We start from the raw sequence: 55578 nt of genomic DNA on the forward strand, positions 1-55578 counted from the left end.
CATCGACATGATCACCATCGGGCAGTACCTGGCGCCCAGCGGGCACCACCTGCCGGTGCGGCGCTACGTGACGCCGGAGGCCTTCAAGCGCTTCGAGGTCGAGGCCTACGCGATGGGCTTCAGCCACGCCGCCGTGGGCGCCATGGTGCGCTCGAGCTACCACGCCGACCAGCAGGCGCACGCCGCGGGCGTGGGCGTCGTCGCAGGCTGATCCTCCGCGGCCGATGACCTGGCCGCCGATGCGCGCCTGGCTGCCGGCGCGCCTGACGGTCGGTCCGACCGAGCGGGCGCGGGCGGCGCTCGGCGCGGCACTGGGACTGTTGCTGACCGGCCTGCTGAGCCGTTGGGTCGAGTCGCACTGGACCGGCGCTACCGTGCCGTGGCTGGTCGCGCCGCTCGGCGCCAGCGCCGTGCTGGTGTTCGCGGTACCGGCCAGTCCGCTCGCGCAGCCCTGGTCGGTGGTCGGCGGCAACACGATCTCGGCGCTGATCGGCATCGCCTGTGCCCATCTGATCCCCGACCCGGCCTGGGCCGCTGCGATCGCGGTGGGCCTGGCGATCGGCGCGATGTTTGCGCTGCGCTGCCTGCACCCGCCAGGCGGGGCGATGGCCTTGCTGACGGCGTTGTCCGGCGTCGGCTCGTTCGGCTTCGCGTGGTTTCCGGCCTGCTTCAACTCCGTGTTGCTGGTGCTCGCCGGGGCCGTCTACAACAGCGCGACGCGACGCCCCTATTCGCACGCCCAGCTCGCGGCGCCACCCGGCCCGGGCGGCGACGAGACCCACCGCTTCAGCGACGCCGACCTCGACGCGGTGCTGGAGCGCTATGGCCAGGTGATCGACGTGAGCCGCGACGACCTGGTCGCGCTGCTGCATGCGGCGGAGGCCGAGGCCTACCGCCGGCGTTTCGGTGCGACGCTGTGCGCGGACATCATGACGCGCGAGGTCGTGACGGTGTCATTCGGCACCGAGCTGCAGGACGCCTGGGCGCTGCTGCGCGAGCACCGCATCAAGGCGCTGCCGGTGGTCGACCGGGCTCGGCGGGTGGTCGGCATCGTGACGCTGGCGGATTTCCTGCGCCATGCCGACCTCGACATCCACGAGGGCTGGTCGGCGCGTCTGCGCAGCTTCATTCGCCGCACGCCGGCCACGCACAGCGACAAGCCGGAGGTGGTCGGGCAGATCATGACGCGCCAGGTGCGCGTCGCCAGCGAAGACCGTCCGGTGGCCGAACTGGTGCCGCTTTTTGCGCAGGGCGGGCACCACCACATCCCGATCGTCGGCCCGGAGGCGCGTCTGGTCGGCATGCTGACGCAGTCCGACGTGGTGTCGGCCCTGTCGCGCGTGAGCTGACGGCGCAGGCGGAGCTGAAGGGGGGGCGTTCGTTCAGGCTTCGGCGAGCAGCTTGTCGAGCAGCTTGTGCAGCTCGGCGAAATCGGGCTCGCCGACATAGCGCTTGACGACTTCGCCGCGCTTGTTGATGAGCACACTGGTCGGTGTCAGCTGGATGTCACCGAAGCTGCGGGCGATGGAGCCGTCATGGTCGATCGCGACACGGAACGGCAGCTTGCGGGTCTCGGTGAAGTTGACCACGTAGGCCGGCGGGTCATAGCTCATCGCCACGGCCAGCGTCTCGTAGCCGCGGGCCTTGAACTTCTCGTGTGTCGCGGCAATGTCGGGCATCTCCTTCACGCAGGTCACGCAGCTCGTGGCCCAGAAGTTCACCAGCACCACCTTGCCGCGCAACTGATCGGTGCGATGTTGCGATCCGTCGAGCAGCGTGTAGGCCACGTCGGGGGCAGCCTGCTTGCCGGTCAGCGCCGACGTGGCGGCGATGCCGATTGCCAAGACGACGGCCGCGGCCGCAACATAGCGCATCAATTTCATGGAGGTGTCCGATGGATCGTCGTGAGTTTACGGGTCAGCTCGCCGCCGGCATCGCGCTGTGGGTCTGGGCCGCGCAGGCGCGCGCCCTGTCTCTCAGCGACGCCGATGCCAGTGCCGGCTTGAAGGCGGCGCTCGAACGCGGCGCCGAAGTGGCGGTGGGGCTGCTCGGCAAGACCGATGGATTCCTCGGCAATCCGAAAGTTCGCATCCCGCTGCCGTCGGGGCTGGAGAGCGCCGCCAAGCTGATGAAGAGCCTGGGTCAGGGCAAGAAGGTCGACGAACTGGTGACGGCGATGAACCGGGCCGCCGAGGCTGCCGTGCCGGAATCCAAGCAACTGCTCAGCAATGCGGTCAAGCAGATGTCGGTCGACGACGCGAAGAAGATCCTCACGGGCGGCGACACCTCGGTGACGAACTTCTTTGCCGAGAAGACGCGCGCGCCGCTCGGCGAGAAATTCCTGCCGATCGTGACCAAGCAGACCGAGAAGGTCGATCTGGCCGACAAGTACAACGCGGTGGCCGGCAAGGCCGCCGGCTTCGGCCTGGTGAAGAAGGAGGATGCCAACGTGCAGAAGTACGTGACGGGCAAGGCGCTGGACGGCCTGTACCTGATGATCGGCGAGGAGGAGAAGAAGATCCGCCAGGACCCGGTGGGCACCGGCAGCGCGATCCTGAAGAAGGTGTTCGGCGCGCTGTAAGCGCGCGCTTTCAGTACTGCTTGGAGAGCTCGAACACCAGCGCCGACGGCAACGATTGATGCAGGCCGTCCCGGCCCACCCGGGCGTGGTTCATGCCGTTGAAGCCCGAGATCTCGAAGGCGTTGCCCTCTTCGGCGATCTCGATGAACGAGAAGCCGGGCAGCTCGGCGCGGATCTCCTCGGCCAGCTGGTCGAGCCGTTCGCCGCGCAGCACGGCCTCGAACACGATGGCGTGCGGCCAGCCTTCGCGGCAGAAGTCGACCGCCTCGTCGACCGAACCGACGAAGTCGATCACCAGGCCCATGTTGGCGATGGCCTCGCGCACCAGGAGCCGCATCTCGCGGCGGGCCGACACCACCAGGACCTGGCTGCCGGCCAGCGGCTTGGAATTCAGCGTCGATGCATCGCCGTGATCGAGTTCGACGGCGCTCATGCCTTCGACGGCGTCACTGACGGTGCGCGGGAACTCCAGTGTCAGCGTCACGTGGGTCTCGTCGGTTTCGCAGTTCAGGGCCAATCCCATCGAGTGGGCGATCTGGCCCACCAGGTGCCAGTTCAGCGACGCGAGTACGGCTTCGTCGGTCGGCTCGAGGGCGAAGCTGCAGGACACCCGGCCGTGCGGCGGCCAGTCCTTCTGGTCGACGCGGAAATCGATGCTCGACCGGGTGCCTTCGGCCGCCCAGTCGAGCACAGCGTTGAGCAGGCTGAACAGCAGCGCCGGATCGACCAGCACCTCGATGGCCCGCGTGCTCTGCCGCACCTGGATACCGCGGGCGTTGACCTCGCGCGCGCGGTGCGTGAGCACCGCCTGCAGCGTCTGAGCGAGATCGAGCCGCTCATGAGATTGCCGCAGCCGCTTCGAGGCAAAGCGCGACAGTTGCTGGCCGACCATGCCGACGCGGCGAGCGCGCTCGATCTCGGCGCGCAGCACCCGCAGGCCTTCGCGGTCGATCTTGCCGGTGGTGGTGAGCTGGATCACGCGCTCGAGCGCCGTCGTCAGCGGCCCGGCGACGTCCCGCCCGATCTGCGCGACGATCTCGCGCCAGGCATCAAGGGGCTCGGCTTCGGCGGTGGCGCGGGTGAGCGAGGGGCGAGCGGTCATGTTTGTTCTGTCGTGTGGGACCGCGGCCCGAAGCGCCCGGCCGGGAAGCTCTGCACTTCCCTGGCGGAATTGTCCGGGTGTTTCTTCACGCAGCCCAGTACTTTGTGACGTTCGGCCGGTCCAGCCCCCCGACTCAGGGGCGTGCCGGCCCGAGCGCGCCGCGCTCGCGGGCGGCGGCAATGGCTACCGCGTCCCAGCCCAGCCAATCGGCCAGCACTTCGGCGCCATGCTGATCGAGCAAGGGCGGCGGCCGGCGCGTCTGCACCGGCGTGGCCGACATCTTGAGTGGGCTGGCGACCAACCGCAGCGTGTCGGTCAGCGGGTGAGAGACCGCTTGGACCATGCCGCGCGCCAGCACCTGCGAGTCGGTGAACACCTGGTCGAGCGAGTTGATCGGGCCGCAGGGCACCTTGGCTGCTTCCAGCTCGGCGAGCCAGTCGTCGCGCCGTCGCTGGCGCATCAGTGCCGCGAGCACGGGCACCAGCGCGGCGCGATGGCGCACCCGGTCGGCGTTGGTCGCGAAGCGCGGATCGGTGGCCAGCTCGGGCCGACCGGCGATCGCGCAGAACCTGGTGAACTGGGCGTCGTTGCCGACCGCCAGGATCACGTGGCCATCGGCCACATCGAAGACCTGGTAGGGCACGATGTTCTGGTGCGCGTTGCCGGCGCGGCCCGGCACCTGGCCGCTGACCAGGTAGTTGGCGCCCAGGTTGGCCAGCATCGCCACCTGGGTGTCGAGCAGGGCCATGTCGATGTGCTGGCCGGTGCCGTGACGGAACCCGTCGGCGTCGCGATGGCGCAAGGCCGCGAGGATGCCGACCGTGGCGTACAGGCCGGTGAACAGGTCGGTCACGGCCACACCGACCTTCTGCGGGCCGCCGCCGGGCAGGTCGTCGCGTTCGCCGGTCACGCTCATCAGCCCGCCCAGCCCTTGCACGGCGTAGTCGTAGCCGGCGCGCTCGCGGTAGGGGCCGGTCTGGCCGTAGCCGGTGATCGAGCAGTAGACGAGTTGCGGGTTCAGTGCATGCAGCGACTCGAAGTCGAGCCCGTAGCGGGCCATGTCGCCGACCTTGTAGTTCTCGACCAGCACGTCCGCCTGCAGTGCCAGGGCGCGCACCAGCGCCTGGCCATCGGGGTGGGCCAGGTCGATCGTGATCGAGCGCTTGTTGCGGTTCGCGCCGAGGAAGTAGGCCGATTCGCTGCTTTCGGCGCCGCTCCCGTCGTGCAGGAAGGGCGGGCCCCAGCCGCGCGTGTCGTCGCCGCTGCCGGGCCGTTCGACCTTCACCACGTCGGCGCCCAGATCACCGAGCAGTTGCGTGCACCAGGGGCCGGCGAGTACGCGCGACAGGTCCAGCACACGCAGGCCGGCGAGCGAGAGGGCGGCGAGCACAGCAGTCATGCGGTGATTCTGATGCCGTGAGCGCGGTGTCACGATAATGAAGCGATGTCGTTGCGGCCTGCGTTGTGCGCCTGCGTGGCGGGACTCGCCGTCCTGGCGGGGGCCTGCGCGCCTGCACTCGACTGGCGCGAGGTGCGGCCGGACGCCGCCAGCCTCGTGATCCTGCTGCCCTGCAAGCCGGAGCAGCGTTCCCGTCAGCTGGCGCTGGCCGGGCGCCAGGTCCAGATGCAGGTGCTGGGCTGCACTGCAGAGGGAACGACCTGGGGCCTGAGCACCGCCGACATGGCCGACCCGGCGCTCGTCGGCCCGGCGCTCGCCGAATTGCGCGCAGCGCGGCTTCGCAATCTCGATGGAACCGAGACAGTGGTGAAGTCGGCACAGGTCGGCGGCATGACGCCGCAAGCGCAGGCAGTTCGCTCCAGCATCGCCGGCAAACGCCCCGATGGCACACCGGTGGTCGATCAGTCGGTGTTGTTCGCGCGCGGCACGCGCGTGTTCCACGCCGCGGCGCTGGGCGGAGAGCCCTCGGCGCAGGCGATCGAGACCTTCTTCGACGGCTTGAAGCTGCAGCCGTGACTGGGGTCGGAGGGGCAAGCCGAGCACGTGACGACCGCGAGCGATGTACAAACGCGGCTTGTCATGCACCCGATTCGGCGTTGCTGCGCCGGCCCGGGAGCCTGAACCCATAATCCTCCTGACATGGCCGGACTGTTCATCATTGCGCACGCTCCGCTGGCTTCGGCGCTCAAGGCCGCAGCGGGGCATGCCTTCCCCGAGGCGATGTCGGTGGTCGAGGCGCTCGACGTGACGCCGCAGCTGACGCCCGAGGAGATCGAGGCGCAGGCGCGCATCCTGCTCGAGCGTTCACTGTCGGTGCCAGGGCGGCGCGAGGCGCTGATCCTGACCGACGTGTTCGGCGCGACACCGTGCAACGTCGCCCAGCGGCTGGCCGATGGCGTGCGCGTCAAGATCGTCACCGGCGTCAACGTGCCCATGCTGTGGCGCACGATGAACTATGCGGACCAGCCGCTCGACATGCTCGTGGCGCGCGCGCTGGCCGGCGCGACGCAGGGCGTGCTGCAGGTGGCGCCGGCCCGACCCCAGAACCAGGCACAGAACGTGGGAGCCCGACCCGGCGATGATTTCAACGCGCATCAGCATCAGCAATAAGCTTGGCCTGCACGCTCGGGCCTCGGCCAAGCTCACCAAGCTGGCGGGCAGCTACCCCTGCGAAGTCTTCCTCAGCCGCGGCCAGCGGCGCGTCAATGCCAAGAGCATCATGGGCGTCATGATGCTGGCGGCCGGCATCGGCACCGAGATCGAGGTCGAGACCTCGGGCGACCAGGAGCGCGAGGCAATGGACGCGCTCCTGCGGCTGATCAACGACAAGTTCGGCGAGGGCGAGTAGGCCTTCCGCGTCGCTGTCTGCGCGGCCTCAGTGGCCGAGGAAGTGGCGACGGTACTTGAGCGGCAGATCGTCGATGCGCATCAGCATCGGCAGATCGGCGGTGTTGAAGTCGGGGTCCCAGGCCGGTGCCCCCAGCACCTTGGCGCCACAGCGCAGGTAGCCCTTGATCAGCGGCGGTGGCTCGACGGCGAGGTGCCGGTCGAGTTCATCCACCGGCAGCGGCAGGCGCGGACGCACCTGCCATTCGATCGGTGCCAGGTGCGTGTGGCGCAGTTGTTCCCACAGGCTGGCCGCCACGTGGCCGCCATCGCGCATGCTGATACTGGCGCAGCCGATCATCGTGTCGAGCTCGTTGCGGACCATGAACTCGGCCAGGGCCCCCCACAGCGCGAGGATCGCGCCGCCCGAGCGGTGGTCGGCATGCACGCAGGAGCGGCCCAGTTCGACCATCTTGCCTCGCAGCGGGCGCAGGCGCGTGAGATCGAACTCGGTTTCGCTGTAGAGCCCACCGATGCGTCGCGCGGCTGCCGGCGTCAGGACGCGGTAGGTGCCGATCACTCTGCCGGGCTCCCCGTGCGCGCCCACCGTGCGCACGAGCAGGTGTTCGCAGAAGGCGTCGTAGACGTCGATGTCCAGACCGGCCGGCGTGCCGGCCGGAGGGGACAGGCGGGCGCCCATCTCCTCGACGAAGATCTGGTACCTCAGGCGCTGCGCTTCGCGAACCTCGCTTTCATCGCGCGCCCAAACCACGTCCAGTCCACACTGGCTGGCCGCGGGGAGAGCTTCGCCGCCGGGTCGTCGAAGTGACCTCCGAGGCGCACGCAGCTCCAGGCTCGGAATTTCCTGCAGCGGCAGTGTCGGCAGCGGCAAGTCCCTCATGGTTCGCTCCTTGTTCAGCAATGGCGACGAGCTTGAGTCAGCGGCGTGACGGCGCGATGTAGGTCCGGTGACGTGGCGATGACACGCGGTCAGGGCCCGGACAGGCGCGCGCGGTGATAACCCCTGCCGGGGGCGGACGGGCCGCTGCTACGATCGTTTCATGAGCCTGCAGATGTTCGGAATTCCGGTCTCGCGCGGCGTGGCCATCGGTCGCGCGGTGCTGGTCGCGTCCAGTCGCGTCGACGTGGCCCATTACTTCATCGAGCCGGCCCAGGTCGAGCGCGAGATCGAACGGTTGCTGCAGGCGCGCGATGCGGTGGCGACGGAGCTCGGTGGCCTCCAGCGCGATCTGCCCGAGGATGCGCCCGCAGAGCTGTCCGCGCTGCTCGATGTGCACCTGATGCTGCTGCACGACGAGGCACTGACCGGGGCCACCGCGCAATGGGTGCGCGAGCGGCACTACAACGCCGAATGGGCGCTCTCGGCCCAGCTGGAAGTGTTGGCGCGGCAGTTCGACGAGATGGAGAACGATTACCTGCGTGAGCGCAAGGCCGACCTCGAGCAGGTGGTCGAGCGCCTGCTGCGGGTGCTGATGCACGACAGCAGTGCCACGCCGCCTCCGATCGGCGTCAACCCGCGTGACTTTGCCGGCGAGGATCCGCTGGTGCTGGTGGCCAACGACATCGCGCCGGCCGACATGCTGCAGTTCAAGCGCAGCGTCTTTACGGGCTTTATCACCGATGTTGGCGGCAAGACCTCGCACACGGCGATCGTTGCGCGCAGTCTCGACATTCCGGCGGTCGTCGGTGCCCGCGAGGCCAGCCGCATCATCCGGCAGGACGACTGGGTGGTGATCGACGGCGATGCCGGGGTCGTGATCGTCGATCCTTCCTCGATCGTGCTGGAGGAGTACCGCTTCCGCCAGCGGCAGAGCGAACTGGAGCGCGTTCGCCTCACGCGCTTGCGGCACACGCCGGCCGTCACGCTGGACGGCGAGCGGGTCGAACTGCTCGCCAACATCGAGCTCCCCGGCGATGCCTCGGCGGCGCTGGATGCCGGTGCTGTCGGCGTCGGGCTGTTCCGTAGCGAGTTCCTGTTCATGAACCGGGCTGACGACTTACCCGGCGAAGACGAGCAGTTTGAGGCCTACCTCGCCGTGGTCGAGGCGATGAAGGGGCTGCCGGTGACGATCCGGACTGTCGACATCGGCGCGGACAAGCCGCTAGATCGCATGTCGGCGCACGAACTGCGGCACGAGCACGCGCTCAATCCCGCGCTGGGCCTGAGAGCGATCCGCTGGAGCCTGTCGGAGCCCAGCATGTTCCGGCAACAGTTGCGCGCCATCCTTCGAGCCAGCGCGCATGGCCAGGTGCGATTGCTCGTGCCGATGCTCGCGCACGAGTCCGAGATTCGCGGCACTTTCGACGCGCTGGCGCGAGCGAAGCAGCAGCTGACGGAGTCAGGGCGTGCATTCGGCGATGTCCAGGTGGGCGCGATGATCGAGGTGCCGGCCGCGGCGCTGATGGTCGATCGCTTCCTCGACGCCTTCGACTTCGTGTCGCTCGGCACCAATGACCTGATCCAGTACACATTGGCAATCGACAGGGCCGATGAATCCGTCGCCCACCTGTACGACCCCTGGCACCCCGCCGTGCTGGAACTCGTCGCCCGAACCATTCGCGCTGCTAAGGCACGTAGCAGGGCGGTCAGCGTGTGCGGCGAGATGGCGGGTGATCCGAGCTTCACGTCGGTCTTGCTGGCGATGGGCTTGCGCAGCTTCTCGATGCACCCGTCGCAGATCGCCGCAATCAAGCAGCAGATCCTGCGCACCGACACGCGGCGGCTGAGCGATCTGTTGTTGGGAACCCGGAACGACGTGCCGACGTTCTCGCCCCTGCGGAACAGTGGTGGCGTGGCGGCGGTGACGCCGCCGCGTTGAAGGAGCGCACAGATCAATTTCAGCGGCGAACTTGCACGTTCGAAAAACTTCGTGCTACAGTAGCTGTCTTCGCTGATCACAGCGCCTCGCCGGAAACGGCAGTGAAAGTGTGAGAGGCAAAAGAAAATAAGAAAAGCTGAGTGGTTGACAAGGATTTAAAATCAAGTCATAATCTCACTTCTCTGCTGACAACAGGTCAGCAACGCCGAAAGGCGACGCTCTTTAACAAATGACAGCCGATAAGCGTGGGCGTTTGAAGGCGAGTGCCAAGAGTCTTGTGAGCAATCGCAGGATTCGAGGTCTCAAGGACCTTAAACGCTCACTGAATTGAATTTTCATGCAAGTGAAGTTCACTTCAATTCTTTGAGTAATTTATCAAGATCGAACTGAAGAGTTTGATCCTGGCTCAGATTGAACGCTGGCGGCATGCCTTACACATGCAAGTCGAACGGCAGCACGGGAGCAATCCTGGTGGCGAGTGGCGAACGGGTGAGTAATACATCGGAACGTGCCCAGTTGTGGGGGATAGCCCGGCGAAAGCCGGATTAATACCGCATACGACCTACGGGTGAAAGCGGGGGATCGCAAGACCTCGCGCTATTGGAGCGGCCGATGTCGGATTAGCTAGTTGGTGGGGTAAAAGCCTACCAAGGCTACGATCCGTAGCTGGTCTGAGAGGACGACCAGCCACACTGGGACTGAGACACGGCCCAGACTCCTACGGGAGGCAGCAGTGGGGAATTTTGGACAATGGGCGCAAGCCTGATCCAGCCATGCCGCGTGCGGGAAGAAGGCCTTCGGGTTGTAAACCGCTTTTGTCAGGGAAGAAACGGTTTGGGCTAATACCCCGAATTAATGACGGTACCTGAAGAATAAGCACCGGCTAACTACGTGCCAGCAGCCGCGGTAATACGTAGGGTGCAAGCGTTAATCGGAATTACTGGGCGTAAAGCGTGCGCAGGCGGCTTTGCAAGACAGATGTGAAATCCCCGGGCTCAACCTGGGAACTGCATTTGTGACTGCAAGGCTGGAGTGCGGCAGAGGGGGATGGAATTCCGCGTGTAGCAGTGAAATGCGTAGATATGCGGAGGAACACCGATGGCGAAGGCAATCCCCTGGGCCTGCACTGACGCTCATGCACGAAAGCGTGGGGAGCAAACAGGATTAGATACCCTGGTAGTCCACGCCCTAAACGATGTCAACTGGTTGTTGGACGGCTTGCTGTTCAGTAACGAAGCTAACGCGTGAAGTTGACCGCCTGGGGAGTACGGCCGCAAGGTTGAAACTCAAAGGAATTGACGGGGACCCGCACAAGCGGTGGATGATGTGGTTTAATTCGATGCAACGCGAAAAACCTTACCTACCCTTGACATGTCTAGAAGTTACCAGAGATGGTTTCGTGCTCGAAAGAGAACTAGAACACAGGTGCTGCATGGCCGTCGTCAGCTCGTGTCGTGAGATGTTGGGTTAAGTCCCGCAACGAGCGCAACCCTTGTCATTAGTTGCTACGTAAGGGCACTCTAATGAGACTGCCGGTGACAAACCGGAGGAAGGTGGGGATGACGTCAGGTCATCATGGCCCTTATGGGTAGGGCTACACACGTCATACAATGGCCGGTACAGAGGGCTGCCAACCCGCGAGGGGGAGCCAATCCCAGAAAACCGGTCGTAGTCCGGATCGCAGTCTGCAACTCGACTGCGTGAAGTCGGAATCGCTAGTAATCGCGGATCAGCTTGCCGCGGTGAATACGTTCCCGGGTCTTGTACACACCGCCCGTCACACCATGGGAGCGGGTTCTGCCAGAAGTAGTTAGCCTAACCGCAAGGGGGGCGATTACCACGGCAGGGTTCGTGACTGGGGTGAAGTCGTAACAAGGTAGCCGTATCGGAAGGTGCGGCTGGATCACCTCCTTTCTGGAAATAGCACTCAATCTCTTGCGCCCACACTTATCGGCTGTCTTTGACGACAGAAATTGAAACGTGACCGGCTTGACGTAACCGCAAGGCCAACGCCTGGTTGACGTGATGAGCGGACCGCAGCGTTTCATGAATGCTTGGGTCTGTAGCTCAGTTGGTTAGAGCACCGTCTTGATAAGGCGGGGGTCGTTGGTTCGAATCCAACCAGACCCACCAATCCATTCCGTGGGGGTGTAGCTCAGCTGGGAGAGCACCTGCTTTGCAAGCAGGGGGTCATCGGTTCGATCCCGTTCACCTCCACCATCAGATTCGATCTCAAGCGTCAGTGGCCTTCGGCCTCTGACGCATGCGATCGTCAGATCGTCTGTCGTTCTTTAACAATCCGTAGAGTCAAATCAGAGTTGTCGGCGGAAACCGCTTCATGGCGGACCGTGCCGCCGGCAACATTTTTGATTGCGTCAACAAACTTCAATTCGCAAGAATTTGAAGAAACGGCATAACGCAAATACTCAAATCAGTCCTTGACGATGCTTCTTCAGCGAGGCGTCAAAATTATAGGGTCAAGTGACTAAGTGCATGTGGTGGATGCCTTGGCGATTACAGGCGATGAAGGACGTGATAGCCTGCGATAAGCTTCGGGGAGCTGGCAAATTAGCTTTGATCCGGAGATTTCCGAATGGGGAAACCCACCCGCAAGGGTATCGCATGATGAATACATAGTCATGCGAGGCGAACCGGGTGAACTGAAACATCTCAGTAGCTCGAGGAATAGACATCAACCGAGATTCCGAAAGTAGTGGCGAGCGAAATCGGACCAGCCTGCACGTTTTAGCAATCGAATTATCAGAACAGTCTGGAAAGGCTGGCCATAGCGGGTGATAGCCCCGTATGAAAAAATTCGGCTGTGGAACTGGGCGTGCGACAAGTAGGGCGGGACACGAGAAATCCTGTCTGAAGATGGGGGGACCATCCTCCAAGGCTAAATACTCGTAATCGACCGATAGTGAACTAGTACCGTGAGGGAAAGGCGAAAAGAACCCCGGGAGGGGAGTGAAATAGATCCTGAAACCGCATGCATACAAAAAGTAGGAGCCCGCAAGGGTGACTGCGTACCTTTTGTATAATGGGTCAGCGACTTACATTCAGTGGCAAGCTTAACCGAATAGGGAAGGCGTAGAGAAATCGAGTCCGAATAGGGCGTTCAGTCGCTGGGTGTAGACCCGAAACCAAGTGATCTATCCATGGCCAGGATGAAGGTGCGGTAACACGCACTGGAGGTCCGAACCGACTAGTGTTGCAAAACTAGCGGATGAGCTGTGGATAGGGGTGAAAGGCTAAACAAACTTGGAAATAGCTGGTTCTCTCCGAAAACTATTTAGGTAGTGCCTCAAGTATTACCATCGGGGGTAGAGCACTGTTATGGCTAGGGGGTCATGGCGACTTACCAAACCATTGCAAACTCCGAATACCGATGAGTACAGCTTGGGAGACAGTGCACCGGGTGCTAACGTCCGGACACAAGAGGGAAACAACCCAGACCGCCAGCTAAGGTCCCTAATATTGGCTAAGTGGGAAACGAAGTGGGAAGGCTAAAACAGTCAGGATGTTGGCTTAGAAGCAGCCATCATTTAAAGAAAGCGTAATAGCTCACTGATCGAGTCGTCCTGCGCGGAAGATGTAACGGGGCTAAGCCAGTAACCGAAGCTGCGGATGTGCGCGCAAGCGTACGTGGTAGGAGAGCGTTCCGTAAGCCTGTGAAGGTGGGTTGTGAAGCCTGCTGGAGGTATCGGAAGTGCGAATGCTGACATGAGTAGCGTTAAAGGGGGTGAAAAGCCCCCTCGCCGAAAGCGCAAGGTTTTCTACGCAACGTTCATCGACGTAGAGTGAGTCGGCCCCTAAGGCGAGGCAGAGATGCGTAGCTGATGGGAAACAGGTCAATATTCCTGTACCGATGTGTAGTGCGATGTGGGGACGGAGAAGGTTAGCTCAGCCGGGTGTTGGATGTCCCGGTTCAAGCGTGTAGTCGTGGTCTCTAGGCAAATCCGGAGATCTTAGATGAGGCGTGATAACGAGGCGGCTTGCCGCTGAAGTGAGTGATACCCTGCTTCCAGGAAAAGCCACTAAGCTCCAGCTACACACGACCGTACCGCAAACCGACACTGGTGCGCGAGATGAGTATTCTAAGGCGCTTGAGAGAACTCTGGAGAAGGAACTCGGCAAATTGACACCGTAACTTCGGAAGAAGGTGTGCCTTTAGTAGGTGATCCCGTACAGGGGGAGCCCAATGAGGCCGCAGAGAATCGGTGGCTGCGACTGTTTATTAAAAACACAGCACTCTGCAAAGACGAAAGTCGACGTATAGGGTGTGACGCCTGCCCGGTGCTGGAAGATTAAATGATGGGGTGCAAGCTCTTGATTGAAGTCCCAGTAAACGGCGGCCGTAACTATAACGGTCCTAAGGTAGCGAAATTCCTTGTCGGGTAAGTTCCGACCTGCACGAATGGCGTAACGATGGCCACACTGTCTCCTCCAGAGACTCAGCGAAGTTGAAATGTTTGTGATGATGCAATCTCCCCGCGGAAAGACGGAAAGACCCCATGAACCTTTACTGTAGCTTTGTATTGGACTTTGAACAGATCTGTGTAGGATAGGTGGGAGGCTTTGAAGCGGCGCCGCTAGGTGTCGTGGAGCCAACCTTGAAATACCACCCTGGTGTGTTTGAGGTTCTAACCTTGACCCGTTATCCGGGTTGGGGACAGTGCATGGTGGGCAGTTTGACTGGGGCGGTCTCCTCCCAAAGCGTAACGGAGGAGTTCGAAGGTACGCTAGGCACGGTCGGAAATCGTGCTGATAGTGCATAGGCATAAGCGTGCTTGACTGCGAGACTGACAAGTCGAGCAGGTACGAAAGTAGGACTAAGTGATCCGGTGGTTCTGTATGGAAGGGCCATCGCTCAACGGATAAAAGGTACTCTGGGGATAACAGGCTGATACCGCCCAAGAGTTCATATCGACGGCGGTGTTTGGCACCTCGATGTCGGCTCATCTCATCCTGGGGCTGTAGCCGGTCCCAAGGGTATGGCTGTTCGCCATTTAAAGAGGTACGTGAGCTGGGTTTAAAACGTCGTGAGACAGTTTGGTCCCTATCTTCCGTGGGCGCTGCAGATTTGAGGAAGCCTGCTCCTAGTACGAGAGGACCGGAGTGGACGCACCTCTGGTGTATCGGTTGTCACGCCAGTGGCATTGCCGAGTAGCTAAGTGCGGAAGAGATAACCGCTGAAAGCATCTAAGCGGGAAACTCGTTTCAAGATGAGATCTGCCGGGGCCTTGAGCCCCCTGAAGAGTCGTTCGAGACCAGGACGTTGATAGGCCGGGTGTGGAAGCGCAGTAATGCGTTAAGCTAACCGGTACTAATTGCTCGTGAGGCTTGACCCTATAATTTTGACGACGATTTGAGTTGTCGAACGTTATGCCGTGATGGCGCAATCAAAATCTGATAAGACTCTACGAATTGGCTGTATTGCTCCGTGAGCAATATGGTGACCGGTTAAGCCTGATGACCATAGCGAGGTGGTCCCACTCCTTCCCATCCCGAACAGGACAGTGAAACGCCTCAGCGCCGATGATAGTGCGGGTTCCCGTGTGAAAGTAGGACATTGTCAGGCTAATATTAAGCAAAACGCCCAACCAATATGGTTGGGCGTTTTTGTTTCTGGGCTTTGAATTCGAGCTCACGTTCTTGCGATGAAGCACATCTGTTGCGCGGCGCCTCCCGCACAATCACAGCATGAGCATACAGACCGACGACTTTGCTTCGTCTTCCCCGACCGCACGGCGAGTGGTCAGTGCGGCTCCTGCGTCACCCAACGAGGAAGCGATCGAACGAGCGCTCAGGCCCAAGGGTCTGGCCGACTACGTGGGTCAGGCCAAGGCGCGAGAGCAGCTGGAGATCTTCATCGGCGCGGCCCGCAAGCGGTCCGAGGCGCTCGATCATGTCTTGTTGTTCGGCCCGCCGGGCCTCGGCAAGACCACGCTGTCGCACATCATCGCTGCTGAACTCGGCGTCAATCTGCGCCAGACATCGGGACCGGTGCTCGAGAAGCCGAAGGATCTGGCTGCCATCCTGACCAACCTCGAGCGCAACGATGTCTTGTTCATCGACGAGATCCACCGTCTTTCGCCCGTGGTCGAAGAGATCCTCTATCCGGCCTTGGAGGACTATCAGATCGACATCATGATCGGCGAGGGGCCAGCCGCCCGCTCGATCAAGCTCGAGTTGCAGCCCTTCACACTGATCGGCGCCACCACCCGAGCCGGGATGCTGACCAATCCATTGCGCGATCGCTTCGGCATCGTGGCCAGGCTGGAGTTCTACTCCGTCGAGGAACTGTCTCGCATCGTCAAGCGCTCTGCGGGGTTGTTGCAGGTGCCGACGGACACAGCGGGCGGGATGGAGATTGCCAAGCGCTCTCGGGGCACGCCGCGCATCGCCAACCGCTTGTTGCGGCGCGTGCGTGACTACGCACAGGTCAAGGGCGATGGCCGCATCGATGCCGAGATTGCCGACAAGGCACTCGCCATGCTCGACGTCGATCCCCAGGGCTTCGATGTGATGGACCGCAAGCTGCTGGAGGCGGTGATCCATCGTTTCGATGGAGGCCCTGTCGGCCTTGACAACGTTGCGGCGGCGATCGGTGAAGAGTCCGGCACCATCGAGGACGTGATCGAGCCCTACCTGATCCAGCAGGGCTACCTCCAGCGTACGCCACGCGGGCGCATCGCCACGGCGGCTGCCTATCGCCACCTCGGCGTCATTCCACCCGCGACTGCAAGCGAGTTGTTCGAGGGGTAAGGAGCGGCACTACCGGGTGAGGTGGCGTCGGGCCGTGCTGAGCACATCCCCCGACGTAGCCCTTGCGCGTCGCTGACGAAGTCGCCAACATCCGTGGCATGCAGGTTCTCGTCGTCGATGACCATCCCATCATGCGGGTGGGAGTCCGCCAACTGATCGAGGCCGCCTGGGCCGATGTTCAGGTGGAAGAAGCCGAAACGATCGAAGAGGCGGTCCACTGCTTCAACGCTCGACCACCCAACGTTGTCTTGCTCGATCTTTCCTTGCCCGATGCGACCGGCGTCGAGGGAGCGGCTCGCATGCTGCGTGTCGCCAAGGGCGTACCGATTCTGGTACTCAGCATGAATCCCGAATCTGGGTACGCCGCGCGGCTGCTGCAGATGGGGGTGGCCGGCTACCTGCCCAAGGACCGAGCCTCTCAAGATCTGATCACGGCCATCCGCCGTGTGCTCGAAGGGGGCCGTTATGTCACGGCTTCGATGGCCGATCGTCTATTGGCTCTCCTCGACGGCAAGGCGCCGGGCGCACTGCCGCACGAAGCCCTGTCGACGCAGGAGTACCGCGTGATGCAGTTGATCGCTGCAGGCCAGGGAGCGTCCGACATCGCCGAGGCCATGCATCTGTCGGTGAAGACCGTCGGCAGCTACCGCGCGCGCATCCTCGCCAAGACGGGCTGGAAGAACAACACTGAACTCACCAAGTACTGCGTCCAGCACGGACTGACCGATTCCGAGTGAAAGATGGCCGACTGTAGGTGACACACCTACAGGCCGAGCCATGCATCCCTGGCCTCCAGTTCGGCAGCGCCCCGACGACAGGGGCGCTCGGGACCGCCGAAGACATGGGTACGTCATCCTGTGCAGCGTCCGGACCGTTCATCGGCCCGGATCGAGCTTCCGGGATCGTTCAACGCCTGTCCGGAGGCCGTCCCATGCAAGTTTCATCGTCCCGTCGCCACCTCGCCGCCTCGGCTCTGCTGACGCTGGCCACGCAAGCCGCCGTTGCCGCCTCTGCCAACGGCAGCTTCCAGGTTCAGGCCACGGTGGTCAGCGCCTGCACCGTCTCCGGATCGCTGCTCAACTTCGGAGGCAGCATCGATCCGCTGGTCTCATCCGTGCCGATCGACGCCAGCTCGACGCTGACGGTTCGCTGCACCAACACAACGCCCTATTCGGTCGCCCTCGACGCCGGGCTGCACGCAGGCGGCGGAGCGGTCTTCGGCAGCCGCTCGATGAGCAACGGCGCGCAGACGATCGGCTATCAGCTCTACCTCGATTCGGGCCGCGCCACGGTGTGGGGCAACGGCACGGCTGGCAGTTCGCCGGTGGCCGGTACCGGCACCGGCAGCAACCAGTCGCTCACGATCTACGGTCGTTTGCCGTCGCTGACCGGTGCCGTGCCCGGCAACTACAGCGACACGGTCACGATCACGATCAGCTACTGAGGTGCACCCACCATGCGCCTCCTGATGCTGCACGTTGCGCTGCGTCTCGCGCTGTCGATGCCGTTCGCCGCGGCTGCTGCCGACCTCGGCATCATGCCGGTGGCCGTGCAACTGGATCCGCAGCACGATCGCGCGACCGTTCAGGTCGTGAACCACGGCGCGACCCCCATGATCCTTCAGGCCGAGGCCATCGCATGGCAGCGCCACGACGGCGTCGACCACGATGCGCCGACCACCGACCTGATCGTCAATCCGCCGGTGTTCACCGTGCAGCCGGGACGGACGCAGATCGTGCGTCTGGGACTGCGTCGCGCGAGCGGCGAAGCCCTCAAGGAGTCCACCTACCGGCTGGTGCTGCGCGAAGTGCCATCGCCGCAGGACGGCGAGACGCAGGCAATCCACGGCAATGTGCGCATCCTGGTGGCGCTGCGGGTTCCGGTCTACGTGGCGCCCGCCGTGGTGAGCCGCGACGAGCGCTGGCAGCTTCGCCGCCAGGCCAACGGCGACGTGATGGCTCAGGTCAGCAATGCCGGCAACGTGCACCTGAAGATCGGTAGGCTGCGCCTGCATGAGGGCGTGGCCGCGCAGGAGCCCGCCGCGGAAGCCGCGGTCGGAGCGGTGCTGTTTCCTGGCGAAGCCCGCAGCGTCCGGCTCAAGCCGCAGGCGCCGCTGGGCAGTGGTCCGCTCACCCTCGAGGTGATGACCGATCGCGGACCGCAGTATGTGGCGCTGTCCCTCGCCTCCGATTGACACGCGCGGGGGCCGCCGCCGTCATGCCGTCGCCATCGCTGCACTGGGATGCCAGGCGATCCTCGGTGCCACGGCGGCGCAGGCGGCGCTTGGAGCGCGACTGCCGGTCGACGGTGGCCCGTGGTGTCCGTCCGCGAACACCGCGTGCATGCCGCTGTGGCTGGCCGTGCGAGTCAACGGGGTCGACCAGGCCCTGATCACCGCGCAGGCGCTGCGCAAGGGCGATGAGCTGGCGCTGCCGCTCGACGTCTGGGGACAGCTGCATCTGAAGCCGCCCGCAGCGGCACCGCTGATGCACGAAGGATTGCCCTACCAGCGCTTGTCTTCGCTGGCCGGACTGCGCTGGGAGATCGACGAGGCCAGCCAGACCCTCGTCATCGATGCGCCGGCATCGGCCTTCGCGGGCACGCGGGTCGGACTCGACGCCGAGACGCCCCGCCCGGCGGTAGCGTCGACGGTCGGCGGCTATGCCAACTACGATCTGCAATGGCAGCGCAACGGCGCGGGCGGTGCGGTCGCCAGCCGATCGTGGTCGACGGCGCTGGTGGAGCTCGGCGGCTTCGGCACGGTAGGCACGGGCCGCGTCACCGGGCTGCTGCGCGAAGGTCTGGACATGCCATCGTGGGTGCGGCTCGACACCAGCTGGACCATCGACCAGCCCTCGCGCATGGCCAGCCTGCGGATCGGGGATGCCATCGGCAAGTCCGGCGCCTGGGGCCGCTCGCTGCGTTTCGGGGGTCTGCAGTGGAGCACCGACTTCTCGGTGCAGCCCGGCTTCCTGAGCTTCCCGCTGCCATCGATGCAGGGCGAAGCCGTGCTGCCGTCCACCGTCGACCTCTACATCAACAGCAGCCAGCGCCTGCAGCGTCAGGTGCCCGCAGGAGCCTTCGACCTTACCGAGGTGCCGCTCGTCACCGGCCAGGGAGAGGTCCGCATGGTCGTGCGCGACCTGCTCGGCCGCGAGCAGGTGGTCGTCCAGCCCTATTACGTCAGCCCCTCGTTGCTGCGGCCCGGTCTGCATGCCTACTCCTACGAACTGGGCGTGGTGCGCGAGGATTACGGCCTGGTCAGCAACCGTTACGGCCGCGTGCTGGCCACCGCGACCGATCGGCTCGGCATCAGCGAGCGTTTCACACGCGAACTGCGTGCGGAGGTGCTCGGCCGCCAGCGCAGCGCCGGTGCGACCGGACTGTGGCTGCTGCCGGCCTTCGGCACCGTCAATCTCTCTGCCGTGGGCAGCGACGCGCCGCGCGGTACCGGCGCGCTGCTCGGCGCGGGCGCCGAGCGCCAGGCGCCCGACTGGAGCGGCAGCGTGCAGCTGCGAGCAGCCAGCCGTCGCTTCAGCCAGGCCGGCGAGGGCCCGACCGGCGCACCGCGCCTGAGCCTGTCGATCGGCCTGGGCACCACGTGGCGCGGATCGGGCATCGGCGTGAGCTACCTGCAGCAGGACGGCTGGCGCGGCGAGTCGCATCGCATCGTGGCCGTCAACACCGCGCGCCAGTTGGGGCGTCTGGGAACGCTCGGCGTGGTCGCGCTGCGCGACCACGCCACCGGCGGCTACACGTTGGCGGTGAGCCTGAGTCACACGCTCGATGACCGCAGCATTGCCACCGCCTCGGCGACACGCAGCCGCGACGCCGGGCAAGCTGCACGCTACGACAGCGTGCAGCTTCAGCGCAATCTGCCGGATGGCCCGGGCCTCGGCTACCAGGTGAGCGCCGAGCGCGGGGTCTTCGACCGTTACACCGCGCAGGCCGCCTGGCAGACCGAAAGGGCCGTGCTGAGCGCCGGCATGGCCCGTGCTGGTCAGAACGAAGAAGCGCGTGCCGGTGCCAGCGGCGGCCTGGCCTGGCTCGGCGACAGCGTGTTCCTGAGCCGTCGCATCGACGGTAGCTTTGCCGTCGTCGAAGTGGCCGACTATCCGGGCGTGCAGCTGCTGCACGACAACCGTCCGGCGGCACGCACCGACCCGCGCGGTCGCGCCCTCGTCAGCGGCCTGCGCGGCTACGAGGCCAACCGCATCAGCATCAATCCGGCCGATCTGCCGTTCGATGCCGACGTCGACGCGCTGGAAGCGCTGGTCACGCCGCCGGCTCGCAGCGGTGTCGCGCTCCGGCTCGGCGTGGAGCGCGTTCGCTCGGCGAGCTTCCGGCTGGTCGGAAGCGATGGCACAGCGCTGCCGCCCGGCAGCGCGCTGCGCATTGCCGGGAGCTCACGCAGTTTCCCGATCGGCTTCGATGGCAAGGCCTTCGTGTCGGGCCTTGCCGGCCGCACGCGGGTGCAGGCCCGCTGGCCCGGCCACGAGTGCAGCGCCTGGCTGCCGGACGTCGACGACCGAGGCGAGGTGCCCGAACTGGGCACCGTGCGTTGCGAATGAGCGGGACACTGCGCGTCGGACCTGTGGCGCTGCGCGGCCTGCTTACGCTGCTGCTCTGGCTCGTCGCCGGCCCGGCCCAGGCGTTGTGCATCAGCCCGCTGTGCAGTTGCAGCGTCACTACCACCAACGTCGTTTTCGGCAATCACAACCCTCTGGCCAGCAGCAACACCGACTCCACCGGCAGCGTGCGCGTCGGGTGTGGCGGCGTGGCCGGCCTGCTCATTCCCTACCAGATCGACATCACCCGCGGCGGGGGGGTCAGCTACGGCGCGCGCCGCATGAACAGTGGGGCGAACCAACTCGCCTACAACCTGTACACGGACAACACCTACCTCACGGTCTGGGGCGATGGCAGCGGCGGCAGCCAGTCGGTCTCGAGCGGCATCCTGCTCGATGTGCTCGGCCTGTCGCCGCAGCAGACGCACTGGATCTACGGGCGCATTCCCGGGTCGCAGACGACCGCGGTGCCGGGCAGCTACATCGACACGATCACCGTCACGGTGACCTACAACTGACGGTCGCTACCGAGGGCGGCTGCCGGGCGACGACGTCCCCGGCGCTGCTCTCGCACTCATCAATGCTGGTGTCCGCCGCCGCTGGCGGCCTCGCCCGGGGCTCGCACGCTCATCTCCACCGTCAGCTCGCCGGCGCGTTCGAAGCGCAGCTTGAGCGGGAGGCGGGTGCCGGCCGGCAGTGCCTGCTTGAGGCCCATGAGCATGAGGTGCAGGCCACCCGGCTTGAGCTCGACCCGCTGACCGGCGGGCACCTCGATGTCCTCGACCTGGCGCATGCGCATCACGTCGCCGTCCATGCTCATGCTATGCAGCTCCACGCGTTCGGCGATCGCCGCGCTCGCGCCGATCAGCCGGTCGGGCCGACTGCCGCCTTTCAAGGTGACATACGCCCCGCCGACCTTCTGCCCGGCCGCTGTGGGGCGCGCCCAGGCGTTCTCGACACCGACGGCGGCCGTGGCGTCCTGTGCGGACGCGGTGGAGGCCAGCAGGCCGAGCGACCAGCCGAACGCGAGCAGGCAGCGAGACAGACTCAAGGAAGTCCCCTTTCGTTTCGATGGAGGGTCGAAGCCGGCAGGCCATGGAAACCGGCTCGGAGCGGATGGCCGCATTGTGCCGAAGGCCTGCAACGGCCCGTTTCCCATGTCCGATACAAGCCAGGGGCGGAACGCGACGCCTTCGCTCGCAAATACCGCTGTGGTTCTGGATTCCAGTGACTACGATCAAAAAGCGCGCCGCCCGTTGCGCCCGCGCCGGGGACGCCCCGAACACCGCCACTTCGTAGAAAAGGAGTCCGTCATGGCCATCGACATGGACAAGCTCAATGCCTTCATGGGGCGCTTCGTGGTCGATATCGGCGCCGCCATGCACGCCGGCACCGTGGTGCTCGGCGACCAGCTCGGCCTGTACAAGGCGCTGGCCGATGGACCGATGAGTCCGGCCACCCTGGCGAGCAAGACGCAGACCGACGAGCGCTACGTGCGGGAGTGGCTCAGCGCGCAGGCCGCGGCCGGCTACGTCGAGTACGACGCCAGGACGCAGCAGTTCCACATGACCGAGGAGCAGGTGTTCGCGCTGGCCACCGAGGGCAGCCCGGCCTTCGTGCCGGGAGCCTTCCAGGTGGCGCTCGGCGCGCTGAAGGCAGTGCCCAAGCTCGCCGGCGTGTTCCGCACCGGCCTGGGCTTCGGCTGGCATCAGCACGACCCCTTGCTGTTCCAGGGCACCGAGCGCTTCTTCCGACCGGGGTACGCTGCCAACCTGGTGTCGAGCTGGATCCCCGCACTCGATGGCGTGGAGTCTCGCTTGAAGGCCGGCGCGCTGGTGGCCGATGTCGGCTGCGGCCACGGCGCCTCCACGGTGCTGATGGCGCAGGCCTATCCGGAGAGCCGCTTCGTCGGCTTCGATTACCACGGGCCGTCGATCGACTGGGCGCGTCAGGTCGCGGCCGAGGCGGGTGTCGCCGACCGCGTGAGCTTCGAGGTGGCGTCGGCCCAGGACTTTCCCGGCCGCGACTACGATCTCGTCGCCTTCTTCGATTGCCTGCACGACATGGGCGATCCGGTCGGCGCCTCGCGTCACGTGAAGGAGGCGCTGAAGCCCGGCGGCTGCTGGATGATCGTGGAGCCGTTCGCCAACGACGCGCTCGAGGACAACCTCAACCCGGTCGGCCGCATCTTCTACTCGGCCTCGACGATGATCTGCACGCCCGCCTCGCGTTCACAGGAGGTGGGGCTGGCACTCGGGGCCCAGGCCGGCGAGCAGCGGTTGCGGGCGGTCGTCGGCGACGGCGGCTTCCGGCAGTTTCGGCGCGCCACCGAGACGCCGTTCAACCTGGTGTTCGAGGCGCGGCCCTAGCGGTCGAGTACCGGGAGCTTTCTCATGGCCGGGATGCGGCTCATGGGCAGAGGACGGTCGCGTTCGCACATGGTGATGCCCGCTTGGCCGGCAGACCGTCCAGATAGCGCTCGGCGTCCAGAGCGGCCATGCATCCGGTTGCCGCCGAGGTGATCGCCTGCCGATAAGCTGGGTCCGCAACGTCGCCCGCGGCGAATACGCCAGGGACACTGGTCGAGGTCGCTCCACCCGAGGCGCCGCCCTTGACCTGGATGTAGCCATCGCTCATCGCCAGGAAGTCGGAGAAGATCTCTGTGTTCGGATGATGTCCGATGGCGATGAACACGCCGTGCACGGCGATGTCCTGGGTCCGACCCGATGCCACGTTCGACAGCCTCAAGCCGGTGACACCATCGTCGCCGCCCAGGACTTCCTGGACAACCGAATTCCACGCGACATCGACCTTGCCCTCGGTGATTTGATGGGACAGCCTGTCATGAAGCAGCTTCTCACCGCGCAGCGATCCGCGCCGATGCACGAGCGTGACCTTTCGTGCGATCTTGGAGAGGTACAGAGCTTCCTGCACGGCGGTGTTGCCTCCCCCGACGACGGCAACTTCCCTGTCCTGGTAGAGGAAGCCATCGCAGGTCGCGCAGGCTGACACGCCCCTGCCGCGATAAGTGTCCTCGCTGGGCAGGCCGAGGTACCTGGCGGTCGCTCCCGTGGCAATGATCAGCGCGTCGCACGAGTATTCGGCGAACTCCCCGAAAAGAATGAACGGACGCTGCCGGAGATCGACCCGGAGCACACGGTCCTCGGCGAACTCGACATCGAAGCGTGCGGCGTGTCGCTTCATCCGGGCCATCAGTGCAGGGCCCTGCAATCCTTCCGGGTCACCTGGCCAGTTGTCGACCTCGGTCGTGGTCATGAGTTGACCTCCCTCCTCGGGCCCGGAGATGACGAGGGGGGCCAGGTTGGCTCGGGCTGCATAGACTGCAGCGGTGTAGCCGGCGGGGCCGGACCCGAGCACGATCAGCGAGTGGTGTTTCATTTGGGTGTATTCGATGTCCGACCTGCGCACGACGGTGCCGTGGATGCAGGTCGGTTGATCCAGCGGTGGTGGGCGCAGAAGAGGAACGCGCACCGGCCGCTTCGGCCGGTGCGCTGGATATCAGGCGGCGTCGAGGACGGCGCGCCTCATGAGCTCGTAAGGGACCTTCCCGATGAGCTGTTCCAGCTTGCTCTGGTGCCTGTACAGCTGCAGCGTCGGCAGGCTGCGCACTCCATAAGTCTCCAGGACTTCCTTGTGCGCTTCGGCGTCGATCTTCACGACCTGGACCTCGGGAAACTCGATGGCGAGTCGGTCCAGCATCGGTGCCATCGCCCTGCAAGGGGCGCACCATGCCGCCCAGAAGTCGACCATCACCAGGCCGGAACTTTGCAGATGGACCTTCAACTCCTCTGCATCCGCCTCGACGACACGATGGGTTGTCATGGCTTTCACCTCAGGCCGTAACTGCGGTTTGAGCGCGGATCTCGGCGCCGGGGTAGGTCATGCCCTTCGCGTAGGTGCTTTCGTCGCTGGAGTCGACCTGCATGGTGATGTTGAACTTGTTGCCCCAGTTGAAGATGCCACAGGCGAAGACCAGCTCGATGACTTCTTCGTCGGTGTAGACCGTGGCAAGCCTCTCGAAGAAGCCATTGGGGATGTAGTTCGGATCGCCCGCGATGTACTCGGCCAGCTGGACAGCGAGGGCCTCCTTCAAGGGAAGGCGATCGAAGTCCACCTTTCCGAAGATGGCCGACTCCTTGTCCTTGATGGCTTCACGAGTGGCTTCGGACCGCACCTCCTTGCAGTAGGTGCAGTCATTGATCTCCCCGGTCTTGAGCCGCATCATTTCCAGCACGTGGGCCGGAATGCGCCCGCCGCCGAAGAAGGCCTCGAACACGGGCACGATGGTCTTCAGCAAGATCGGTTGACGGGCGATGATTCCGAACATCGACGTGTCCTTCCACCATCCGTTGCGTGCCCCATCGAGGAGACGATTGACTTCTGGATCGGGGGACTGACCCGGCTTGAGCGATTTGAAACGCATGGCATATCTCCTAGGTTGATAGTGAATGGGCAGCGCGTTATAGGAAACGTGCATTTCCTAATTTATGGAAAGCGATGCGTCGAGTCAACCAAGTGATAACCCTTAATTCATGCGATACGGGGGCGATGTGTCGACGCACGAAGTCGGACTTGCTGGTGCGGGTACACTCGAAATTAGGAATCAATCGTTCAATATCGGCCGAGCAGGAAGCAACCGGATCCTCAGGGCCTTGGAGACGCCGTATGGCCAGACCACGAGAGTTCGATGAAGCGGAAGCGGTCCGTCGTGCAGGCCGGACCTTCTGGACACATGGATACCAGGCAACCTCCATCCGCGATCTGGAAGCGGCAACCGGGCTCGTTGCAGGCAGCCTGTACAAGGCATTCGGCAGCAAGAGAGAGTTGTTCCTGCTGTGTCTCGAGCAGTACATGAAGGAAGAGTCCTACCTGGCTCTGCTGCTCAAGTTGTTCGATACGCCGTTCGAAGATGCACTGCGGCGCATCTTCGACAGGATCATCGACAGCGCTTCAGACCGAAGCAGTCGACCTGCCGGGTGCTTGGCGACCAACCTCGTCGCGGAACTGTTGAACGTCGATCCTGAACTTGGCGATGCCGCCGCAGCCGGCCTGGCGGAGATGCACAAGGCGCTGAAATTTCGACTGAAATGGGCGGTCGAGAGCGGCGATATCCCAGCGAGCCAGGACGTGGGTGTCTTGGCGTCCTACTTGATGGTGGTCATCCAGGGAATGCTGCTGCTTTCAACTTCCACCAAGGATGTCGAGGCGATGCGTGCGGCAAGGGATATGGCCATCAAATCACTGCACTAGCGCCTCAGTCGAGCCGGCCGCGCGCGTCGATCGTCCACACCGCCTCGACGATCCCCTCGTCGAGGCCGCCGCGCACGCCGACCAGATGCTCGTGCAGGTTGACCGTGGGGTCGCAATGGCCCGGCACCAGCCACACCGTCTCGCCCGGCGCCGGCAGCGGCTCGCGGCCGCGTGGGTGCAGCAGGCCGTGCTCGTCACCGCCGTTGGTGAACGCGAGGTCGCGGCCCCACACCGTCGGCAGACCGGAATCGACCGCATGCGACTTGTGGCCGGCATCGACCACCGCATGCGCGGCGTGGCGGCCGATCACCTGGCTCCTGACGAACAGCGCGTGCTCGAAACGCGGGGCGCCCGGCATGGCCTCATTGCGCGCGTAGTCGGCGTCCATGAAGACATAGCTGCCCGGCTGGATCTCGCCATAGACGCCGCTGGTGGCCTCGAGCAGGAAACTGCCGCTGCCGGCGCCGGTGACCAGCGGGCAGTCGATGCCGAGCGACGTGACCGCGGCGCGGGCGGCCACGGCCATCGCGACGGCATGGCGGATCGCCGTTTCCCGCTCGGCGGTGCTGCGCAGGTGCTGCGCGCCGCCGTGATAGGCCTGCAGGCCGGCGAAGCGCAGGCCGGTATGCGCGACGACCTGGCGCGCCAGCGCACCGGCCTCGGCAGGCGGCACGCCGCAGCGTCCCTGGCCGGCATCGATCTCGACGAAGACCTCGATCTGCCGTCTGCCCGCATGGATCGCCGCGGCCAGGCGCTCGATGCCGGCCACGCTGTCGACCGCGACCGCCAGGTTCACGTCGGACGGCAGCGCCGCCAGCCGCGCCAGTTTGGCGGGCGCGATCACCTCGTTGCTGACGAACACGTCGCGCACTCCGCCGGCGGTGAGCGCCAGGGCCTCGCCGACCTTCTGCACGCACACACCGACCGCGCCGCGGGCGATCTGCTGCAGGGCGATCGCCGCACACTTGTGGGTCTTGGCATGCGGCCGCAGCCGCACACCGTGCGACCGGGCGAAGGCGCTCATGGCCGCGAGGTTGCGCTCGAAGGCGTCGAGCTCGACCACCAGCGCGGGGCTGTCGATCGCACCGACCGGATCACCGACCTGGGCGGGAGCGGGACGCATCGGTCGTCTCGAGACTCAGGCCGCGTGCCCGACCTTGTCACCCGCGGCGGCGGGTCGGCCGTCGCGCGCGCCGTCGCTGAACTCGTCGTGCTGCAGGCCGTCGAGATGCGAGGTGTCGCTCCAGCCCACCAGCGTGAAGCCTTCGGGCGTGTAGAGCAGCCGGTTGACCGCGGTATTGCCGAGCTGCCAGGTGCGCGGCGCGTCGAGGCCGACGCGCGATGCGGCGCGATACAGGCAGTCCATCACCCCGCCGTGAGCGACCAGGGCGATCGCCTGGCCCGGGTGTCGGCTGGCCAGCCGCTCGGCGGTGTCGACCACGCGCGCGTAGAAGGCGCGCAGCGTCTCGCCGCCTTCGGGGCCGAAGTCGAGGTCGCGGGCGCGCCAGCGCGCGCTCTCGGCAGGCCAGTGGGTCTCGATCTCGGCCCAGGTCTGGCCCTCGAAGCGGCCGAAGGCCCGTTCGCGCAGTCCGCGGTCGGCCTGCACCGCTAGGCCGGTGGCCGCGCCGATCGCGAGCGCCGTGTCGTGCGCCCGCACTAGGTCGCTGGCATACACGACGTCGAGGCCTTCGCCGGTGAGGGCTTGCGCCACGCGCTCGGCCTGCCAGCGGCCCTTGTCGTTCAGGCCGATGTCGAGCTGTCCCTGGATGCGCGTGTCCACATTCCACGCGGTCTCGCCGTGGCGCACCGCGACGATGCGGGTGAGTTGCGACTGCGGCATCAGGCGCCGCTCGCGTTCAGACGCGCGTTGAGGCTGTAGCTGCCGCTGAAGGACGCCTCGGCCAGCACGTGGCCCCGCATCGCGGCACGTGCCTGAGCGCCGGTGAAGCTGCCCTCGACCGCGAGCCGCCCGACGTCGAGCGCGTACAACGTGAAGATGTAGCGGTGCCGCAGCGCGTCGTTGAAGGGCGGAAACGGGCCGTCGTAGCCGTGGTAATTGCCGCTCATGTCGGCATTGCCGGCGAACCAGCCGGTGTAGTCGTTGAGCCCGTGGCGGGCACCGTGCAGCGTGGCCGGGCCCGGCTTGCCGCGCACCGTGAAACCACGGCTGCACTCGCCTTCGGTCAGCGCGGTCAGCGTCGGCGGCAGGTCGACCAGCACCCAGTGGAAGAAATCGACCCGCGGCAGGCTGGCCGGCACCTCCCGGTCGGGCTGGTTCACGTCGTCGCCGCGGCTCGGCACGTCGGGGTCGTGGCAGATCAGCGCCAGGCTCTTCGTGCCGGGCGGTACGCCGCTCCAGGCCAGTGGCGGCGAGAGGTTGTCCGAGAAGCTCACGATGCTCGCGGCGTCGGGGCGGCCCGCCGCGTACTGCTGCGGGATGCGGGCGCCGTCGGCCCAGCTGTGACTCGTCAACTTCATCGGGGGTCCTGTGCGTGCCTGCTCGGCGGTCGTGAACTCAGACGCCCCAGACGATTTCTTCGTCAGCGGCGTGCGCGCGTTTCATCATCTCGACCAGCGGCCAGGCCCGCTGGCGCAGGCTCACGCCCTCGCGTGGCGGCAGCGTCTTGCCGTCGGCGCGTGCCTCGGCCTCTGCCTGTTGGCGCGACTGCTCCTCCGCCACCACCGCGGACTCGAGCGCGGCAATCGCCCCGGGCATGTCGGCCGGCAGCACGATGCCCTTCGCACCGGGCTCCTTGCCCATCGTGCGCAGCACCGCGTCGCCGATCGGGCCGGTCATGATCACGTCGCCGGCCGCCTTCGACTTGAACTTGTACAGCATGGCTTCGACCTTTCAGGATCGGTACAGGTGATCGCGCTGGAACGGGTAGACCGATTGTGCCCCGCGTACCGGCGTCGACCCGACCCTGCCGTCGGGACGGCTGGCCAGCAACTGGTTCAGCGACATCCAGCCGCGCTCGAAGCCCATCGCGCTGCCCGCCAGGTAGAGCCGGTAGGCGTGCACCACGCGCTCGCTGGTCAGCGCGCGCGCCGCGTCGAGCCGGGCCTCCAGAGCATCGCTCCAGGCCCACAGCGTGCGGGCGTAGTGCGGGCGCAGGTTCTCGACGTCGAGCGTCTCCAGCCCGGCCTCGGCCATCGCTGCCATCACGTGCGACACGTGCACCAGCTCGCCGCCCGGGAAGATGTAGCGCTCGACGAAGTCGCCGATGCCGGCGCCGAGCTGCTCGTTGTGCAGTCCGCCGGCGGTGATGCCGTGGTTCATCAGCAGACCACCGGGCTTCAGCAGCCGCCGCAGCTTGCGGAAATACGGCAGCAGCTGGGCCCGGCCGACGTGCTCGAACATGCCGATCGAGGCGATCTTGTCGTAGGGCCCGCCGCCCGCGCCGTGCTCGGACACGTCTCGGTAGTCGCACAGCGCGATGCTGACGCGGGCGGCCAGGCCGCGCTCGGCGATCAGCCGCGTCACATGCGCATGCTGCTGCGTCGACAGCGTGATGCCGTGCGCCCGCACGCCGTGGTGCTCGGCGGCCCACAGCAGCAAGGCGCCCCAGCCGGCGCCGACGTCGAGCAGCCGTTCGCCGGGTCGGAGCATCAGCTTGCGGCACAGCAGCTCCAGCTTGGCCTCCTGCGCCGCCGCGAGGGTGTTCACGCCCTCGGGCCAGTAGGCGCAGGAGTACACCCGCCGCGGGTCCAGCCACAACGCATAGAAATCGTTCGAGACGTCGTAGTGGAACTCGATCTGTTCGCGGTCGCGCCGCGGGTGGTGCCTGGACAGCGAGCGGCTGGTGCGCCGCAGCCGCGACCACCAGCGGGCCGGACCGGCGGCATCGTCCAGCCGCGTCGGGTCGCCGGGCACCAGGGCCGCGGCCACCTCGGCGAGATCGCGCATCGTGCCGTCGATCTGCAGGTGGCCCTCGACGTAGGCCTCGGCCAGTCGGCCGACCTGGCCCAGCGCCAGCAGCGGCAGCAGGCGCGCGTCCAGCAGGCGCAGCACCACCGAGGCGTGCTCGGCTCCCACCGCGATGCCTCCCGGCAGCTCGAGGCGTGTCCGCACCGGCAGAGACTGCAGGCGTGCGGACACGGTGGCGATCCAGCGCGCGGGGGCCCCGGGTCGCGGCGCGGTGGCATTGCCGTCGATCGACGGCGTGGTCATCGGCTTCAGCGTGCTCATTGGTGATGAACTCCTGACGCTATGCTCGACGCAAATTTACCCAGAATGCGGCAACGCCGCATCATCCTTGCCAATGAAACTGATCCGTTACGGTATGCCGGGGCGCGAGAAACCGGGTCTGGTGGATTCCGACGGCGTGTTGCGCGACCTGTCCGGCGTGACGCCGCACCTCGACCTGCCGAGTCTCGGCCTGGCCGGTCTGAAGCGCTTGCGCCAGATCAAGCCCGAAAGCCTGCCGCGCGTGCGCGGCACGCCGCGCCTGGGCGTGCCGTTCACCGGTATCAGCAAGCTGGTCGCGATCGGCCTCAACTACAGCGACCATGCGGCCGAGGCGGGCATGCGCGTGCCGACCGAGCCGATCGTCTTCATGAAGGCGACCACCTGCATCACCGGCCCGAGCGACCCGATCGAACTGCCGCCGGGCTCGCTGAAGACCGACTGGGAGGTCGAACTGGGCGTCGTGATCGGCAAGACCGCCAAGCGCGTGTCGGAGGCCGAGGCGCTGGACCACGTGGCCGGCTACTGCGTCGTCAACGACGTGAGCGAGCGCCACTGGCAGGCCGAGCGCGGCGGCACCTGGGACAAGGGCAAGGGCTTCGACAGCTTCGGTCCGATCGGCCCCTGGCTGGTCACGCGCGACGAGGTGCCCGACCCGCAGGCGCTGTCGATGTGGCTGGACGTCAACGGCGCGTCACGCCAGCGCGGCAACACCGCGACGATGGTGTTCACCGTGGCCCGGATCATCAGCTACGTCAGCCAGTGCATGACGCTGCTGCCGGGCGACGTGATCGCCACCGGCACGCCGCCCGGCGTGGGCATGGGCATGAAGCCGGAGCCGCAGTTCCTGAAGGTCGGCGACGTGGTGAGCCTGGGCATCGAGGGCCTGGGCGCGCAGCGCCAGGTGGTCGTCGCCGGCTGACGCGGCGCCGGACGATAAAGGAAGAAGGGCGCCCGGAGGCGCCCCGTTCGGTGTAGGGAAAGGGCTCAGGCGGCCAGCTTGAACACCTTCACCGCCTCGGTCAGCTTGTGCGACTGATCGCGCAGTGAGTGCGACGCGGCGGCGGCCTGTTCCACCAGCGCGGCGTTCTGCTGGGTCGAGCTGTCCATCTGCTCGATCGAGCGGTTGACCTGCTCGATGCCGGCGCTCTGTTCGCGGCTGGCGACGCTGATCTCGCTCATGATGTGCGTCACCTGGCGCACGCTGGCGAGGATCTCGTCCATCGTCGTGCCGGCCTGGTCGACCAGTCGCGTGCCTGTTTCCACCTTGTCGACCGAGTCGCCGATCAGCGTCTTGATCTCCTTGGCGGCGGCGGCGCTGCGCTGCGCGAGGTTGCGTACTTCGCCAGCCACGACCGCGAAGCCGCGGCCCTGCTCGCCGGCGCGCGCCGCCTCCACCGCGGCGTTGAGCGCCAGGATATTGGTCTGGAAGGCGATGCCGTCGATCACGCCGATGATGTCGGCGATCTTGCGGGCGCTGCTGTTGATGGCGTTCATGGTGGAGACCACCTGCGTCATCACCTCGCCGCCGCGGCTGGCCACGTCGCTGGCGCTGACCACCAGCTGGTTGGCCTGCTGGGCGTTGTCGGCGTTCTGGCGCACGGTCGACGTGAGCTGCTCCATCGAACTGGCGGTCTGCTGCAGGCCGCTGGCCTGGTTCTCGGTGCGGGTGCTTAGGTCGGTGTTGCCCGAGGCGATCTCGTTGGACGCCACCGACACCTGCTCGGCCGATTCGCGCACCTGGGCGATCGTGCTCTGCAGCTTCTTGCGCATCTGGTTGAGTTCGTGGTTCAGCCACGCGATCTCGTCGCGGCCGCTGGACGAGATCTTCGTCGCCAGGTCACCGGCCGCGATGCGCGACACCGACGCCACCACGTCCTCCACGGGCCCCCGCACGCTCTGGCGGATCGCCCAACCCAGCCAGGCACCGAACACCGCGGTCGCCAGCACCAGGCTGGCGATCATCCACAGCGTGCGCTGCGCACTCTTCTCCAGGTCGCCCAGCTTGGCCGACACGGCCGGATCGGTCACGGTGGCCAGCAGGGCATGCGCCTCGCCGGTGGCCGAGCGCACGTTCCAGACGCTGAGGGCGCCGAGCGCGAGTGTCAGCACCACCATGATGGTGAAGCCCGCGGCAATGCGGGTGGTCAGTCGGTAGTTCAGCAAGTTCATCGTGAAGGTCTCCGCTTCTTCGGGTCCGTGGCCTCACGAATCCCGGGTCCGGGCCGGTGTGCACACGGCAAGCCGGCATCCTTGGGGTCTCCGGGGAATATCGACCCGGGCGGGTGGGACTGAAGCGGAGATGAACGGTGGAATTGCCAGGGTTTTCACGGGGCGGTGGCCCCGTACGGGCTCAGAAGCTGCCGCGTAGCACCAGCGCCACGCCGCCGCGGCGAGTGCGCAGCGACAGCCTGTACCCGGAGTCGAGCTGCATCGCCACGCTGCCCCGGTCGAAACCGAGACGCGACTTGCGTGTCTTCCATTCGACGCCGCCGCGGGTGGTGTAGTAGGCCGCGGCGGGGTTCTCGCCCAGGCCCTGGGACGCCGACGTGTCGGCGTAGATCGTCGACCGATCCGACAACTGGAGCCGCCAGCCGACGGTGACAGCCGGCCCGCCGGTCTGTCCGGTCAGCCGCTCCGGCTCGGTGCCGATCGCGGGCGCCACCACACTGTGCGTGACGGTACCGACCCCCAGCCCCAGTGCCACTCTGCCGCTCGATGCCCACCAGCGGTAGCCGATGCTCGAGGTCTCGACGCGGCCCCCGAGTTCGGTGGCGCCCAGCCGGGTCAGCGCCTGACGGTCGAGCACCGGCTCTTGCCGTACCTCGACGCTGGCGGTGTAGCGGATCCGGTCAGGGCGGGTGTCGTCCGACAGGGCCATGACCTCCTCGCGGTCTCGCCGCTCGCCGTTCGGGGCCGGGACTTCGGCATGCCAGGGGCTCTCCACCGCCTGGGCTGCTGCGAGGAGCGGTGCCAGCAGCACCGCTGCAGCGACTCGGCGGGTGCGTTCGAAACAGGTTCCGCGCGCCACCCCGTCCATGAAAAACATCGTACGCCTCGGCTGCGGCCTTGCGGGTTGCCGCACGGCCTCCGAGCACTGGCTTGAGGGGGTTGGCATGGCACGCGCCTGAGGGGGTGATCGACGAAAGGTCCCAACGACGGGGCCAATGTCGCACCCCGCCCGCGCGCGTTCCGTCGGACGCTGCAGGCGCTTGGCGTAGGACGATGGCGCGTGCCGACGGCGAGCGCCGACCGACTGCGAGGCGCGGCCGATCGGCTGCCGTGGCGAGTCGCCACCGCAGCGCAGGAGCGCCGCTCAGGCGATCGCGCTGAGCTTGGCCGCGGTGACCTTGAAGCCCGGGATCTTCGCGACGGCATCCAGTGCGTCGCCGGTCAGCTTGTTCGCCGCCGCCTCCCAGAACGCGAACGGCAGGAACACCTGGCCGGGCTGCACCTCGGTGCTGACGCGCACGCGTGCCTGCACCGCCCCGTGCCGCGTCGACATCAGCACCGCCTGGCCGTCGCGCACGCCGACCGTCAGCGCATCCGCCGGGTGCAGCGACACCAGTGCCTCGGGGGCGATGGCATCGAGCATGCTGGCGTGCCGTGTCATCGCGCCGGTGTGCCAGTGCTCGAGCACGCGGCCGGTGGTCAGCACGTAGGGGTATTCGGCGTCGACCTGCTCGGCGCCGGGGCGGAAGCTGGTCGGCACCACGGTCGCGCGGCCGTCGGCCGTCGGGAAACGGTCGATGAAGACGACCGCCGCGCCGGGGTCGTCCTCGCTCGCCGCCGGCGTCATTACCGCGTCGGCCTTGACCAGGCGGCTCCAGGGCACGCCGGCCAGCGGCGGCATGCTGACGCGCATCTCCTCGTAGACGCGCGCCACCGCCGCCTGCGAAGCGCACTTGCCGCCGCCGTCCTCGTCGCGCCAGTAGTTCCACGCCAGGCCCATGCGCCGGCCGATGCGCTCGATGATCCACAGGTCCTGCATCGCGAGCTCGGGCGGATCGAGCGCGGGGCGGCCGATCTGGATCAGGCGGTCGGTGTTGGTGTAGCTGCCCCACTTCTCGGCATGGGCCGAGGCCGGCAGCACCACGTCGGCCAGCATCGCGGTCTCGGTGAGAAAGATGTCCTGCACCACCAGGTGCTCCAGGCCTGCCAGCGCCTTGCGCGCATGGCCGAGGTCGGGGTCCGACATCGCCGGGTTCTCGCCTTCGACGTAGATGCCGCGGATGCGGCCTTCGCTGGCCGCGTGCATGATCTCGACGACGGTCAGGCCGGGCGTCGCGTCCAGCGGCTCGGGTGTCGCCCACAGGCGCTCGAAGGCTTCGCGCACAGTCGGGTTGATGACGCGCTGGTAGTTGGGCAGCATCATCGGGATCAGTCCGGCGTCGCTGGCGCCCTGCACGTTGTTCTGGCCGCGCAGCGGATGCAGGCCGGTGCCGACACGTCCGATCTGGCCGGTCAGCATCGCCAGCGCGATCAGCCCGCGCGCGTTGTCGGTGCCGTGCACGTGCTGGCTCACGCCCATGCCCCAGAGAATCATCGAGCCCTTGCTGGTGGCGTAGGCGCGCGCCACGTCGCGGATCGTCTGCGCATCGATGCCGCAGATCTCGCTCATGCGTTCGGGCGTCGCCTCGGCCACCGAGGCCCTCAGTGCCTCGTAGCCGTTGACGCGCGCCGCGACGAAGGCCTCGTCGACCAGGCCTTCCGCGATGATCACGTGCAGCAGCCCGTTGAGCAGCGCGACGTCGGTGTCGGGACGGAACTGCAGGTGCCAGGCGGCGCGGCGCGTCAGTGCGGTCTGGCGCGGGTCGCAGATCACCAGCCGGGTGCCGCGGTCGACCGCGTTCTTGATCCAGCTCGCCGCGACCGGGTGGTTGACCGTGGGGTTCGCGCCGATCAGGAAGATCAGGTCGGCCTGCGCGACATCCTCGACCGGGTTGCTGACGGCCCCCGAGCCGATGCCTTCCAGCAGCGCCGCTACCGAGCTGGCATGGCACAGCCGCGTGCAGTGGTCGACGTTGTTGGTGCGGAAGCCCTGCCGTACCAGCTTCTGGAACAGGTAGGCTTCCTCGTTGCTGCCCTTGGCCGAGCCGAAGCCGGCGAGCGGGATGTCGTTGCCGCGCAGGCCGGCTGCCAGCGCCTCGTCGCGCAGCCGCGCCAGGCCGCCCGCCGCGAGTTCCATCGCCTCGGCCCAGGTCGCCGTGCGGAAGATGTCGGTCACCTTCTTCTGGCCCTGCTTGATGTGCTCGATGTCGGCCGGGTCCTTGGCCACGCCCTCGCGCCGGATCAGCGGCGTGGTCAGGCGGCGCGGGCTGTGGATGTAGTCGAAGCCGTAGCGGCCCTTCACGCACAGCCGCCCGTGATTGGCCGGACCGTCGCGGCCGGTGACGAAGTGGATGCGTTCTTCACCCTGTTCGTTCGGACCGACGTTCCAGGTGAGCTGGCAGCCCACGCCGCAGTAGGGGCAGACCGAGTCCACCTGCTTCGTCACTTCCAGCAGCCCGGCGCCGCGGGCCGGCATCAGTGCGCCCGTCGGGCAGGCCTGCACGCATTCGCCGCAGGCCACGCAGCTCGACTCGCCGAGCGTCGCACCGGCATCGAAGGTGATCTGCGCATGCGCGCCGCGGAAGGCCAGGCCGATCACGTCGTTGCCCTGCTCGTCGCGGCAGGCGCGCAGGCAGCGCGTGCACTGGATGCAGGCGTCCAGGTTCACCGCGATCGCCGGGTGAGAGGGGTCGGCCACGGCGTAATGCGGCGCGTCGCGCTGCGGCAGGCGCCCGCGTGGCACGGCCAGCTGTTCGGCCCATTGGCTGAGCTCCGAGGCCTTCGTGTAGGTGTCGGTGGTGGCGCCGGCGTCACTGACCAGCAGCTCGACCACCATCTTGCGGGCCGACGCGGCGCGCGGGCTCTGCGTCTGCACCTTCATGCCGGCGGCGACGTTGCGGCAGCATGAGGCGGCCAGCGCCCGTTCGCCCTCGACCTCCACCACGCAGGCGCGGCAGTTGCCGGCCGGCGTCAGGCCCTCCTTGTGGCACAGGTGGGGGATGGTCGTGCCCTCGCGCTTCGCGACGGTCCAGATCGTCTCGTCGGCGTCGGCGGTGACCGTGCGGCCGTCGAGCGAGAACTCCACCTGCGCGGCCTGTGGCGCGAGCAGCTTCGAGGTCAGCGGTGCGTTCATGCCGTCAGCTCTTCCGGAAAGTACTTGATCACGCAGTCCACCGGGTTCGGCGCCGCCTGGCCCAGGCCGCAGATGGACGCGTCGCGCATCACCTGCGACAGCTCGGCGAGCAGCGGCAGGTCCCAGCGGTCGCCGGCGATCAGTTCGTTGACCTTGGCGGTGCCCGAACGGCAGGGGGTGCACTGGCCACAGCTCTCGTGCTCGAAGAAGCGCATCAGGTTGCGCGCCACGTCCGTCACGCGATCCTGGTCCGACAGCACCACCACCGCCGCCGAGCCGATGAAGCAGCCGTGCGGCTGCAGCGTGTCGAAGTCCAGCGGCACGTCGGCCAGGCGCTCGGGCAGGATGCCGCCGGAGGCGCCGCCCGGCAGGTAGGCGTGCAGCCGGTGGCCGTCCAACATGCCGCCGCAGTACTCGTCGACCAGCTCGCGCAGCGTGATGCCGGCCGGCGCGAGGTGCACGCCGGGCGTCTTCACGCGTCCGCTCACCGAGAACGAGCGCAGCCCCTTGCGCTCGTGGCGGCCATGGCCGGCGAACCAGTCACCGCCCTTCTCGAGGATGTCGCGCACCCAGTACAGCGTCTCGAAGTTGTGTTCGAGCGTCGGACGGCCGAACAGGCCGACCTGCGCCACGTAGGGCGGGCGCAAGCGCGGCATGCCGCGCTTGCCTTCGATTGACTCGATCATCGCGGACTCCTCGCCGCAGATGTAGGCGCCGGCGCCGCGGCGCAGCTCGATCGCCGGCATGTCGCGCATCGGCGGATCGGCGCGCAGCGCCGCCAGCTCGCGCTCGAGGATCGCGCGACAGCCGTGGTATTCGTCGCGCAGGTAGATGTAGACCGCGTCGACGCCGACCGCCCAGGCGGCGATCAGCAGGCCTTCGAGGAAGCGGTGCGGATCGCGCTCGAGGTAGTGGCGGTCCTTGAAGGTGCCCGGCTCGCCTTCGTCGATGTTCACCGCCATCAGGCGCGGCGCCGTCTGCCCGCGAACGATGCGCCACTTGCGCCCGGCCGGGAAGCCGGCGCCGCCGAGCCCGCGCAGGCCCGACGCTTCCATCGTCGCCAGCACCGTCTCCAGCGGCCGTTCGCCGCTCAGGCACTGCCGCAGCGTGCGGTAGCCGCCAGCGTCGTGATAGGACGCGAGCGTGGTGTACGGCGCCGGTTCGTGCTTCGTGCGGCCGGCGATCACCGCAGCCTGCACGGCCTCGGGTGTCGCGTTCGGCACCGGGCACTGGTGCACGACGGCCGCCGGGGCCTGCTCGCAGCGGCCGATGCACGGGGCGGCGATCACGCGCACCTCGGTCCCCAGCAACGCGGGCAGGCGGGTCAGCAGATCCCGGGCGCCGGCCAGCTCGCAGGCGATGCCGTCGCAGACGCGAACGGTCAGCGGCGCGGGCTGGTCGTAGCTGCCGTCCGCCTTCGGCTGCGAAACTTCGAAGTGGTGATAAAAGCTCGCCACTTCATAAACTTCGGCCTGCGACAGCCTCAGCAACTGCGCCAGCGCAGCCAGGTGATCGGTGCGCAACTGGCCGAAATGATCGTTCAGCGTGTGCAGGTGCTCGATCAGCAGATCGCGCCGCAGCGGCGTCTGCGGCGGTGCCGCCAGCAGGGCCTGCACGGCACTCAAGGCCTGGGGATCGACCTGGCGGTCGCCCGACGACCGGCGCGGTTTGACGGCCGGGTCGCGCAGGACCTGGATCGGGATCACGGGCGCATTCATAGCTCGGGAATTCCTTGGGTATCGGCGCCGTTTGCTTATGTTTCAATGAGCATATGCTCGGACGCTGTCTCGTCCCGGGACGATAGCGGGAACCCTTCACTCTGATATGCACAAGGCCGCCTAATCATGCGGATCCAGATCACCCCTCACTGGGGCGTTGCCCAGGACGTCGATCACCTCGTCGACACCACGGCGCTACTGACCCTGCTGGCTGCGATCCAGGAGACCGGCGCGATCGCCCAGGCGGCGCGCAGCGTCGGTCTGTCCTATCGCCATGCCTGGGGGCAGGTGAAGCGCGCCGAGGAGTTGTTCGGCTACCCGCTGGTCAATGCCGGTCGGGGCCGCGGCTCCACGCTGACGCCGCTGGCCGAGAAGCTGATCTGGGCCGATCGTCGCATCGCCGCCCGGCTGTCGCCGCTGCTGTCGTCGCTGGCGTCCGAGTTGGAGAACGAACTCGGCCGCACGCTGCCGCAACGCACCGATGGCTCGGCGGCGCTTCGATTGCATGCCAGCCACGGTTTCGCGGTGGCGGCCCTGGTGGAGAAACTCGAGGCCGCGTCGCTGTCGGTCGAACTGCGCTACCGCAACAGCTTCGAGTCGGTGTCGGCACTGGCGCGCGGCGAGTGCGACCTGGCCGGCTTCCACGTGCCGATCGGCGAATTCGAGGCGCCGGCGGTCAAGCGCTACATGAAGTGGCTGAAGCCACAGACCCACAGCCTCGTGCATCTGGCGGTGCGCACTCAAGGGCTGTTCGTCGCTCCGGGCAACCCCAAGCGCATCCGCACGCTGGCCGACCTGCAGCGCCCGGGCGTGCGCTTCGTCAACCGGCCTGAGGGTTCGGGCACGCGCATGCTGACCGAATTGCTGCTGAACCAGGCCGGCGTGGTGCCGGCCGAGATCAGCGGCTACGAGAGCACCGAGTTCACGCACGCGGCGGTGGCCGCCTACATCGCCAGCGGCATGGCCGACGTCGGCATCGGCGTGCAGACCGCGGCGCAGCGCTTCGGCCTGCCCTTCATTCCGCTGGTGCGCGAGCGCTACTTCTTCGCGCTGCCGACCGCCTCGCTGACGCGGCCGGCCATGCGCACCGTGCTCGACCTGATGCAATCGCCCGTCTACCGCTCCTCGGTGTCCTCGCTGGTCGGCTACGAGGCCGGCGAGACCGGTCGGGTGCTGAGCGTGACCGAGGCGTTCGACCGCTAAGCGTCTTCGGAACGCCGTTCGCGCAGGCGCCGGTAGATCAGGCCGCGCGACACGCCGAGCTGGCGCGCGGCGCGCGACACGTTGCCGCCGCACTCGAGCAGGGTGCTGTCGATCATGCGGCGATGGGAGTCGATCAGCGTCAACGCCTCGGCCCCCATGCGTTCATCGTCCGCGGCGGCACCCGGTGCCGGTGCGACAGCCGCTGCGGCCTCGATCTCGGGGGCGTCGTCCGCAACCACCGGGTCCGCGAACGACAGGGCCGTGGCGCTGCGGTGGCCGTCCTTCTCGGGCGGCTGCGCCTCGAGCCACATGCCCAGGCCGCCCGGAACGCGGTGGGCCTGTGCGCGCGCGCTGTGGGCCAGCGCCAGCAGGCTCTCGAGGTCGATGCCGAAGGTCTGCTCGACCGTCGGCGACTGCCCGCCCGTACGAGCGCCGGCCAGCAGCCGCGTGCCCGCGCCGTTGACCCAGCACACGCGGCCCGTGCCGTCGATCGCGGCCAGGCCCTCGAGCGGCGTGTGCAGCAGCCCCGGGCTCGACTGGAAGCGCAGCAGCAGGTGCTCGCGTGACTGAGCCCGCAGCAGGCGGTTCTCGATCGTCGTCGCATAGAGCCGCACCATCGCCGCCGCGTCGAAGCGGAACTGCTCCACCTCGCACGACAGGTCGAGCACGCCGGCGATCTCGCCGCGGGTGTCGCGGATCGGCGCCGCGGCGCAGTACATCACGCTGAAACCGCTGAAGAAGTGCTCGGCGCCGCTCACCACGCTGACCTCGCCGGTGCGCGCCGACACGCCGGGCGCGCCGGTGCCGACGTTGGACTCGGCGAGGTCGTTGCCGATGCGCGCCAGGCCGGGCATCAGCCGGCCCTCGCCGATGGCGGTGGGCGTCGCATGCACGATCACGCCGTCGTGGCTGGTCAGCAGCGCCTTGCAGGCGGTGCCGGCCAGCGCCGCGTCGAGCTGCGACAGCTCGTCCTTCGCCGCATCGAGCAACTGGCGGTTGCGCGCCAGGGCGCTCGCCACGCGCGACTTCGTGATCGGCGCGAAGGAGACTTGCTCGTTCGGCCGGCGGCGGGCGCTCACGCAGCGCGTCCACGACTGGATCACCAACTCGGGCACCAGGCCCGAAGGGCGCACGCCTTCCTCGAAGAAGCGCTCGCGCGCCAGCGCCACGCGCTGCTCGGCGGTGGCGAAGAAGGGGCCTGCCGGCAACCGAGTCTCGGGGCTCGGTCGTTGGCGAACAGCTGGCGCTCTGGCGGTCATGGACGCACTCCGTGGGGGGTCCGTGAATCTGTACCAAGCTGGAACAAAAAACGCCTAGGGAAACTACTTGATTGGGCACCCCATGACGCAAAACCTATCGTTCGTCCTGCATTCCGGGGCTGCAGCATGTCGCTCGGCAGTCGCAAGGGGAGACGAAGGATGAAGCGGGATTTCGCGAGGGCTGTGCTTGGCCTGGCTCTGGCATGTCTGGCGCCGCTGGCGCTAGCGCAGACGATCGAAGACCTCAAGCGCGACGCGGCCACGCCCGGCGACGTGACGACCTACGGCATGGGCTGGGGCCAGCAGCGCTGGTCCGCGCTGGCCAAGATCAACAAGACCACCATCAAACGCCTGGTGCCGGCCTGGAACCTGAGCCTCGACAACTCCGCGAACGCCTCGACGCAGCCGCTGCTGATCGGTGGCGTGATGTACGTGTCGACGCACAACGCCACGGTCGCGATCGATGCCGAGACAGGCCGCCAGAAATGGAAGGTGGCGATCGACCTGCCGGCCGACGTGAACGGCTACCTCTGCTGCGGGATCCAGAGCCGCGGCATGGCGGCGCTCGACGGCGTGCTCTACCGCACCACGATCGACGCGCACGTGATGGCCATCGACATGGCCACCGGCAAGACGCTGTGGAAGCAGAAGGCCGCTGACTACAAGCAGGGCTACAGCATGACCCACGCGCCGCTGGTCGCCGGCGGCGTGCTGATCACCGGCATCTCCGGCGGCGAGTACGGCACCCGCGGCTTCCTCGACGGCTGGGACCTGAAGACCGGCGAGAAGAAGTGGCGCACCTGGACCGTGCCCGCACCCGGCGAGCCCGGCTCGGAGACCTGGAACGCCGACCGCCACGACAAGGGCGGCGCCCCCACCTGGCTGACCGGCACCTACGACCCCGACCTCAACCTCGTCTACTGGGGCACCGGCAACGGCGGACCGTGGAACCCGGCGTGGCGCGGCAAGGATTCGCTCTACATCTGCTCCATCCTCGCGCTCGACCCGGCCACCGGCAAGATCGTCTGGCACTACCAGACCTCGCCCGGCGACCCCTACGACTACGACGCCACCAACGAGCTGGTGCTGGGCGAACTGCCGGTGAACGGCGCCGCCCGCAAGGTGCTGATGCAGGCCAACCGCAACGGCTATTTCTACGTGCTCGACCGCAGCAACGGCAAGCTGCTGTCGGCCACGCAGTTCGCGCAGAAGGTCAACTGGGCGAGCGGCATCGACATGAAGACCGGCCGGCCGATCGACACCGAGATGACGAAGTCGGTGCGGGCCAACGTCGAGAGCAAGGACTTCATCGAGACCTGGCCCAGCGCCTTCGGCGCGAAGAACTGGATGCCGATGAGCTTCGACCCGCAGAAGAAGCGCGTCTACCTGAACACGCTCAACTTCGGCATGAAGGTCAAGTACGGCACGCCGGCCTACCGTCAGGGCGCGTGGTACCTGGGGCTCGAACTCGGCGGGTGGGTCGACCCGGACGGTGGCATGCGCGGCGCGCTGATCGCCTGGGATCCGGCGACCGGCAAGCGGCTGTGGGAAAGCCCGACCGCGGCGCCGTACTGGAGCGGCGTGCTGTCGACCGCCGGCGGGCTGGTGTTCACCGGCGCGCAGACCGGCGAGTTCATGGCCTTCGATGCCGACACCGGCACCAAGCTGTGGCAGTTCCAGACCGGCTCGGGCATCTCCGGCCTGCCGATCACCTGGGAGCTCAAGGGCCAGCAGTACGTCACCGTCACCAGCGGCGCGGCCACGGTCTACGGCTTCCTCGGCGGCGATGCCAAGCTGGCCCAGGTGCCGGCCGGCTCGTCGGTGTGGACCTTCAAGTTGATCGACTGATGCCGGCCCCGATGGTCCGTTCCCGTGCGGCCGCACTGATGGCGGCGGCGGCGCTGTGTGCAACGCTGCTGCCGTGCTCGGTCGCGACGGCGCAGGCGCCGCCGGAAGGGGCTGCGAGCGCCGCCCTGGGGCGCTCGCTCTACACCAGCTACTGCGCGCGTTGCCATGGCGTGAACATGGTCAGCAACGGCGCCAGTTTCGACCTGCGCAGCTTCCCGAAGGACCAGCGCGAACGCTTTGAGCGCTCGGTCACCCAGGGGCTGCGCGCCATGCCGGCCTGGGGCACGACCTTCCAGCCGGACGAACTGGCCTCGCTGTGGTTGTTCGTCAGTGCTGCCGCCAGCCCGCCGTGAAGGCGGCGAAGCGGTGGGGCCGTATCGCGGCCGGGCCGGGTAGACCCGCTTCGGTTTCACCCTCTGGCGCAGCCTCGGGTGCGGCCCCTAGCATCCTTGCGGTTCGCTGACCAGGAGTTCGCCATGACGTCCGCCGATCCCTTCCTCCAGGCTCGTGACCTGCTGCTGCGCCTGCGCGACGACCAGGTCGCCGCGGCGCGCGAGTTCCGCTGGCCGAAGCTCGGCGAGTTCAACTGGGCGCTGGACCACTTCGACGCGCTCGCTCGCGACCCGGCACGCGCCGACGCGCCGGCACTCTGGATCGTCGGCGAGGACGGCAGCGAGGTGAAGCGCTCGTTCCGCGAGCTGTCGCAGCGCTCGGCCCAGGTGGCCAACCACCTGCGCGCCCTGGGCGTGCGGCGCGGCCACCGCGTGCTGCTGATGCTCGGCAACGAACTCGCGCTGTGGGAAACCATGCTGGCGGCGATGAAGCTGGGCGCGGTGCTGATCCCGGCCACGGCGCTGCTGACCACCGAGGACCTGCGCGACCGCATGGAGCGCGGCGACGTGCGGCACGTGGTGACCGCCAGCGCACAGACCGACAAGTTCACGCCGCTGCCGGGCGACTACACCCGCATCAGCATCGGCGAGGCCCGGCCCGGCTGGCAGCGCTTCGAGGACGCGGCCGGCGCGTCGTCCGACTACACCCCCGACGGCCCGACGCAGGCCACCGACCCGCTGCTGCTGTACTTCACCTCCGGCACCACCTCCAAGCCCAAGCTGGTGCTGCACACCCACCAGAGCTACCCGGTCGGGCACCTGTCGACGATGTACTGGATCGGCCTGCGGCCGGGCGACGTGCACCTCAACATCTCCTCGCCCGGCTGGGCCAAGCATGCGTGGAGCTGCTTCTTCGCGCCGTGGAATGCCGGCGCCTGCGTGTTCATCTACAACACCGCACGCTTCAACGCGGCCGGGCTGCTGGCTGTGCTGGAGCGCTGCCGCGTCTCCAGCCTGTGCGCGCCGCCCACGGTGTGGCGCATGATGGTGCAGGAGGACCTGGGGGCCTACCGCGGCCGGCTCGCGCTGCGCGAACTGATCGGCGCCGGTGAGCCGCTCAACCCCGAGATCATCGAGCAGGTGCGCGCCGCCTGGGACATGACGGTGCGCGACGGCTACGGCCAGACCGAGACCACCGCGCAGATCGGCAATGCGCCGGGCCAGCCGCTCAAGCCCGGTTCGATGGGCCGGCCACTGCCGGGCTACCGCATCGCGCTGATCGACGCCGACGGCAAGGAGGCCGACGAGGGCGAGGTCTGCATCGTGCTGTCCGAACGGCCGCTCGGGCTGATGGTCGGCTACCAGGACAGCGCCGAGAAGACCGCCGACGCGATGCGCGACGGCTACTACCACACCGGTGATGTGGCGGCGCGCGATGCCGAGGGCTACATCACCTTCGTCGGCCGTGCCGACGACGTGTTCAAGGCCTCCGACTACCGCATCAGCCCCTTCGAGCTGGAGAGCGCGCTGATCGAGCACGAGGCGGTGGCCGAGGTGGCGGTGGTGCCCAGCCCGGATCCGCTGCGTCTCGCGGTGCCCAAGGCCTACCTGATCCTCACCGCCGGCCAGACGCCGGACCGCGCGCTGGCCGAGGCGATCTTCGCCTTCGCGCGCAAGCAGCTCGCGCCCTACAAGCGGGTGCGGCGCATCGAGTTCGTCACCGAGCTGCCCAAGACCATCTCCGGGAAGATCCGGCGCGTGCAACTGCGCGCGCAGGAGGTCGAGCGGCGCGCGGCCGGCACGCGCGTGGCGGGCGAGTTCTTCGAGGAAGACTTCCCGCAACTGAGGGCCGAGGCCTGAGACGGGGGCACGCATGAGCAACGCGAGCTATGTGCACGGCGCCTCGGCGCAGACATTGATCGGCGACACGATCGGCCGCTACTTCGACGCTGCCTGCGAGCGCCATGCCGAGCGAGATGCCCTGGTGGTGCGGCACCAGCAGCTGCGGCTCACCTACGGCCAGCTGCGCCAGCGCGTCGACGCGCTGGCCTGCGGCCTGATGCGCCTGGGCCTGAAGGCCGGCGAGCGCATCGGCATCTGGTCGCCCAACAACGCCGAGTGGACGCTGACTCAGTTCGCCACCGCCAAGCTCGGGCTGGTGCTGGTGAACATCAATCCGGCCTACCGGCGCAGCGAGCTGGAGTACGCCCTCACCAAGGTCGGCTGCCGCGCGCTGATCGCCGCGCCGGCCTTCAAGGGCAGCGACTACCTCGCGATGCTCGCCGACCTGGCACCCGAGCTCGCGCACTGCGCGCCGGGTCGGCTGCGCGCGAAGCGCCTGCCGGGCCTGGAGTTCGTCATCCGCCTCGGCACCGAATCGACACCGGGCATGCTGAACTTCGACACGCTGCTGCGCACGCCGCGCACCGACGACCTGGTCGACCTGGCCCGGCTCGGCGAGACACTGCAGTTCGACGACGCGGTCAACATCCAGTTCACCTCGGGCACTACCGGCAACCCGAAGGGCGCGACGCTGTCGCACCACAACATCCTGAACAACGGCCACTTCGTCGGCGAGGCGATCCGCCTCGTGCCCGGCGACCGGCTGTGCATCCCGGTGCCGCTGTACCACTGCTTCGGCATGGTGATGGGCAACCTCGGCGCGCTCACGCATGGCGCGACCATGGTCTACCCGGCCGAGGGCTTCGATGCCTCGGCCACGCTCGCCGCGGTGGCCGAGGAGCGCTGCACCGCGCTGTACGGCGTGCCGACGATGTTCATCGCGCAGCTCGACCACCCCGATTTCGCGCGCCACGACCTGAGCAGCCTGCGCACCGGCATCATGGCCGGCAGCCCCTGCCCGATCGAGGTGATGCGGCGCGTGGTCGACAAGATGCACATGGCCGAGGTGACCATCGCCTACGGCATGACCGAGACCTCGCCGGTCAGCTTCCAGAGCGCCACCGACGATCCGCTGGAGCGGCGCGTGTCCACCGTCGGCCGCATCCAGCCGCACTGCGAAGTCAAGCTCGTCGACGAGGCCGGCCGTGTCGTGCCGCGCGGCGAGCCCGGCGAGCTGTGCACGCGCGGCTACTCGGTGATGCTGGGCTACTGGGACGACGCGGCGAAGACCCGCGAGGCCATCGATGTGGCCGGCTGGATGCACACCGGCGACCTCGCCACGCTGGATGCCGAGGGCTACTGCAACATCGTCGGCCGACTGAAGGACATGGTGATCCGCGGCGGAGAGAACCTCTACCCGCGCGAGATCGAGGAGTTCCTCTACCGCCACCCCAAGGTGCAGGACGTGCAGGTGATCGGCGTGCCCGATCCGAAGTACGGCGAGGAGCTGTGCGCCTGCGTGATCGTGCGGGCCGGCGAGCAGCTCACCGCCGACGAACTGCGCGCCTTCTGCGACGGCCAGATCGCGCGGCACAAGGTGCCGCGGCACATCCACTTCGTCGAATCCTTCCCGATGACCGTGACCGGGAAGATCCAGAAGTTCAGGATGCGCGAGCAGATGAAGGACGTGCTGGGGCTGGTCGACGTGAAGACGGCCTGAAGGCCGGAGGCTCACACCGGCGTCGCGCTCGCCGACTTCACGCTCTCCATCACGAAGCTCGTCTTGCAGTCCTCCACGCTCGGGTGCTTCAGCAGCGTGTCCATGATGAAGCGGGAGTAGTGGCCCATGTCCTCGACCACCACGCACAGCTGGTAGTCGGTCTCGCCGGTCAGTGCCACGCACTCCACCACCTCGGGCCACACCTGCACCGAGGCCTTGAACAGGTCCATCGGGTTGCGCTTGTGCGTCTCGGTGTGCTTCTCGAGCCGCACGCTGATGAAGGCCGTGAGCCCCAGGCCCACGCGCGCAGGCGGCACCACCGCCGCATAGCCCGCGATCACGCCCGCTTCCTCCAGCCGCTTCACGCGCCGCAGCGCGGCCGAGGCCGACAGCTGCACCTCGGCGGCCAGCTGGTCGTAGGTGGCGCGGCCGTTCGCCTGCAGCACGCGCAGGATGCGTCGGTCGATCACGTCGAGCTCGATGGAGGCTTCCACGAGATTGATTGTGCAGGAATCATGCGTGATGTGGGTCATTTGCGCGTGATTTGCAGTAAACCTGCGCTGCATGCTCTATACAGTGGAGACAGTTCTTTCTCCACGCCAGCGAGGTCCGCGCATGCAATTCACCCCTTGGGACAACCCGATGGGCACCGACGGGTTCGAGTTCATCGAATACGCCGCGCCGGACCCCGCCGCGATGGGTGCGCTGTTCGAGCGCATGGGCTTTCGCGCCATCGCCAAGCACCGCCACAAGCAGGTCACGCTGTACCGGCAGGGCGAGATCAACTTCATCGTCAACGCCGAGCCCGACTCGTTCGCGCAGCGCTTCGCGCGCCTGCACGGCCCCAGCATCAGTGCCATCGCCTTCCGCGTGCGCGACGCCAAGGCCGCCAGCGAGCGGGCCGTCAAGCTCGGCGCCTGGGGCTATGCCGGCCACGCCGGCCCGGGCGAACTGAACATCCCCGCCCTCAAGGGCGTGGGTGACTCGCTGATCTACCTGGTCGACCGCTGGCGCGGCAAGAACGGCGCCAAGGAGGGCGACATCGGCAACATCGGCTTCTTCGACGTCGATTTCGAGCCACTGCCCGGCGCGACGCTCACGCCGGCCGGCCATGGCCTGACCTACATCGACCACCTCACGCACAACGTGCACCGCGGCCGCATGGCCGAGTGGGCCGAGTTCTATGCGCGGCTGTTCAACTTCCGCGAGATCCGCTACTTCGACATCGAGGGCCAGGTCACCGGCGTCAAGAGCAAGGCCATGACCAGTCCCTGCGGCAAGATCCGCATCCCGATCAACGAAGAGGGCAACGAGACTCCGGGGCAGATCCAGGAGTACCTGGACCGCTACCACGGCGAGGGCATCCAGCACGTCGCGCTCGGCTCGGGCGACCTGCCGGCCACCGTCGACGCGCTGCGCGCCCAGGGCGTGAAGCTGCTCGACACGCCCGACACCTACTACGAGCTGGTCGACCGGCGCATCCCCGGCCACGGCGAGGACCTCGCCGCACTGCGTTCGCGCAGGATCCTGGTCGACGGCAAGGCCGGCGAGCTGCTGCTGCAGATCTTCAGCGAGAACCAGCTCGGACCGATCTTCTTCGAGTTCATCCAGCGCAAGGGCGACCAGGGCTTCGGCGAAGGCAACTTCAAGGCGCTGTTCGAGAGCATCGAGCTCGACCAGATGCGCCGCGGCGTGCTGGCCGGCGAAGCCGCGACGCAGGGCGCCTGACGCGCCACGCGGCTCCCGCTCGGCAGAGAATCCGCACCGCCATGAAGAACGATTTCCATGACGGCGTGAACAAGGGCGTGGCGCCGGTCACCTACGGCCAGGGCGACCGGCCGCCGCGCGGCGACTACTCGCGCGCGCGGGCCGACTACAGCTGCGAGCAGGACATGGCCCGCTACACCGAGGCCGACCACGAGACCTACCGCCGTCTCTACGCACGCCAACTGCGGCAGCTGCCGGGCCTGGCCTGCCAGGAGTTCATCGATGCGGTCGAGCAGCTCGGCGCTCCCGATCGCATTCCGCGATTCACCGACATCTCGGCGCGGCTGTCGAAGGCCACCGGCTGGCAGGTCGTCGGCGTGCCCGGCCTGATCCCGGAGGAGGCCTTCTTCGCGCTGCTCGCCGAACGGAAGTTCCCGGTCACCGACTGGATCCGCACCCCCGAGGAGTTCGACTACGTCGTCGAGCCCGATGTCTTCCACGACCTGTTCGGCCACGTGCCCCTGCTGTTCAACCCGGTGTTCGCCGACTACATGCAGGCCTATGGCGCCGGCGGGCTCAAGGCCAGCCGGCTCGACGCCTGCGAGTTGCTGGCGCGCCTGTACTGGTACACGGTGGAGTTCGGGCTGATCGACACACCGCAGGGCCTGCGCGCCTACGGTGCCGGCATCCTGTCGAGCGCCGGCGAGCTGCGCCACGCCGTCACCTCCCCCGAGCCGCAGCGCATCGCCTTCGACCTGCAGCGGCTGATGCGCACCCTCTACAAGATCGACAGCTACCAGGCCGGCTACTTCGTGATCGACAGCTTCCGGCAGCTGTTCGACGCCACAGCGCCGGACTTCACGCCGGTCTACGCCGCCGTGCGCCGGCAACCGCTGGTCGAAGCCGGTGTCGTGCTGGACGGCGAGCGCTGCTTCACGCCCGCCGGCTGAAGCCGTCACGTCCCTGGGGCTCCCCCAACAGGGGCCCCCGCGAGAGCGATGTGTGACGGGGTGAGCACGCCGAGACTCGTCGGCAGTGAACGCCACTGCCACGCTGCCCTCGATGTCGCCCCAGTTGTCCACCCGCTGTGCATTGGCCTTGCTGGGGGCGATGCTGTTCGCGAGCCTGATGGGCCTGCTCGCCTGGGGACCGATCGGCTATCCGGTGGCGGTCGACCGCCATGCCGACCCGCGCGCCGTCCTCGGTCTGGCCCAGGGCTGGAACGTGCTGTCGCTGCTGCCCTTGCTGGGGGGCAGTGCGGCGGGCGTGGTCGGCCTGCAGCGCCGCCGCGTCGGCGGCCCGCGTCGCCTGGCATGGCGCCTGTTCTTCGGCGCGGCCATGCTGGCCACCGCAGTCGGCGGATTCGGCCATCTGGCACGCAACGAGTCGGGCTTGCTGCTGGCGCAGGTCGTCACCGCCAGCGTCTGCGCCCTGCTGTCGCTGATCTACCTGGCCGAACGGTTGGGACCTCGCTGGGTCGCCCCTGGGCTGCTGGCGGCGGCCGTCGCCAGCGGGCCGCTCGGTGGCTTGGCCTGCGCAGCCAGCGCGGCCTGGCTCGGCGGGCCCGATCTGCGCTGGCTGCTGTGGCTCGAGTTCCTGCCGGTATTGCTGGCGCCGCTCGGTGTGTGGGGGCTGCGCAGCGATGGCCTGCGCCCACGCGACTGGACCGTGGCGCTGCTGTGGTTCGCGACGGCGAGGGTCGTCGACGGCGCCGATGGCTGGGTGTGGCAGGCCAGCGGCGGTGCGATCGGCGGTCATGCCGTGCACCACCTGCTGCTGGCGGGCTGCGTCGGCTGGCTGGCCTGGCGCGTGCTGCGTCAGCGCGACGATGCGCCCTCGGCTTCGCCCGACGAGATCGCCTCGGCACTGGCGGCAAGCCAGCGCGCCGCCTCGCTCACCACCTCCGGGTGAAACACCATCGCCACGTGCGCCGTCGCGGGCAGGTGGCGGTTGTCGGCGCCCGGCAGCGTGGCGGCGCAGGCCGGGAAGACGATGTTGTCGGCGTGGCCGTAGAAGCAGGTGAAGCGGCCGGTGTGCAGCGCCGGCTCGCGTGCCGCCAGCCCGGTGATCCACTCGCTGGCCTGGCGCATGTGGCGGGAGTTGGTCGTGCGGCTCAGGCGCGCCAGCCAGGTGCCGCGGTGCGGCGAACCGATCGTGATCACGTGCTGCACGCGGGCGGCCGCGCCGGGTGTCGCCGCGAGCCAGGCGCGCGCCACCAGGCCGCCCATGCTGTGGCACACCAGCAGCGGCGGCAGGCCGGTCGTCTGCTCGAGTTTCGCCACCGCCGTCTCGAGCTGCGGCACGTAGATGTCCAGGTCGCTGAACACCGGTTCCAGGTCGACGGCCACGTACGGGCGCTGCTCGGCCGTGCAGCGCGCGAGCCACGGCCCCCACAGGCCGCGATTGCAGACGTAGCCATGCACGAACACCACCCCGCGCACGCCGGGCCGACCCGGCACGTCGGGGTAGCGCGTGGCGTGGAAGGGCTGGCGCCACACGAACACCTGCCACGCCACCACGCACTCGCCCAGCCAGGCCCGCAGCAACTGCAGCGGGCCGGCACGCGGCGCCTCGTCGCGGCCGTGCAGGCAGGCCAACAGCACGAACTCGACCGCGAGGATGAAGACGTAGCCGAAGGCGAGCACCAGGGCGCCGGCGACGGCCAGCACCGGCCGTCCCGCCGACGTCCACGCCACCAGCCAGCCCAGGGCGGCCAGCGTCACTGCCAGGATCACGAAGCGCTGCAAGCGCGCGAGCATGGGCAGGTGGGTCCTAGGCCAGCGAGACCGTGCGGCCCGTCAGGCGCTGCGCCAGCCCGCTGGCCAGCCGGTTGACGATGCCGTAGATCGACAGCTGCGGGTTCGCGCCCACGCTGGTGGGGAACAGCGAGCCGTCGTGCACCGACAGGTTCTCGAGCTGCCAGTGCTGGCCATTCGGCTGCACCACGCCCAGCTTCGCCTCGCCGGCGAAGCCGCAGCCGCCCATGACGTGCGCGCTGAACACGCGCGTGAGCTGCGGCTTCATCGGCAGGGCCGCGATCTCGCGCTTCGCCTCGTCCCAGCTGCGGTAGCTGCGCGCCAGCTCGTGGGTCGGGATCACCTCGCGCGCACCGGCTGCGAACTGCAGCTCGGCCATGCTCAGGAAGGCCCGGCGCGCACCGTTCATCACGAACTCGGTCAGCGGATAGTCGAGCAGCGGCGTGCGGTCGTCGCGCAGTCGCACGCGCCCGCCGGGCGACTGCGGGTGGAAGCCGTCGCGCAGCAGCGCGAGCAGCGCATGCGTGTGCGGGAACTGCTTGAGCTGGCGCGTCTGCTCGAGTCCGAAGCCGGCCATCGTCGTCGCGAACACGGTCGGGTGGATCGGCGGCGCCTCGAGCTTGTAGCCGATCGGGCCGTCGATCGGATCGACGCCGAGGAAATGATCGCTGTAGATCGTCTGCGGCGCCCCGGCCCAGCCCTCGACGCGCTGGTCGAAGACCGCGGCCGACACCACCACCGGATGCAGGAAGCTGCGGTGCCCGAGGCGGTTGTGCGGGTCGGGCGCCTTCGATCGCTGCAGCAGCGCCGGCGAGTTGATCGCGCCGCCCGCCACCACGTAGTGCTTCGCGCTCACGCGCACGGTGCGGTCCGATGCGGCGCTGCCGTCGGCGGCGACCGGCACGCAGTCGAGCCAGCGTACTTTCGATCCGTCATGCTCGAAGGCCTGCGCGCGCGTCTCCACCAGCATCTGCGCGCCGCGCTCCAGCGCGGCCGGGATCGTGGTCACCAGCATCGACTGCTTGGCGTTCGTCGGGCAGCCGAGGCCGCAGGAGCCGAGGTTCCAGCAGCCCTTCACGTTGCGCTGGATCGTTGCGGCCCGGATGCCCAGCCGGTCGGCGCCGCGCTTGAGCAGTTCGTTGTTCTCGTTCGGCGGCGCCAGCCACGGACCGATGCCGAGGTGCCGTTCGGCCTGCGCGAACCACGGCGCCAGCGCCTCGGGCGTGCAGTCCTTCAGGCCGAAGTGCTGCTGCCAGTAGGCCAGCGTGTCGTCGGGCGTGCGGAAGGAGCTGGTCCAGTTGACCGTGGTCGATCCGCCGACGCAACGGCCCTGCAGGATGTTGATCGCCTTGTCGGCCGTCTTGCGCCCGGCGCTCTCCTGGTAGAGCTGCGGATAGGCCTCGCGTTCGAGCTGGTGGAAGTCGCTGCTGGTCTTCAGCGGGCCTTCCTCGATCAGCACCACGGCGAGGCCGGCCTGCGTCAGCAGCTCGGCCGTGATGCCGGCGCCAGCGCCGGTGCCGACGATCGCCACGTCGCAGCTGATCTCGGCCGGCAGCGGCCGCGCGCCAGCGTGGCGTCCGCCAAGAACCTTCCAGCCGCGGGCGAGCCCATCCTTGAAGGGGTCGGTGGTGGCCATGTCGGTCAGACCGTGCTCGGGCCCGGGTAGCCCATCAGCGGCCAGTGCTCCGTCTGCGCGAAGAAGGCCGCGTTGGTGAGATCGCGCAACGCGTGATAGGCCTGCTGGCGCAGCTCGTGGTCGGTGGTGCGCATGCGGCGCAGCGCGGCCTCGAGCTCGTTCACGCTCGCGTCGGGCCAGTCGCTGCGCAGGCCGGTCAACCATTGCCGCGTGGCCGACACCGACAGCACGCCGAGCAGCTGCGCGATCTCGCCCTGGGTGGCGGCGGGGAAGCCGGCGATCGTCTCGTCGAGCCGCTGCAGGTGGCGTTCCAGCACCGCGTCGAGCTCCGCCGGCTCGGTGGGCAGGCTGCCCTCGAGCACGACACGCGCCACGGCGCGAAACACCGCGCGGCCCGACGGCGTGAGCCGGCCGCCGCGCACGCCGGGCCGCCACAGCCATGCAGCGCTGCCGGCCACGGCGAACAGCGCCGTGGCCCCGGCGCCGAGCTGCAGCAGGCGCCGACGCGACAGCCCCGCGCTCATGACGCCGGCGCGCACCGGGCGCCGAAAGGACGAGGGAACTTGCTGACGGTCATCGACGCGGAGTGTTGCATCATTCGCGCGCCGGCCCGTCGAGGTGGGCCTCTATTCGCGATCCCGGAAAACCCCCGACCCGCATGACCGCTCCCCCGCGAGCCGCCGCTGCCGACGCCCCTGCCATCCTGCGCAGCCTCGCCGCCGTCGAGCAGGAGCGAGCGCGCCGCCAGGCCGTGCCCGGGCTGGGTGAGAAGGTGCAGGCGGTCAAGGCCTACCAGCAGTCGCGCTTCGAGCACACCCACGCCGAGCTGCTGGCGAGCCCGCGCTATGTCGCGGCCGCGCGCTTCTTCCTCGACGAGCTGTATGGGCCCAGCGACTTCAGTCGGCGCGACGCCCAGTTCGCCCGCATCGTGCCGGCGCTGGTCCGGCTGTTCCCGCAGGAGATCGTCGAGACCGTCGCCACGCTGGGCGAGCTGCATGCGCTGTCCGAATCGCTCGACAGCGCGATGGCCGAGGCGCTGCCGTCGCCGGCCATCGACGCAAGTGGCTACGCGCAGGCCTGGCAGGCCACCGGCCGCCGCGTCGACCGCGAGCAGCAGATCGACCTGATGCTCGCGGTCGGTCGCTCGCTCGACCGCTACACGCGCAAGCCGATGCTCTCGACGAGTCTGCGCATGATGCGCGGCCCCGCGCGCGCCGCCGGCCTGAGCGAACTGCAGGCCTTTCTCGAGCGCGGTCTCGACACCTTCAAGACGATGCGCGGTGCGACCGAATTCCTCGCGGGAATCGAGGCGCGCGAGCGCGCGCTGCTCGCGCAGCTCTTCACGGCCGAACCGCAGGCCGCCGCCGGCTCAGGGCAACTCCCGTAGCCGCAGCGCGCCGAGGCTCGAAGAATCGGGCCTCACTCGGAGGAGCTCGCGCATGGACATGCCGGCCAAGAAGCCCTGGCTCGCCCACTACCCCCCCTCGGTGGCGGCCACGGTCGATGCCGGTTCCGATGCCTCGTTGTCGGCGCTGCTCGACCAGGCCTTCCGGCAGCATGCCGCGCGACCCGCGGCCGTGCTGATGGGGCGCGAACTCAGGTTCCGCGAGATCGACGAACTCGCCGATGCCCTCGGTGCGTGGCTGCAGGCCAAGGGCGTCGTGAAGGGCACGCGCGTCGCGCTGATGATGCCCAACCTGCTGCAGTACCTGGTGGCGCTCGCGGCGGTGCTGCGCATCGGCGGCGTCGTGGTCAACGTCAACCCGCTCTACACCGCGCGCGAACTGCAGTTCCAGCTCAAGGACTCCGGGGCCGAGGTGATCGTGGTCCTCGAGAACTTCGCCGCGACGCTCGAGGAGGTGATCGACCGCACCGCCGTCAAGCACGTGGTGCTGGTCTCGATGGGCGACCTGCTGGGTCTCTGGAAGGGCCAGCTGGTCAACTTCGTGGTGCGCAACGTCAAGAAGATGGTGCCGGCGTTCACGCTGCCGCTCACCGAGGGGCGCAGCGTCACGCGCTTCAACATGGCCATCGCCGAGGGCACGCGGCAGAAGCTCGTGCGCCCGCCGGTCGGCCCCGACGACGTCGCCTTCCTGCAGTACACCGGCGGCACGACCGGCGTGTCCAAGGGGGCCACGCTGTTGCACCGCAACGTGGTCGCCAACGTGCTGCAGACCGAGGCCTGGTTCCGGCCCATGCTCGACAAGGTCGGCGCCCAGCAGATCGTCTGCGTCTGCGCGCTGCCGCTGTATCACATCTATGCGCTGATGCTGTGCTTCGTGATGGGCGCGCGCCTGGGCATGAAGAACCTGCTGATCCCGAACCCGCGCGACATCCCGGGCCTGGTCAAGACACTGACGAAGCACCGCGTCAACATGTTCCCGGCCGTCAACACGCTGTTCAACGCGCTGGCCAACAACGCCGAGTTCGCGCGGCTCGACTTCTCGGGCCTGGTGGCGTCCACCGGCGGCGGCATGGCCTGCCAGCAGGCGACCGCCGAGAAGTGGCTGCGCATCACCGGCTGCCCGATGGTCGAGGGCTACGGCCTGTCGGAGACCTCGCCGCTGGTCACCTGCAATCGGCTGGACCTGCGGCAGTTCAGCGGCAACGTCGGCCTGCCGATCCCGTCGACCGAGATCGCGATCCGCGACGACGACGGCCGCGACCTGCCGCTCGGCGAGGCCGGCGAAGTCTGCATCCGCGGGCCGCAGGTGATGGCCGGCTACTGGAACCGCCCCGACGAGACCGCCAAGGTCATGACGCCGGACGGCTACTTCAAGTCGGGCGACATCGGCGTGCTGGACGAGCGCGGCTACCTTCGCATCGTCGACCGCAAGAAGGACATGATCATCGTCTCCGGCTTCAACGTGTACCCCACCGAGATCGAGCAGGTGGTCAACCTGCATCCCGGCGTGCTCGAGTGCGCCGCGGTCGGCGTGCCGGACGAGAAGACCGGCGAGGCCGTCCGCTTGTTCGTCGTGCGCAAGGACCCGGCCCTGACCGAGCAGCAACTGGCCGACCACTGTCGGCAGAACTTCACCGCCTACAAGCGGCCGCGGCGTATCGAGTTCCGCGACGACCTGCCCAAGAGCAACGTCGGCAAGATCCTGCGACGCGAGTTGCGCGGGCCGGCCTGACGGCACGGCTCCGCGCCCCGCCGACCGACGGCGGGAACCCGAGGGCCGTTGGCGGAGTCTGTCGTGTTCGCCCCTCGTCGTCCGGCCTGCCGGTGACGCGGCCTGGTCCGTCCCTCGCCCGCGATGCCCGCTGCA

At 67.6% G+C, this 55578-nt stretch carries 48 protein-coding genes, 2 tRNA genes, 3 rRNA genes and 1 pseudogene (1 of these 54 only partly in view); 32 read left to right on the forward strand and 22 right to left on the reverse strand.

Features of this window, described 5'->3' with window-relative positions; genetic code table 11:
- Both ASC67_RS05170 and ASC67_RS05175 read left to right on the forward strand, forming a co-directional pair.
- Positions 1 to 211 (forward strand): annotated as a pseudogene (locus ASC67_RS05170) (lipoyl synthase); the annotation flags it as partial.
- 13 nt (positions 212 to 224) lie between these two features.
- The gene (locus ASC67_RS05175) at positions 225 to 1349 is read left to right on the forward strand and encodes an HPP family protein (RefSeq protein ID WP_056316021.1); all 1125 of its coding nucleotides are present in this window, start codon (positions 225 to 227) and stop codon (positions 1347 to 1349) included.
- A gap of 33 nt (positions 1350 to 1382) precedes the next feature.
- Here the strand turns inward: ASC67_RS05175 and ASC67_RS05180 are convergent, their stop codons facing one another.
- Complete coding sequence (locus ASC67_RS05180) at positions 1383 to 1883, reverse strand: peroxiredoxin (RefSeq protein ID WP_056316025.1); 501 nt, start codon at positions 1881 to 1883, stop codon at positions 1383 to 1385.
- Positions 1884 to 1894: 11 nt separating this feature from the next.
- Between ASC67_RS05180 and ASC67_RS05185 the strand changes: the two genes are divergently transcribed.
- A complete protein-coding gene (locus ASC67_RS05185) occupies positions 1895 to 2581 on the forward strand; it encodes a DUF4197 domain-containing protein (RefSeq protein WP_056316028.1) in 687 nt (228 codons plus the stop codon).
- A 10-nt stretch (positions 2582 to 2591) separates the two neighbouring features.
- On the opposite strand, the gene ASC67_RS05190 is transcribed toward ASC67_RS05185, so the two are convergent.
- Both ASC67_RS05190 and ASC67_RS05195 read right to left on the reverse strand, forming a co-directional pair.
- A complete protein-coding gene (locus ASC67_RS05190; RefSeq protein ID WP_056316031.1) occupies positions 2592 to 3683 on the reverse strand; it encodes a hypothetical protein in 1092 nt (363 codons plus the stop codon).
- Between the two features lie 133 nt (positions 3684 to 3816).
- A complete protein-coding gene (locus ASC67_RS05195) occupies positions 3817 to 5082 on the reverse strand; it encodes a CaiB/BaiF CoA-transferase family protein (protein WP_056316035.1) in 1266 nt (421 codons plus the stop codon).
- 45 nt (positions 5083 to 5127) lie between these two features.
- On the opposite strand from ASC67_RS05195, the gene ASC67_RS05200 reads away from it, so the two are divergent.
- From ASC67_RS05200 to ASC67_RS05210, 3 genes are all read left to right on the forward strand, one after another.
- Positions 5128 to 5658 carry a hypothetical protein gene (locus tag ASC67_RS05200; RefSeq protein ID WP_056316036.1) on the forward strand — a complete coding sequence of 177 codons (531 nt, stop codon included), beginning with the start codon at positions 5128 to 5130 and terminating at the stop codon, positions 5656 to 5658.
- Between the two features lie 123 nt (positions 5659 to 5781).
- On the forward strand, positions 5782 to 6252 hold the full coding sequence (locus ASC67_RS05205; protein WP_056316040.1) for a PTS sugar transporter subunit IIA: 471 nt from the start codon (positions 5782 to 5784) through the stop codon (positions 6250 to 6252).
- The gene (locus ASC67_RS05210; RefSeq protein WP_056316043.1) at positions 6221 to 6490 is read left to right on the forward strand and encodes an HPr family phosphocarrier protein; all 270 of its coding nucleotides are present in this window, start codon (positions 6221 to 6223) and stop codon (positions 6488 to 6490) included. The genes ASC67_RS05205 and ASC67_RS05210 overlap by 32 nt, the downstream gene beginning before the upstream one ends.
- A gap of 27 nt (positions 6491 to 6517) precedes the next feature.
- On the opposite strand, the gene ASC67_RS05215 is transcribed toward ASC67_RS05210, so the two are convergent.
- A complete protein-coding gene (locus tag ASC67_RS05215; RefSeq protein ID WP_056316047.1) occupies positions 6518 to 7369 on the reverse strand; it encodes a GNAT family N-acetyltransferase in 852 nt (283 codons plus the stop codon).
- Between the two features lie 160 nt (positions 7370 to 7529).
- On the opposite strand from ASC67_RS05215, the gene ptsP reads away from it, so the two are divergent.
- From ptsP to ASC67_RS05275, 12 genes are all read left to right on the forward strand, one after another.
- Positions 7530 to 9308 (forward strand): phosphoenolpyruvate--protein phosphotransferase, encoded by a 1779-nt coding sequence (ptsP, locus tag ASC67_RS05220; protein ID WP_056316050.1) that lies wholly within the window; start codon positions 7530 to 7532, stop codon positions 9306 to 9308.
- A 383-nt stretch (positions 9309 to 9691) separates the two neighbouring features.
- Positions 9692 to 11222, forward strand: a 16S ribosomal RNA gene (locus ASC67_RS05225).
- Positions 11223 to 11364: 142 nt separating this feature from the next.
- Positions 11365 to 11441 (forward strand) — tRNA-Ile (locus ASC67_RS05230).
- An 11-nt stretch (positions 11442 to 11452) separates the two neighbouring features.
- Positions 11453 to 11528, forward strand: a tRNA-Ala gene (locus ASC67_RS05235).
- Positions 11529 to 11783: 255 nt separating this feature from the next.
- Positions 11784 to 14659: ribosomal RNA gene (locus ASC67_RS05240) — 23S ribosomal RNA — on the forward strand.
- A gap of 117 nt (positions 14660 to 14776) precedes the next feature.
- Positions 14777 to 14889: ribosomal RNA gene (gene rrf, locus ASC67_RS05245) — 5S ribosomal RNA — on the forward strand.
- The 16S, 23S and 5S rRNA genes sit together here with 2 tRNA genes alongside, the layout of an rRNA operon.
- Positions 14890 to 15011: 122 nt before the next feature.
- On the forward strand, positions 15012 to 16076 hold the full coding sequence (gene ruvB / locus ASC67_RS05250; RefSeq protein ID WP_056316053.1) for a Holliday junction branch migration DNA helicase RuvB: 1065 nt from the start codon (positions 15012 to 15014) through the stop codon (positions 16074 to 16076).
- Between the two features lie 98 nt (positions 16077 to 16174).
- The gene (locus ASC67_RS05255) at positions 16175 to 16813 is read left to right on the forward strand and encodes a response regulator transcription factor (protein WP_056316057.1); all 639 of its coding nucleotides are present in this window, start codon (positions 16175 to 16177) and stop codon (positions 16811 to 16813) included.
- A gap of 194 nt (positions 16814 to 17007) precedes the next feature.
- On the forward strand, positions 17008 to 17520 hold the full coding sequence (locus ASC67_RS05260; protein WP_056316059.1) for a spore coat U domain-containing protein: 513 nt from the start codon (positions 17008 to 17010) through the stop codon (positions 17518 to 17520).
- Between the two features lie 12 nt (positions 17521 to 17532).
- Positions 17533 to 18270 (forward strand): molecular chaperone, encoded by a 738-nt coding sequence (locus ASC67_RS05265; RefSeq protein WP_056316064.1) that lies wholly within the window; start codon positions 17533 to 17535, stop codon positions 18268 to 18270.
- Positions 18271 to 18418: 148 nt separating this feature from the next.
- On the forward strand, positions 18419 to 20647 hold the full coding sequence (locus tag ASC67_RS05270) for a fimbria/pilus outer membrane usher protein (protein WP_056316067.1): 2229 nt from the start codon (positions 18419 to 18421) through the stop codon (positions 20645 to 20647).
- Positions 20644 to 21162 carry a spore coat U domain-containing protein gene (locus tag ASC67_RS05275; protein WP_082535840.1) on the forward strand — a complete coding sequence of 173 codons (519 nt, stop codon included), beginning with the start codon at positions 20644 to 20646 and terminating at the stop codon, positions 21160 to 21162. Before ASC67_RS05270 ends, ASC67_RS05275 begins: the two co-directional genes overlap by 4 nt.
- Positions 21163 to 21221: 59 nt before the next feature.
- Here ASC67_RS05275 and ASC67_RS05280 read toward each other — a convergent pair whose 3' ends face one another.
- Positions 21222 to 21695, reverse strand: coding sequence for a copper chaperone PCu(A)C (locus ASC67_RS05280; RefSeq protein WP_056316073.1), 474 nt, complete (start codon positions 21693 to 21695; stop codon positions 21222 to 21224).
- Between the two features lie 262 nt (positions 21696 to 21957).
- Between ASC67_RS05280 and ASC67_RS05285 the strand changes: the two genes are divergently transcribed.
- Positions 21958 to 23013 (forward strand): class I SAM-dependent methyltransferase, encoded by a 1056-nt coding sequence (locus ASC67_RS05285; protein WP_056316076.1) that lies wholly within the window; start codon positions 21958 to 21960, stop codon positions 23011 to 23013.
- Between the two features lie 40 nt (positions 23014 to 23053).
- On the opposite strand, the gene trxB is transcribed toward ASC67_RS05285, so the two are convergent.
- The 3 genes from trxB to ASC67_RS05300 form a co-directional block, all read right to left on the reverse strand.
- Positions 23054 to 24043, reverse strand: a complete 990-nt coding sequence (trxB, locus tag ASC67_RS05290; protein WP_056316080.1) for a thioredoxin-disulfide reductase — start codon at positions 24041 to 24043, stop codon at positions 23054 to 23056.
- A gap of 120 nt (positions 24044 to 24163) precedes the next feature.
- Complete coding sequence (locus tag ASC67_RS05295) at positions 24164 to 24487, reverse strand: thioredoxin family protein (protein WP_056316083.1); 324 nt, start codon at positions 24485 to 24487, stop codon at positions 24164 to 24166.
- 10 nt (positions 24488 to 24497) lie between these two features.
- Positions 24498 to 25088 (reverse strand): carboxymuconolactone decarboxylase family protein, encoded by a 591-nt coding sequence (locus ASC67_RS05300; RefSeq protein WP_156466666.1) that lies wholly within the window; start codon positions 25086 to 25088, stop codon positions 24498 to 24500.
- Positions 25089 to 25330: 242 nt separating this feature from the next.
- Between ASC67_RS05300 and ASC67_RS05305 the strand changes: the two genes are divergently transcribed.
- Positions 25331 to 25915, forward strand: coding sequence for a TetR/AcrR family transcriptional regulator (locus ASC67_RS05305; RefSeq protein ID WP_056316090.1), 585 nt, complete (start codon positions 25331 to 25333; stop codon positions 25913 to 25915).
- Between the two features lie 4 nt (positions 25916 to 25919).
- Here the strand turns inward: ASC67_RS05305 and ASC67_RS05310 are convergent, their stop codons facing one another.
- The 5 genes from ASC67_RS05310 to ASC67_RS05330 are packed head-to-tail and all read right to left on the reverse strand — an operon-like array spanning position 25920 to position 30104.
- Positions 25920 to 27038 carry a DSD1 family PLP-dependent enzyme gene (locus tag ASC67_RS05310; protein ID WP_056316093.1) on the reverse strand — a complete coding sequence of 373 codons (1119 nt, stop codon included), beginning with the start codon at positions 27036 to 27038 and terminating at the stop codon, positions 25920 to 25922.
- A gap of 15 nt (positions 27039 to 27053) precedes the next feature.
- Positions 27054 to 27755 (reverse strand): histidine phosphatase family protein, encoded by a 702-nt coding sequence (locus ASC67_RS05315; RefSeq protein WP_056316096.1) that lies wholly within the window; start codon positions 27753 to 27755, stop codon positions 27054 to 27056.
- Complete coding sequence (locus ASC67_RS05320; RefSeq protein WP_056316099.1) at positions 27755 to 28393, reverse strand: YbhB/YbcL family Raf kinase inhibitor-like protein; 639 nt, start codon at positions 28391 to 28393, stop codon at positions 27755 to 27757. The genes ASC67_RS05315 and ASC67_RS05320 overlap by 1 nt, the downstream gene beginning before the upstream one ends.
- Positions 28394 to 28430: 37 nt before the next feature.
- Positions 28431 to 28754 carry a DUF1840 domain-containing protein gene (locus ASC67_RS05325; RefSeq protein ID WP_056316102.1) on the reverse strand — a complete coding sequence of 108 codons (324 nt, stop codon included), beginning with the start codon at positions 28752 to 28754 and terminating at the stop codon, positions 28431 to 28433.
- A gap of 12 nt (positions 28755 to 28766) precedes the next feature.
- Positions 28767 to 30104, reverse strand: a complete 1338-nt coding sequence (locus tag ASC67_RS05330; RefSeq protein ID WP_235566230.1) for a class I SAM-dependent methyltransferase — start codon at positions 30102 to 30104, stop codon at positions 28767 to 28769.
- A 73-nt stretch (positions 30105 to 30177) separates the two neighbouring features.
- Here ASC67_RS05330 and ASC67_RS05335 point away from each other — a divergent pair, with 73 nt between their 5' ends.
- The gene (locus tag ASC67_RS05335; RefSeq protein ID WP_056316107.1) at positions 30178 to 31023 is read left to right on the forward strand and encodes a fumarylacetoacetate hydrolase family protein; all 846 of its coding nucleotides are present in this window, start codon (positions 30178 to 30180) and stop codon (positions 31021 to 31023) included.
- Between the two features lie 65 nt (positions 31024 to 31088).
- Here ASC67_RS05335 and ASC67_RS05340 read toward each other — a convergent pair whose 3' ends face one another.
- The 4 genes from ASC67_RS05340 to ASC67_RS05355 all read right to left on the reverse strand — a co-directional run bounded on the left by ASC67_RS05340 (position 31089) and on the right by ASC67_RS05355 (position 38003).
- Entirely contained in the window at positions 31089 to 32273 is a 1185-nt protein-coding gene (locus ASC67_RS05340) for a methyl-accepting chemotaxis protein (RefSeq protein WP_056316111.1), read from the reverse strand.
- Positions 32274 to 32454: 181 nt separating this feature from the next.
- A complete protein-coding gene (locus ASC67_RS05345; RefSeq protein ID WP_056316114.1) occupies positions 32455 to 33150 on the reverse strand; it encodes a hypothetical protein in 696 nt (231 codons plus the stop codon).
- Between the two features lie 267 nt (positions 33151 to 33417).
- Positions 33418 to 36285 carry a formate dehydrogenase subunit alpha gene (gene fdhF, locus ASC67_RS05350; RefSeq protein ID WP_056316117.1) on the reverse strand — a complete coding sequence of 956 codons (2868 nt, stop codon included), beginning with the start codon at positions 36283 to 36285 and terminating at the stop codon, positions 33418 to 33420.
- Positions 36282 to 38003 (reverse strand): NADH-ubiquinone oxidoreductase-F iron-sulfur binding region domain-containing protein, encoded by a 1722-nt coding sequence (locus tag ASC67_RS05355; protein WP_056316123.1) that lies wholly within the window; start codon positions 38001 to 38003, stop codon positions 36282 to 36284. The genes fdhF and ASC67_RS05355 overlap by 4 nt, the downstream gene beginning before the upstream one ends.
- Positions 38004 to 38126: 123 nt before the next feature.
- On the opposite strand from ASC67_RS05355, the gene ASC67_RS05360 reads away from it, so the two are divergent.
- Positions 38127 to 39206 (forward strand): substrate-binding domain-containing protein, encoded by a 1080-nt coding sequence (locus tag ASC67_RS05360; RefSeq protein ID WP_056316126.1) that lies wholly within the window; start codon positions 38127 to 38129, stop codon positions 39204 to 39206.
- Here the strand turns inward: ASC67_RS05360 and ASC67_RS05365 are convergent.
- Positions 39203 to 40414, reverse strand: coding sequence for a helix-turn-helix domain-containing protein (locus ASC67_RS05365; protein WP_056316128.1), 1212 nt, complete (start codon positions 40412 to 40414; stop codon positions 39203 to 39205). The two genes, ASC67_RS05360 and ASC67_RS05365, sit on opposite strands and share 4 nt — an antisense overlap.
- Before the next feature lie 210 nt (positions 40415 to 40624).
- On the opposite strand from ASC67_RS05365, the gene ASC67_RS05370 reads away from it, so the two are divergent.
- The 4 genes from ASC67_RS05370 (at position 40625) to ASC67_RS05385 (ending at position 46207) form a co-directional block, all read left to right on the forward strand.
- On the forward strand, positions 40625 to 42313 hold the full coding sequence (locus tag ASC67_RS05370) for a methanol/ethanol family PQQ-dependent dehydrogenase (protein ID WP_056316131.1): 1689 nt from the start codon (positions 40625 to 40627) through the stop codon (positions 42311 to 42313).
- Between the two features lie 11 nt (positions 42314 to 42324).
- Positions 42325 to 42666 carry a cytochrome c gene (locus ASC67_RS05375; RefSeq protein ID WP_162245604.1) on the forward strand — a complete coding sequence of 114 codons (342 nt, stop codon included), beginning with the start codon at positions 42325 to 42327 and terminating at the stop codon, positions 42664 to 42666.
- 123 nt (positions 42667 to 42789) lie between these two features.
- Entirely contained in the window at positions 42790 to 44505 is a 1716-nt protein-coding gene (locus ASC67_RS05380; protein WP_056316135.1) for an AMP-binding protein, read from the forward strand.
- Positions 44506 to 44518: 13 nt separating this feature from the next.
- Positions 44519 to 46207 carry an AMP-binding protein gene (locus tag ASC67_RS05385; RefSeq protein ID WP_056316138.1) on the forward strand — a complete coding sequence of 563 codons (1689 nt, stop codon included), beginning with the start codon at positions 44519 to 44521 and terminating at the stop codon, positions 46205 to 46207.
- Positions 46208 to 46218: 11 nt separating this feature from the next.
- On the opposite strand, the gene ASC67_RS05390 is transcribed toward ASC67_RS05385, so the two are convergent.
- A complete protein-coding gene (locus ASC67_RS05390; protein WP_056316141.1) occupies positions 46219 to 46740 on the reverse strand; it encodes an Lrp/AsnC family transcriptional regulator in 522 nt (173 codons plus the stop codon).
- Positions 46741 to 46822: 82 nt separating this feature from the next.
- Here ASC67_RS05390 and hppD point away from each other — a divergent pair, with 82 nt between their 5' ends.
- The 3 genes from hppD to ASC67_RS05405 all read left to right on the forward strand — a co-directional run bounded on the left by hppD (position 46823) and on the right by ASC67_RS05405 (position 49825).
- On the forward strand, positions 46823 to 47935 hold the full coding sequence (gene hppD, locus ASC67_RS05395; protein ID WP_056316144.1) for a 4-hydroxyphenylpyruvate dioxygenase: 1113 nt from the start codon (positions 46823 to 46825) through the stop codon (positions 47933 to 47935).
- A gap of 41 nt (positions 47936 to 47976) precedes the next feature.
- Entirely contained in the window at positions 47977 to 48864 is an 888-nt protein-coding gene (gene phhA / locus ASC67_RS05400; protein WP_056316147.1) for a phenylalanine 4-monooxygenase, read from the forward strand.
- An 85-nt stretch (positions 48865 to 48949) separates the two neighbouring features.
- Positions 48950 to 49825: a hypothetical protein gene (locus tag ASC67_RS05405; RefSeq protein ID WP_156466668.1), complete on the forward strand. Its 876-nt coding sequence runs from the start codon at positions 48950 to 48952 to the stop codon at positions 49823 to 49825.
- Here ASC67_RS05405 and ASC67_RS05410 read toward each other — a convergent pair.
- Genes ASC67_RS05410 through ASC67_RS05420 form a run of 3 tightly spaced genes read right to left on the reverse strand, consistent with a single transcriptional unit; the run spans position 49732 to position 52830 of the window.
- Positions 49732 to 50673, reverse strand: coding sequence for an alpha/beta fold hydrolase (locus ASC67_RS05410; protein WP_056316153.1), 942 nt, complete (start codon positions 50671 to 50673; stop codon positions 49732 to 49734). The genes ASC67_RS05405 and ASC67_RS05410 overlap by 94 nt on opposite strands.
- 13 nt (positions 50674 to 50686) lie before the next feature.
- Entirely contained in the window at positions 50687 to 52306 is a 1620-nt protein-coding gene (locus ASC67_RS05415) for a GMC family oxidoreductase (protein ID WP_056316156.1), read from the reverse strand.
- Between the two features lie 5 nt (positions 52307 to 52311).
- Positions 52312 to 52830, reverse strand: a complete 519-nt coding sequence (locus ASC67_RS05420) for a hypothetical protein (protein ID WP_156466669.1) — start codon at positions 52828 to 52830, stop codon at positions 52312 to 52314.
- A 134-nt stretch (positions 52831 to 52964) separates the two neighbouring features.
- Here ASC67_RS05420 and ASC67_RS05425 point away from each other — a divergent pair, with 134 nt between their 5' ends.
- The 3 genes from ASC67_RS05425 to opgC form a co-directional block, all read left to right on the forward strand.
- Positions 52965 to 53693, forward strand: a complete 729-nt coding sequence (locus ASC67_RS05425; RefSeq protein ID WP_056316161.1) for an FFLEELY motif protein — start codon at positions 52965 to 52967, stop codon at positions 53691 to 53693.
- A gap of 52 nt (positions 53694 to 53745) precedes the next feature.
- On the forward strand, positions 53746 to 55443 hold the full coding sequence (locus tag ASC67_RS05430; RefSeq protein ID WP_056316164.1) for a long-chain-fatty-acid--CoA ligase: 1698 nt from the start codon (positions 53746 to 53748) through the stop codon (positions 55441 to 55443).
- 134 nt (positions 55444 to 55577) lie between these two features.
- Position 55578: a 1-nt sliver of an OpgC domain-containing protein gene (gene opgC / locus ASC67_RS05435; RefSeq protein ID WP_056316167.1), read on the forward strand. The gene runs 1187 nt beyond the window's last position; only 1 of the gene's 1188 nt is visible here; only part of the start codon is in view: it crosses the right edge, with 1 base visible at position 55578; its stop codon lies off the right edge, out of view.

The organism is Methylibium sp. Root1272, from assembly GCF_001425905.1.
Classification (GTDB): Bacteria; Pseudomonadota; Gammaproteobacteria; order Burkholderiales; family Burkholderiaceae_C; genus Methylibium.

What these genes read in the sequence shown, in the direction of transcription:
- ASC67_RS05260 (WP_056316059.1), top strand. Translation starts at nt 17,008, where the DNA reads ATGCAAGTTTCATCGTCCCGTCGCCACCTCGCCGCCTCGGCTCTGCTG.
- ASC67_RS05195 (WP_056316035.1), bottom strand. Translation starts at nt 5,082, where the DNA reads ATGACTGCTGTGCTCGCCGCCCTCTCGCTCGCCGGCCTGCGTGTGCTG.
- ASC67_RS05305 (WP_056316090.1), top strand. Translation starts at nt 25,331, where the DNA reads ATGGCCAGACCACGAGAGTTCGATGAAGCGGAAGCGGTCCGTCGTGCA.
- ASC67_RS05375 (WP_162245604.1), top strand. Translation starts at nt 42,325, where the DNA reads ATGGTCCGTTCCCGTGCGGCCGCACTGATGGCGGCGGCGGCGCTGTGT.
- ASC67_RS05335 (WP_056316107.1), top strand. Translation starts at nt 30,178, where the DNA reads ATGAAACTGATCCGTTACGGTATGCCGGGGCGCGAGAAACCGGGTCTG.
- ASC67_RS05345 (WP_056316114.1), bottom strand. Translation starts at nt 33,150, where the DNA reads ATGTTTTTCATGGACGGGGTGGCGCGCGGAACCTGTTTCGAACGCACC.
- ASC67_RS05270 (WP_056316067.1), top strand. Translation starts at nt 18,419, where the DNA reads ATGCCGCTGTGGCTGGCCGTGCGAGTCAACGGGGTCGACCAGGCCCTG.
- ASC67_RS05380 (WP_056316135.1), top strand. Translation starts at nt 42,790, where the DNA reads ATGACGTCCGCCGATCCCTTCCTCCAGGCTCGTGACCTGCTGCTGCGC.
- phhA (WP_056316147.1), top strand. Translation starts at nt 47,977, where the DNA reads ATGAAGAACGATTTCCATGACGGCGTGAACAAGGGCGTGGCGCCGGTC.
- ASC67_RS05175 (WP_056316021.1), top strand. Translation starts at nt 225, where the DNA reads ATGACCTGGCCGCCGATGCGCGCCTGGCTGCCGGCGCGCCTGACGGTC.
- ASC67_RS05415 (WP_056316156.1), bottom strand. Translation starts at nt 52,306, where the DNA reads ATGGCCACCACCGACCCCTTCAAGGATGGGCTCGCCCGCGGCTGGAAG.
- ASC67_RS05285 (WP_056316076.1), top strand. Translation starts at nt 21,958, where the DNA reads ATGGCCATCGACATGGACAAGCTCAATGCCTTCATGGGGCGCTTCGTG.
- ASC67_RS05180 (WP_056316025.1), bottom strand. Translation starts at nt 1,883, where the DNA reads ATGAAATTGATGCGCTATGTTGCGGCCGCGGCCGTCGTCTTGGCAATC.
- ASC67_RS05420 (WP_156466669.1), bottom strand. Translation starts at nt 52,830, where the DNA reads ATGAGCGCGGGGCTGTCGCGTCGGCGCCTGCTGCAGCTCGGCGCCGGG.
- ASC67_RS05385 (WP_056316138.1), top strand. Translation starts at nt 44,519, where the DNA reads ATGAGCAACGCGAGCTATGTGCACGGCGCCTCGGCGCAGACATTGATC.
- ASC67_RS05390 (WP_056316141.1), bottom strand. Translation starts at nt 46,740, where the DNA reads ATGACCCACATCACGCATGATTCCTGCACAATCAATCTCGTGGAAGCC.
- ASC67_RS05265 (WP_056316064.1), top strand. Translation starts at nt 17,533, where the DNA reads ATGCGCCTCCTGATGCTGCACGTTGCGCTGCGTCTCGCGCTGTCGATG.
- ASC67_RS05330 (WP_235566230.1), bottom strand. Translation starts at nt 30,104, where the DNA reads ATGAGCACGCTGAAGCCGATGACCACGCCGTCGATCGACGGCAATGCC.
- ASC67_RS05410 (WP_056316153.1), bottom strand. Translation starts at nt 50,673, where the DNA reads ATGCTCGCGCGCTTGCAGCGCTTCGTGATCCTGGCAGTGACGCTGGCC.
- ASC67_RS05355 (WP_056316123.1), bottom strand. Translation starts at nt 38,003, where the DNA reads ATGAATGCGCCCGTGATCCCGATCCAGGTCCTGCGCGACCCGGCCGTC.
- ruvB (WP_056316053.1), top strand. Translation starts at nt 15,012, where the DNA reads ATGAGCATACAGACCGACGACTTTGCTTCGTCTTCCCCGACCGCACGG.
- ASC67_RS05315 (WP_056316096.1), bottom strand. Translation starts at nt 27,755, where the DNA reads ATGCCGCAGTCGCAACTCACCCGCATCGTCGCGGTGCGCCACGGCGAG.
- ptsP (WP_056316050.1), top strand. Translation starts at nt 7,530, where the DNA reads ATGAGCCTGCAGATGTTCGGAATTCCGGTCTCGCGCGGCGTGGCCATC.
- ASC67_RS05430 (WP_056316164.1), top strand. Translation starts at nt 53,746, where the DNA reads ATGGACATGCCGGCCAAGAAGCCCTGGCTCGCCCACTACCCCCCCTCG.
- ASC67_RS05210 (WP_056316043.1), top strand. Translation starts at nt 6,221, where the DNA reads ATGATTTCAACGCGCATCAGCATCAGCAATAAGCTTGGCCTGCACGCT.
- ASC67_RS05340 (WP_056316111.1), bottom strand. Translation starts at nt 32,273, where the DNA reads ATGAACTTGCTGAACTACCGACTGACCACCCGCATTGCCGCGGGCTTC.
- fdhF (WP_056316117.1), bottom strand. Translation starts at nt 36,285, where the DNA reads ATGAACGCACCGCTGACCTCGAAGCTGCTCGCGCCACAGGCCGCGCAG.
- ASC67_RS05215 (WP_056316047.1), bottom strand. Translation starts at nt 7,369, where the DNA reads ATGAGGGACTTGCCGCTGCCGACACTGCCGCTGCAGGAAATTCCGAGC.
- ASC67_RS05255 (WP_056316057.1), top strand. Translation starts at nt 16,175, where the DNA reads ATGCAGGTTCTCGTCGTCGATGACCATCCCATCATGCGGGTGGGAGTC.
- ASC67_RS05185 (WP_056316028.1), top strand. Translation starts at nt 1,895, where the DNA reads ATGGATCGTCGTGAGTTTACGGGTCAGCTCGCCGCCGGCATCGCGCTG.
- ASC67_RS05320 (WP_056316099.1), bottom strand. Translation starts at nt 28,393, where the DNA reads ATGAAGTTGACGAGTCACAGCTGGGCCGACGGCGCCCGCATCCCGCAG.
- ASC67_RS05425 (WP_056316161.1), top strand. Translation starts at nt 52,965, where the DNA reads ATGACCGCTCCCCCGCGAGCCGCCGCTGCCGACGCCCCTGCCATCCTG.
- ASC67_RS05325 (WP_056316102.1), bottom strand. Translation starts at nt 28,754, where the DNA reads ATGCTGTACAAGTTCAAGTCGAAGGCGGCCGGCGACGTGATCATGACC.
- ASC67_RS05205 (WP_056316040.1), top strand. Translation starts at nt 5,782, where the DNA reads ATGGCCGGACTGTTCATCATTGCGCACGCTCCGCTGGCTTCGGCGCTC.
- ASC67_RS05190 (WP_056316031.1), bottom strand. Translation starts at nt 3,683, where the DNA reads ATGACCGCTCGCCCCTCGCTCACCCGCGCCACCGCCGAAGCCGAGCCC.
- ASC67_RS05370 (WP_056316131.1), top strand. Translation starts at nt 40,625, where the DNA reads ATGAAGCGGGATTTCGCGAGGGCTGTGCTTGGCCTGGCTCTGGCATGT.
- hppD (WP_056316144.1), top strand. Translation starts at nt 46,823, where the DNA reads ATGCAATTCACCCCTTGGGACAACCCGATGGGCACCGACGGGTTCGAG.
- ASC67_RS05275 (WP_082535840.1), top strand. Translation starts at nt 20,644, where the DNA reads ATGAGCGGGACACTGCGCGTCGGACCTGTGGCGCTGCGCGGCCTGCTT.
- ASC67_RS05300 (WP_156466666.1), bottom strand. Translation starts at nt 25,088, where the DNA reads ATGCGTTTCAAATCGCTCAAGCCGGGTCAGTCCCCCGATCCAGAAGTC.
- ASC67_RS05295 (WP_056316083.1), bottom strand. Translation starts at nt 24,487, where the DNA reads ATGACAACCCATCGTGTCGTCGAGGCGGATGCAGAGGAGTTGAAGGTC.
- ASC67_RS05310 (WP_056316093.1), bottom strand. Translation starts at nt 27,038, where the DNA reads ATGCGTCCCGCTCCCGCCCAGGTCGGTGATCCGGTCGGTGCGATCGAC.
- trxB (WP_056316080.1), bottom strand. Translation starts at nt 24,043, where the DNA reads ATGAAACACCACTCGCTGATCGTGCTCGGGTCCGGCCCCGCCGGCTAC.
- ASC67_RS05200 (WP_056316036.1), top strand. Translation starts at nt 5,128, where the DNA reads ATGTCGTTGCGGCCTGCGTTGTGCGCCTGCGTGGCGGGACTCGCCGTC.